Annotated in this window: 46 protein-coding genes and 1 pseudogene (1 of these 47 running past the window's edge); 34 read left to right on the top strand and 13 right to left on the bottom strand. The window is 72.5% G+C overall.

Annotated elements, in window-relative coordinates; genetic code table 11:
- Positions 1-81 precede the first annotated feature (81 nt).
- The 5 genes from V1634_RS16020 to V1634_RS16040 all read left to right on the top strand — a co-directional run bounded on the left by V1634_RS16020 (position 82) and on the right by V1634_RS16040 (position 10,007).
- Positions 82-2,562 (top strand): glycoside hydrolase family 127 protein, encoded by a 2,481-nt coding sequence (locus tag V1634_RS16020; protein WP_331208623.1) that lies wholly within the window; start codon positions 82-84, stop codon positions 2,560-2,562.
- Between the two features lie 53 nt (positions 2,563-2,615).
- Positions 2,616-4,067: a glycoside hydrolase family 43 protein gene (locus tag V1634_RS16025; protein WP_331208624.1), complete on the top strand. Its 1,452-nt coding sequence runs from the start codon at positions 2,616-2,618 to the stop codon at positions 4,065-4,067.
- A 102-nt stretch (positions 4,068-4,169) separates the two neighbouring features.
- A complete protein-coding gene (locus V1634_RS16030; RefSeq protein ID WP_331208625.1) occupies positions 4,170-7,511 on the top strand; it encodes a discoidin domain-containing protein in 3,342 nt (1,113 codons plus the stop codon).
- Between the two features lie 137 nt (positions 7,512-7,648).
- Complete coding sequence (locus tag V1634_RS16035; protein ID WP_331208626.1) at positions 7,649-9,439, top strand: DUF6055 domain-containing protein; 1,791 nt, start codon at positions 7,649-7,651, stop codon at positions 9,437-9,439.
- A 142-nt stretch (positions 9,440-9,581) separates the two neighbouring features.
- Positions 9,582-10,007, top strand: coding sequence for a winged helix-turn-helix transcriptional regulator (locus V1634_RS16040; RefSeq protein WP_331208627.1), 426 nt, complete (start codon positions 9,582-9,584; stop codon positions 10,005-10,007).
- Positions 10,008-10,029: 22 nt separating this feature from the next.
- Here the strand turns inward: V1634_RS16040 and V1634_RS16045 are convergent, their stop codons facing one another.
- Positions 10,030-11,607, bottom strand: a complete 1,578-nt coding sequence (locus tag V1634_RS16045) for a restriction endonuclease (protein ID WP_331208628.1) — start codon at positions 11,605-11,607, stop codon at positions 10,030-10,032.
- A gap of 278 nt (positions 11,608-11,885) precedes the next feature.
- Here V1634_RS16045 and V1634_RS16050 point away from each other — a divergent pair, with 278 nt between their 5' ends.
- Entirely contained in the window at positions 11,886-12,395 is a 510-nt protein-coding gene (locus V1634_RS16050) for a hypothetical protein (protein ID WP_331208629.1), read from the top strand.
- A 59-nt stretch (positions 12,396-12,454) separates the two neighbouring features.
- Here the strand turns inward: V1634_RS16050 and V1634_RS16055 are convergent, their stop codons facing one another.
- Positions 12,455-13,339, bottom strand: coding sequence for a YcnI family copper-binding membrane protein (locus V1634_RS16055; protein ID WP_331208630.1), 885 nt, complete (start codon positions 13,337-13,339; stop codon positions 12,455-12,457).
- A gap of 193 nt (positions 13,340-13,532) precedes the next feature.
- On the opposite strand from V1634_RS16055, the gene V1634_RS16060 reads away from it, so the two are divergent.
- Positions 13,533-14,729: a monooxygenase gene (locus V1634_RS16060; protein WP_331208631.1), complete on the top strand. Its 1,197-nt coding sequence runs from the start codon at positions 13,533-13,535 to the stop codon at positions 14,727-14,729.
- Positions 14,730-14,794: 65 nt separating this feature from the next.
- Here the strand turns inward: V1634_RS16060 and V1634_RS16065 are convergent, their stop codons facing one another.
- Positions 14,795-18,253, bottom strand: a complete 3,459-nt coding sequence (locus V1634_RS16065) for a hypothetical protein (RefSeq protein ID WP_331208632.1) — start codon at positions 18,251-18,253, stop codon at positions 14,795-14,797.
- Positions 18,254-18,508: 255 nt separating this feature from the next.
- On the opposite strand from V1634_RS16065, the gene V1634_RS16070 reads away from it, so the two are divergent.
- Positions 18,509-19,411: a DUF2726 domain-containing protein gene (locus V1634_RS16070; protein ID WP_331208633.1), complete on the top strand. Its 903-nt coding sequence runs from the start codon at positions 18,509-18,511 to the stop codon at positions 19,409-19,411.
- A gap of 68 nt (positions 19,412-19,479) precedes the next feature.
- Here V1634_RS16070 and V1634_RS16075 read toward each other — a convergent pair whose 3' ends face one another.
- Positions 19,480-20,625, bottom strand: coding sequence for a lytic polysaccharide monooxygenase auxiliary activity family 9 protein (locus V1634_RS16075; RefSeq protein WP_331208634.1), 1,146 nt, complete (start codon positions 20,623-20,625; stop codon positions 19,480-19,482).
- A 226-nt stretch (positions 20,626-20,851) separates the two neighbouring features.
- Here V1634_RS16075 and V1634_RS16080 point away from each other — a divergent pair, with 226 nt between their 5' ends.
- Positions 20,852-21,508: a hypothetical protein gene (locus tag V1634_RS16080; RefSeq protein WP_331208635.1), complete on the top strand. Its 657-nt coding sequence runs from the start codon at positions 20,852-20,854 to the stop codon at positions 21,506-21,508.
- A 7-nt stretch (positions 21,509-21,515) separates the two neighbouring features.
- On the opposite strand, the gene V1634_RS16085 is transcribed toward V1634_RS16080, so the two are convergent.
- Complete coding sequence (locus tag V1634_RS16085; RefSeq protein WP_331208636.1) at positions 21,516-22,286, bottom strand: hypothetical protein; 771 nt, start codon at positions 22,284-22,286, stop codon at positions 21,516-21,518.
- Between the two features lie 126 nt (positions 22,287-22,412).
- On the opposite strand from V1634_RS16085, the gene V1634_RS16090 reads away from it, so the two are divergent.
- From V1634_RS16090 to V1634_RS16155, 14 genes are all read left to right on the top strand, one after another.
- Positions 22,413-22,856, top strand: a complete 444-nt coding sequence (locus tag V1634_RS16090) for an Hsp20/alpha crystallin family protein (RefSeq protein ID WP_107263564.1) — start codon at positions 22,413-22,415, stop codon at positions 22,854-22,856.
- Positions 22,857-23,456: 600 nt separating this feature from the next.
- Positions 23,457-23,960 (top strand): metallophosphoesterase family protein, encoded by a 504-nt coding sequence (locus tag V1634_RS16095; RefSeq protein ID WP_331208637.1) that lies wholly within the window; start codon positions 23,457-23,459, stop codon positions 23,958-23,960.
- A gap of 18 nt (positions 23,961-23,978) precedes the next feature.
- The gene (locus V1634_RS16100) at positions 23,979-24,833 is read left to right on the top strand and encodes an aminoglycoside phosphotransferase family protein (RefSeq protein WP_331208638.1); all 855 of its coding nucleotides are present in this window, start codon (positions 23,979-23,981) and stop codon (positions 24,831-24,833) included.
- A gap of 72 nt (positions 24,834-24,905) precedes the next feature.
- A complete protein-coding gene (gene sthA, locus V1634_RS16105) occupies positions 24,906-26,309 on the top strand; it encodes a Si-specific NAD(P)(+) transhydrogenase (protein ID WP_331208639.1) in 1,404 nt (467 codons plus the stop codon).
- Between the two features lie 156 nt (positions 26,310-26,465).
- Positions 26,466-27,611 (top strand): PucR family transcriptional regulator, encoded by a 1,146-nt coding sequence (locus V1634_RS16110; protein ID WP_331208640.1) that lies wholly within the window; start codon positions 26,466-26,468, stop codon positions 27,609-27,611.
- 70 nt (positions 27,612-27,681) lie between these two features.
- Positions 27,682-28,461, top strand: coding sequence for a hypothetical protein (locus V1634_RS16115; protein ID WP_331208641.1), 780 nt, complete (start codon positions 27,682-27,684; stop codon positions 28,459-28,461).
- Between the two features lie 8 nt (positions 28,462-28,469).
- Positions 28,470-29,255, top strand: coding sequence for a hypothetical protein (locus tag V1634_RS16120; protein ID WP_331208642.1), 786 nt, complete (start codon positions 28,470-28,472; stop codon positions 29,253-29,255).
- Positions 29,256-29,421: 166 nt separating this feature from the next.
- Positions 29,422-29,988 carry a CHRD domain-containing protein gene (locus tag V1634_RS16125; protein WP_331208643.1) on the top strand — a complete coding sequence of 189 codons (567 nt, stop codon included), beginning with the start codon at positions 29,422-29,424 and terminating at the stop codon, positions 29,986-29,988.
- A gap of 254 nt (positions 29,989-30,242) precedes the next feature.
- A complete protein-coding gene (locus V1634_RS16130; protein WP_331208644.1) occupies positions 30,243-31,034 on the top strand; it encodes an ABC transporter ATP-binding protein in 792 nt (263 codons plus the stop codon).
- On the top strand, positions 31,031-31,888 hold the full coding sequence (locus V1634_RS16135; RefSeq protein WP_331208645.1) for an ABC transporter ATP-binding protein: 858 nt from the start codon (positions 31,031-31,033) through the stop codon (positions 31,886-31,888). The genes V1634_RS16130 and V1634_RS16135 overlap by 4 nt, the downstream gene beginning before the upstream one ends.
- The gene (locus V1634_RS16140; protein WP_331208646.1) at positions 31,885-33,804 is read left to right on the top strand and encodes an AMP-dependent synthetase/ligase; all 1,920 of its coding nucleotides are present in this window, start codon (positions 31,885-31,887) and stop codon (positions 33,802-33,804) included. The genes V1634_RS16135 and V1634_RS16140 overlap by 4 nt, the downstream gene beginning before the upstream one ends.
- Complete coding sequence (locus V1634_RS16145) at positions 33,801-34,691, top strand: branched-chain amino acid ABC transporter permease (protein WP_331208647.1); 891 nt, start codon at positions 33,801-33,803, stop codon at positions 34,689-34,691. Before V1634_RS16140 ends, V1634_RS16145 begins: the two co-directional genes overlap by 4 nt.
- Positions 34,688-35,815: a branched-chain amino acid ABC transporter permease gene (locus V1634_RS16150; RefSeq protein WP_331208648.1), complete on the top strand. Its 1,128-nt coding sequence runs from the start codon at positions 34,688-34,690 to the stop codon at positions 35,813-35,815. Before V1634_RS16145 ends, V1634_RS16150 begins: the two co-directional genes overlap by 4 nt.
- 50 nt (positions 35,816-35,865) lie before the next feature.
- Positions 35,866-37,182: an ABC transporter substrate-binding protein gene (locus V1634_RS16155; protein ID WP_331208649.1), complete on the top strand. Its 1,317-nt coding sequence runs from the start codon at positions 35,866-35,868 to the stop codon at positions 37,180-37,182.
- A gap of 73 nt (positions 37,183-37,255) precedes the next feature.
- Here V1634_RS16155 and V1634_RS16160 read toward each other — a convergent pair whose 3' ends face one another.
- Positions 37,256-38,515, bottom strand: a complete 1,260-nt coding sequence (locus V1634_RS16160; RefSeq protein WP_331208650.1) for a glycosyltransferase — start codon at positions 38,513-38,515, stop codon at positions 37,256-37,258.
- Between the two features lie 209 nt (positions 38,516-38,724).
- Between V1634_RS16160 and V1634_RS16165 the strand changes: the two genes are divergently transcribed.
- The 9 genes from V1634_RS16165 to hpnH all read left to right on the top strand — a co-directional run bounded on the left by V1634_RS16165 (position 38,725) and on the right by hpnH (position 50,213).
- Positions 38,725-40,176: a glycosyltransferase gene (locus V1634_RS16165; protein ID WP_331208651.1), complete on the top strand. Its 1,452-nt coding sequence runs from the start codon at positions 38,725-38,727 to the stop codon at positions 40,174-40,176.
- A 90-nt stretch (positions 40,177-40,266) separates the two neighbouring features.
- Positions 40,267-41,109, top strand: a complete 843-nt coding sequence (locus V1634_RS16170) for a DMT family transporter (protein ID WP_331208652.1) — start codon at positions 40,267-40,269, stop codon at positions 41,107-41,109.
- A gap of 229 nt (positions 41,110-41,338) precedes the next feature.
- Complete coding sequence (gene hpnC, locus V1634_RS16175) at positions 41,339-42,268, top strand: squalene synthase HpnC (RefSeq protein WP_331208653.1); 930 nt, start codon at positions 41,339-41,341, stop codon at positions 42,266-42,268.
- Positions 42,265-43,143: a presqualene diphosphate synthase HpnD gene (gene hpnD, locus V1634_RS16180; RefSeq protein ID WP_331208654.1), complete on the top strand. Its 879-nt coding sequence runs from the start codon at positions 42,265-42,267 to the stop codon at positions 43,141-43,143. The genes hpnC and hpnD overlap by 4 nt, the downstream gene beginning before the upstream one ends.
- Positions 43,140-44,516, top strand: coding sequence for a hydroxysqualene dehydroxylase HpnE (gene hpnE / locus V1634_RS16185; RefSeq protein ID WP_331208655.1), 1,377 nt, complete (start codon positions 43,140-43,142; stop codon positions 44,514-44,516). The genes hpnD and hpnE overlap by 4 nt, the downstream gene beginning before the upstream one ends.
- A gap of 73 nt (positions 44,517-44,589) precedes the next feature.
- A complete protein-coding gene (locus tag V1634_RS16190; RefSeq protein ID WP_331208656.1) occupies positions 44,590-45,621 on the top strand; it encodes a polyprenyl synthetase family protein in 1,032 nt (343 codons plus the stop codon).
- Positions 45,621-47,621 (top strand): squalene--hopene cyclase, encoded by a 2,001-nt coding sequence (gene shc / locus V1634_RS16195; RefSeq protein WP_331208657.1) that lies wholly within the window; start codon positions 45,621-45,623, stop codon positions 47,619-47,621. Before V1634_RS16190 ends, shc begins: the two co-directional genes overlap by 1 nt.
- Positions 47,618-49,132 (top strand): 4-hydroxy-3-methylbut-2-enyl diphosphate reductase, encoded by a 1,515-nt coding sequence (gene ispH, locus V1634_RS16200; RefSeq protein ID WP_331208658.1) that lies wholly within the window; start codon positions 47,618-47,620, stop codon positions 49,130-49,132. The genes shc and ispH overlap by 4 nt, the downstream gene beginning before the upstream one ends.
- A 76-nt stretch (positions 49,133-49,208) precedes the next feature.
- Positions 49,209-50,213 (top strand): adenosyl-hopene transferase HpnH, encoded by a 1,005-nt coding sequence (gene hpnH, locus V1634_RS16205; RefSeq protein WP_331208659.1) that lies wholly within the window; start codon positions 49,209-49,211, stop codon positions 50,211-50,213.
- 60 nt (positions 50,214-50,273) lie between these two features.
- On the opposite strand, the gene V1634_RS16210 is transcribed toward hpnH, so the two are convergent.
- The 3 genes from V1634_RS16210 to V1634_RS16220 all read right to left on the bottom strand — a co-directional run bounded on the left by V1634_RS16210 (position 50,274) and on the right by V1634_RS16220 (position 52,528).
- Complete coding sequence (locus tag V1634_RS16210; RefSeq protein WP_331208660.1) at positions 50,274-51,035, bottom strand: SDR family NAD(P)-dependent oxidoreductase; 762 nt, start codon at positions 51,033-51,035, stop codon at positions 50,274-50,276.
- A gap of 80 nt (positions 51,036-51,115) precedes the next feature.
- Complete coding sequence (locus V1634_RS16215) at positions 51,116-51,973, bottom strand: helix-turn-helix domain-containing protein (RefSeq protein WP_331208756.1); 858 nt, start codon at positions 51,971-51,973, stop codon at positions 51,116-51,118.
- A 315-nt stretch (positions 51,974-52,288) separates the two neighbouring features.
- Entirely contained in the window at positions 52,289-52,528 is a 240-nt protein-coding gene (locus tag V1634_RS16220; RefSeq protein WP_107255963.1) for a DUF397 domain-containing protein, read from the bottom strand.
- A 473-nt stretch (positions 52,529-53,001) separates the two neighbouring features.
- Here V1634_RS16220 and V1634_RS16225 point away from each other — a divergent pair.
- A pseudogene (locus V1634_RS16225) lies at positions 53,002-53,589 on the top strand (GGDEF domain-containing protein); the annotation flags it as partial.
- Positions 53,590-53,779: 190 nt separating this feature from the next.
- Positions 53,780-54,049 (top strand): hypothetical protein, encoded by a 270-nt coding sequence (locus V1634_RS16230; RefSeq protein WP_107255961.1) that lies wholly within the window; start codon positions 53,780-53,782, stop codon positions 54,047-54,049.
- Between the two features lie 154 nt (positions 54,050-54,203).
- Here the strand turns inward: V1634_RS16230 and V1634_RS16235 are convergent, their stop codons facing one another.
- From V1634_RS16235 to V1634_RS16250, 4 genes are all read right to left on the bottom strand, one after another.
- Positions 54,204-54,608, bottom strand: a complete 405-nt coding sequence (locus V1634_RS16235; protein ID WP_331208661.1) for a hypothetical protein — start codon at positions 54,606-54,608, stop codon at positions 54,204-54,206.
- A 63-nt stretch (positions 54,609-54,671) separates the two neighbouring features.
- Positions 54,672-55,574, bottom strand: coding sequence for a carbohydrate ABC transporter permease (locus V1634_RS16240; RefSeq protein ID WP_331208662.1), 903 nt, complete (start codon positions 55,572-55,574; stop codon positions 54,672-54,674).
- Complete coding sequence (locus V1634_RS16245; RefSeq protein WP_331208663.1) at positions 55,571-56,548, bottom strand: carbohydrate ABC transporter permease; 978 nt, start codon at positions 56,546-56,548, stop codon at positions 55,571-55,573. The genes V1634_RS16240 and V1634_RS16245 overlap by 4 nt, the downstream gene beginning before the upstream one ends.
- A 40-nt stretch (positions 56,549-56,588) precedes the next feature.
- A protein-coding gene (locus V1634_RS16250) for an ABC transporter substrate-binding protein (RefSeq protein WP_331208664.1) crosses the window boundary here: on the bottom strand, positions 56,589-57,671 show its 3' portion. The gene runs 180 nt beyond the window's last position; 1,083 of the gene's 1,263 nt are visible here — the last part of the coding sequence; the start codon falls outside the window, past its right edge; the stop codon is at positions 56,589-56,591.

Here is a 57,671-nt window from a genome sequence, read left to right on the forward strand (position 1 = left end):
GGCGGCCGGGCGGCCGGCCCCGGGGGGGGGCCCCCCCCCCGGCCCCCCCCCCCCCCCCCCCGCCCCCGGAGGTGACCAACCATGCCCGCACCCGCCCTGTCCCGCCGATCCCTGTTGCAGACCGGTGCCGCCGTCGCGGTCGGCACCGCGGTCGCCGGCACGCTGCCGGTCGCACCGGCCGCCGCGGCCCGGACCGACATCGGCGTCTCCGCGTACCCGTTCCCGCTCTCCGCGGTCACCCTGCTCGCCGGCCCGTTCCAGGCCAACGCCGGCCGTACCCAGGCGTACCTGAACTTCCTCGACCCCGACCGGCTGCTGCACACCTTCCGGCTCAACTACGGACTCTCCTCCTCGGCGACCGCCTGCGGCGGCTGGGAGTCGCCGAGCACCGAACTGCGCGGCCACTCCACCGGGCACGTGCTGACGGCACTGGCCCAGGCGTACGCGAACACCGGGCAGGCGGCGTTCAAGACCAAGGGCGACTATCTGGTGGCGCAGTTGGCGATCTGCCAGAACCGGGCCACCGCCGCCGGCTACCACACCGGCTACCTGTCGGCGTACCCGGAGAGCTTCATCGACCGGGTCGAGGCCCGGCAGCAGGTCTGGGCGCCGTACTACACGCTGCACAAGATCATGGCCGGGCTGCTCGACATGCACCTGCTGGCCGGCAACGCGCAGGCGCTCGACGTGTTGACCCGGATGGCGGCCTGGGTGAAGTTCCGCAACGACCGGCTGTCCCAGACCCAGCGGCAGAACATGCTGGACACCGAGTTCGGCGGGATGAACGAGGTGCTGACCAACCTCTACCAGCTCACCGAGAATCCGGACCACCTGACCACGGCCCGCTACTTCGACCACGCGGAGATCTTCGACCCGCTGGCCGCGAACACCGACGCGCTGAACAACTACCACGCGAACACCCAGATCCCGAAGATCCTCGGGGCGATCCGCGAATACCACGCCACCGGCACCACCCGGTACCGCGACATCGCAGTCAACTTCTGGGACATCGTGGTCGGCCGGCACAGCTACGTGATCGGCGGCAACTCCAACGGGGAGTACTTCAAGGCACCGAACCGGATCGCCAGCGAGCTGTCGGACAACACCTGCGAGTGCTGCAACACGTACAACATGTTGAAGCTGACCCGGCAGCTCTTCTTCACCAACCCGAGTCGGCTGGACTACCTCGACTACTACGAGCGGGCACTCTGGAACCACCTGATCGGCGCGCAGAACCCCAACTCGTCGCATGGCTTCCACTGCTACTACGTGCCGCTGCGGGCCGGCGGGACCAAGACGTACAGCAACGACTACAGCAACTTCACCTGCTGCCACGGCACCGGGATGGAGACGCACACCAAGCTCGCCGACAGCATCTACTTCCACAGCGGCGACATCCTCTACGTCAACCTCTTCGCCGCCTCCCGGCTGGTCTGGCCCGGCCGGGGGATCACGGTGCAGCAGGACACCACCTTCCCGGAGACGCCGTCGAGCCGGCTCACGATCACCGGCTCGGGCGCGATCGACCTGCGGATCCGGATCCCCGGCTGGGCCACCGGCGCGCAGGTCCGGGTCAACGGCACCGTGCAGTCCGGGGTCGCCGCCGGCAGCTTCGCCCGGATCAACCGGAGCTGGGCCTCCGGCGACGTGGTCGAGATCAGCCTGCCGATGGCGCTGACCCGGGAGGCCACCCCGGACAACTCCACCGTGCAGGCGGTCAAGCACGGGCCGATCGTGCTCGCCGGGGCGTACGGCAGCACCAACCTCTCCGCGCTGCCGACGCTGAACCCGGGCACCATCACGCCGACCTCGACCCCGTTGCAGTACACCGCGACGGCCAGCACCGGGACGGTGACCCTGCTGCCGTTCTACAAGATGCACGGCCAGCGCTACACCGTCTACTGGACGGTGACGGCCGCACCGCCGGTCCCGTTCGTGGCGCACTACCGGTTCGACGAGACCGCCGGCACCTCCGCCGCCGACGCCACCGGCAACGGCAAGACCGGCACCCTGACCGGCGGCGCCGGTTGGACCACCGGCCGGACCGGCAACGCGGTGAACCTGAACGGCAGCGGCGCGCACGTCAGCCTGCCGGCCGGGCTGCTGGCCGGCGCCACCGCCTTCACCGTCGCGACCTGGGTACGCCGGACCGCCGCCGCGGCCTGGGCCCGGGTCTTCGACTTCGGCACCGGGACCGGGGCGTACCTCTTCCTCACCGGCCAGAGCGGCGCCGGCACCGTCCGGTTCGCCATCAGCAGCGGGGGAGCGGGAACGGAACAGCAGATCAACGGCCCGGCCGCGATTCCGGTGAACACCTGGACGCACGTCGCGGTCACCCAGACCGGCAACACCGGCGTGCTCTACCTCGACGGTGTCGAGGTGGCCCGGAACACCGCGCTGACCACCCGGCCCTCCGCGCTCGGCTCGACCACCAACAACTGGATCGGCCGGTCGCAGTACTCCGGCGACCCCTACCTGACCGGCGCGGTGGACGGCTTCCGGGTCTACGCCCGGGCGCTGAGCGCGGCCGAGATAGCCGACCTGAACTCGACCGGCCTGTGACGCCGCTTCGTCCCGCCCGACCGGCACCCCCAGATCGAACAGGAGAATCGACAGTGCGCAGCAGACGATGGTTCCGGGCCGTGGCCGGCGGCGTCGCCGGACTGCTGGCCGGGGTCGGGCTGGCGATACCGGCCGGCCCGGCCTCGGCGGCGAACCCGATCATCACCAGCATCTACACCGCCGACCCGGCGCCGCTGGTGGTCGGCAACACCATGTACATCTACGCCGGCCGGGACGAGGCGCCGACCGGGGACAACAACTTCCGGATGCGGGAGTGGCACGTCCTCTCCTCGACCGACGCCAACACCTGGACCCACCACGGCGCCCGGGCCTCGATCGCCACCTTCGGATGGGCCGGCGCCGACGCCTGGGCCAGCGAGGTCGAGCCGCGCAACGGCAGGTACTACTGGTACACCTCGGTCAACGGCCGGGGCGCCGGCTGGATGGACATCGGGGTCGCGGTCGCGGACAGCCCGCTCGGCCCGTTCACGGACGCCAAGGGCGGACCGCTGATCAGCGACAGCACGCCGAACTCCTCCGGGCTGAACATCGACCCGACCGTCTTCGTCGACGACGACGGGCAGGCGTACATCTACTGGGGCGGCTATTGGGGTGCCCGGGCGGCCCGGCTGAAGTCGAACATGATCGAGCTGGACGGGCCGGTGGTCACCCCGAGCGGGCTGACCAACTTCTGGGAGGCCCCGTGGATGTTCAAGCGCAACGGCCTCTACTACCTGATGTACGCCGCCAACGACACGAACGGCTGCGTCACCTCGTCCAGCTACGCCTGCCAGCGGTACGCCACCGCGACCGACCCGATGGGGCCGTGGACGCACCGGGGCGTCGTGCTCGGCCAGGTCTCCTCGACCACCAACCACGCCGGGGTGGTGGAGTTCAACGGCCAGTGGTACATGGTCTACCACACCGCGAACGCCCCCGGCGGGGGTAACTTCCGCCGCTCGGTGGCGGTGGACCGGCTCTACTTCAACCCCGACGGCACCATGCAGCGGGTGGTGCAGACCAGCACCGGCCCCGGCCCTGGTCCCGGACCCGGTCCGGGCGGACCGCCGGCCGGCACCAACCTGGCGACCTCGGCGACGGCCTCCACCTCGTACGTCTCGTCCTGGGAGAGCCTGGCGGCGCTGAACAACGGCGGCGTACCGGCGAACTCGGCCGACAGGAGCAACCTGGCGTACGGCAACTGGCCCGAGCAGGGCACCCAGTGGGTGGAGTACACCTGGCCGGCGGCCCGCGACGTGAACCGGATCGCGACGTACTGGTTCGACGACGACCAGGGCGTCGACCTGCCCGCCTCCTGCCGGGTGCAGTACTGGACCGGCAGCGCGTACGCGGACGTGCCCGGTCAGTCGAACTGCGGGGTGGCCGGCAACACCTACAACGTCACCACCTTCAACTCCGTCAGCACCACGCGGCTGCGGCTGAACATCACCTCCCGGTCGGGCTTCTCCACCGGCCTGCTGGAGTGGCTCGCCTACCAGCCCTAACCCCGGCCCGGCGGGGGGGGGCCCCCCCCCCCCCCCCCCCCGGGGGGGCCCCCCCCCCCCCCCGCTCCACCCCCACCACTGAATCCCTTTGGAGGTGACCCGATGCGTTTCGCACCGGGTAGGAAGTTCGCACCAGGTAGGAAGCGGAGATCCTGGGCCGCCGGGCTGGCGGTACTGCTGGCCACCGGTGCCCTGGTGGCCCCGGGCGCCCCGGCCACGGCCGCGCAGACGATCGGCTTTCCCACGTTCTCCGGGCCGGCCGTCCCGGCCCCGCCGGTCGGCTACAACACCGGCAACACGATGCAGGCGATCTACAACGCCGAGAGCGGCGGCACCGACTTCTGGCTGGACCGGCTGCTCGCCCGCCCCGGCAACGACCCGGCCGGAACCTGGCTGATGACCCGGGGCCGGGGCATGTTCATGTACACCCACAACCCGGCCCAGATCGGCTTCGCCGGCAACGCCGCCTACTGGGACAACATCAGCAGCCAGGCCGCGTACACCGTGGCGGTCACCCCGGGCACCTTCACCGAGCAGGTCTCCGGCCGGTGGCAGTCGCCGAGCCACTGGCGGGGCGTCTACACCAGCGGCTCGGTCCGGGTCGAGGTGTCGAAGTTCATCACCGCGCAGAACGTCGCGGTGACCAACCTGAACGTGCTGAACAACGGCTCCGGCTCGGTGACCCTGCAACTGCGGGCCACCTCGCCGTACGCCACCACGGGCAGCGGCAGCGAGCTGACCGGGACCCGGGCGGTGAAGAACAACCTGACCACGCTCTATCCCCGGCTCTCCGGGGACGGGTTCACGGTCAGCTCGGGCGGGCTGAACCGGTCGGTGACGCTCGCCGCCGGGCAGTCGGTCAGCACGAAGGTGCAGCTCGGGTTCGTGGCGAACGAGATCCCGGAGTCGCTGACCGAGTACAACGCCTACCGGGGCTACACCCCGGCCACGGCGTTCGCGACGCACGTGCGGGCGTACAACCGGTGGTGGGCGGAGAACATCCCGTACATCGACGTGCCGGACCCGGCGATCAAGAAGAACATCTACTACCGCTGGTGGCTGATGCGCTTCAACTACCTCGACGTGGACATCCCCGGCCAGGACTTCCAGTTCCCCACCTCGGTCGAGGGGGCGCTCGGCTACAACAACGCGATCGTGCTGACCCAGCCGATGCACATCGACGACCTGAAGTACCTGCGGAACCCGATCTACTCGTACGGGCCGTGGACCTCGGTCGGACAGGTCTCCCGCAACGGCCGCTTCTCCGACAACCCTGGTGACCCGGAGAACTGGTCGAACTCCTACACCCAGTACGTCGCCGAGGCGGCCTGGCGCAGCTACCAGATCCACGGCGGACAGCCGGCGATCGTGGCGAACCTGGCCCGTTACGCCGAGCAGGACGTCAAGGGGCAGCTCGCCAGCTACGACACCAACAACAACGGGATCATCGAGTACGACTGGGGCGCGATGACCGGCAACGACGCCGACGCGGTGTCGTTCCACTGGCGTTCCGGCAACCTGGACCGGGCCGAGGGCGCGTACGTCTGGAGCAACGCGATGGCGGCGGTGCAGGCGTACACGCTGCTGGGGAACACGGCCAAGGCGAACGAGATGCAGACGATCGCCGACCGGATCCGCAACGGCATCGTCAACGTGCTGTGGAACCCGTCCCGGCAACTGCTGGAGCACAAGCACGTCGCCACGAACACGCACGTGCCGTGGAAGGAGATCAACAACTACTACCCGTACTCGGTCGGGCTGATGCCGAACACCGACCAGTACCGGCAGGCGCTGCGGCTGTTCGACGACCCGGCGGAGTATCCGATCTTCCCGTTCTTCACCGCCAACCAGCGGGACAAGGCCGCGGCGGCCGCCGCCGGGCAGCCGGGCAGCAACAACTTCTCCACCATCAACTCGACCGTGCAGTTCCGGCTCTACTCCTCGGTGCTGCGCAACTACCCCAACCAGTGGATGACGGCCGAGAACTACAAGCAGCTGCTCTACTGGAACGCCTGGGCGCAGTACATCGGCGGCAACACCCAGTGGCCGGACGCGAACGAGTTCTGGGCGGACTGGAACCCGTCGTCCCGGACCATCGCCTACCGGTCCTGGATCCACCACAACATCCTGGGCAGCAGCAACTGGACGGTGGTCGAGGACGTCGCCGGGCTGCGACCGCGCACCGACAACACCATCGAACTCTCCCCGATCAACATCAACTGGTCGCACTTCGCGGTGAACAACCTGCGGTACCGCAACATGGACCTCAGCGTGGTCTGGGACGACCCGGCCGACGGCGTGACCCGGTACTCCGGGGTCCCGCAGGGCTACTCGGTCTACCTCAACGGCACCCGGGCGTTCACGGTGGACCGGCTCACCCGGGTGCTCTACAACCCGGCGACCGGCGCGGTCACCCTGCCCGCCGGCGGCACAACCGGCTTCAGCACCGCCGTGTCCGGGCTGCAACTGCCGCAGCAGGTGGTGCAGAACAGCGCCCGGATGGTGGACATCTTCGCCAAGGCCGGCGCCGACCTCACCTCGACCACGCCGAACCTGGCACAGGGGGCGACGGCGACCGCCTCGTACACCGCCTCCGGCACCTCCACCGGAGCGGCGATCGACGGCTTCCCGATCAACGAGCCGATCTGGGGCAGCTACGGCTCGCCGAACGCCACCGACTCCTACGAGCTGAACTTCGGCCAGGCTCGGGCCGTGGACGAGGTACGACTCTGGTTCCGCAACGACCGGGCGACGAACCGATACCGGCCACCGGCCTCGTACAACGTGCAGTACTTCGACGGCAGTGCCTGGGTGAACGCCGCGTCCCAGGTCAAGACCCCCGGTACGCCGCAGTCCAACTACAACCGGGTCACCTTCACCCCGGTCAGCACCGCTCGGCTGCGGGTGCAGTTCACCCACGCCTCGGGCTCGGCGAAGACCGGGCTGACCGAGATCAAGGTCTACAACCGGGGCGGCGGCAACCCCCAACCCGACCCGGATCCCGATCCCGAGCCGGGCGGCAACGTGGCGGGGGCGGCGTCGGCGTCGGCGTCGTACACCTCGGCCTGGGAGAGCGTGGCGGCGCTCAACGACGGGATCGATCCGCCGGGCTCCAACGACACCGTCAACCCGCGCTGGGGCACCTGGCCGAACACCGGGGAGCAGTGGGCCGAGCTGACCTGGCCGACCAGCCGCACCCTGAACGCCGCCGAGGTCTACCTCTTCGACGACAACGGCGGGGTGCGGGTCCCGGCCTCCTGGAAACTCCAGTACTGGACCGGCAGTGCCTACGCCGACCTGCCCGGCGCCAGCGGCTATCCGGTCGCGGTCAACCAGTACAACCGGGTGACCTTCCCGAGTATCGGCACCACCCGGCTGCGGGTGGCGCTGACCAGCGGCCAGGGCTCGGTGGGGCTGTTGGAGGTGAAGGCGTACAGCCCCTGAGCCCGGCCGCCTCCGAACCAACCCCGCACAGGGCCGCCCGGACGCCCCACCAGGGCGTCCGGGCGGTCTGGGGACGCCCCGGCCACGCACCCCACCAGCACCGCACACCGTCCCGACGATTCCTGGGGAGAACTACGATGACCACTTCGACACGGTGGCGTCGCGGCGCGGTCGGCGTCGCGGCGTCGCTGGCGCTGGCGGCCCCGGCCGCCGCACCGGCGGCCGCCGCACCGGTACCGTCCGGCGCCGCACCGGCGGCCGCCGTGGCTCCGGCCGCCGCCGCCAAGAGCGTCTACATCCCGGCCCGCTGGGCGAACGGCGAGGTGCCGTGGACCTCCAGCCGCACCCGGGAGTCGACGAACTTCATCCTGCTCTGGGGGGACCGCTCCGGCACCGACCCCCGGAACGCGCCGAGCGCCTACCGGTTCGACCCGGACAACATCCTCAGCCAGTTGGAGAACCTGTACGCGTTCTACGTGCACACCATGCGGTTCACCCCGGAGACCGGGCTGCTGGCCCAGCACAAGATCATCGTCATCGTCACCCGTACCTGGTCCACGGTGCCGCTGGACGCCTGGGCCACCGGCGGCTCGGTGGACAACCGGGTGGGCGTGATCAACATCGCCCCGGCCGCCGCCGCGCCCGGCTCCTGGGGACTGGCGCACGAACTCGCGCACGTCTTCCAGTGCTACACCTTCCTCGGCCGGTCCGGTGCCGGGCTGACCCACGCCAGCGCCGGCACCTTCTGGGAGGCCAGCGCCGAGTTCATGGCGATGCAGGTCTACCCGACCGGCAGCGCCGGTGACCTGACCCGGTTCATCCGGACCGAGAACCTGGCCTACAGCAGCAGCCGGCACCACTACGGCGCCTGGATGCTGTTGCAGTACATCAAGGACCGGGACGGGCTGGCGATGTTCAACCGGATCTGGAACGAGGCCCGCAACACCGAACACCCGTTGGAGGTGTACCGGCGGATCACCGGGATCAGCCAGGCCGAACTGAACCGCCGGATGGGGGAGTACGCCCAGCGGAACGTCACCTGGGACTACTCGAACCGCTCCGACTTCATGCCCTTCGTCAACCGGCTCTACCCGTTCGTCACCGCGTACAACGGGGTGGCGGTGGAGGCGGTCAACGCCGCCGCCGGGCACTTCCGGATCTCCGACGCGATCGCACCGTCCGACTACGGGTACAACAAGATAAGGCTGGTGCCGGCCTCGGACGGCGCGCTGATCCGGCTCCGGCTGCGCGGGCACGTCAACTCGGCCGCCCAGTCCGGCTGGACCTTCGGGTTCGTCGCGGTCCGCAACGGCACCCCGCGCTACGGTCCGCTGCTCACCAGCAGCGACGGCCAGCTCAGCTTCCAGACCCAGCCGGGGGAGCGCGAGGTGTACCTCGTGGTCACCGGCACCCCCGGCACCGTGCACAGGTACGCCTTCCTGGACGGGTACCCGCGCAACTACCGGTACCCGTACCAGTTCCGGCTGACCGGCGCGACGCCGTCCGGCTTCGAGCCCGGCTACGTCCGGCCGGCGGCGCCGGGCGGCGGACGCTGGCACAGCAACGGCGGCGGCTGGGTCGACAGCCGGGCCACCGTCGCGGCCAGCGCCTACGTCGGCCCCCGGGCCGCCGTCTACGGCCGCGCCACGGTCAACGGCAACGCCCGGATCGAGGACCTGGCCTGGGTCAACGACGGCGCCACGGTCGGCGGTAACGCGATCGTCCGGCAGAACGCCCTGGTCCAGGGCGGGGCGAACCTGAGCGGCAACGTGGTGGTCGGTGGCGACGCCGAACCGTCGGTGGCGTGCGGCGCCGGCACCTACCTGATGTTCGCCCCCGAGCGCGGCTGTGACGGCCGGGGCGGTGAGGCGGACGTCAACCCGGCACACCCGGTCTTCAGCGACGCCGACCTGGCGATCACCGGCTGACCACCGCAGACCCCGATCCCGGTCCCGATCCTGGTGCCGGCCGTCGAACCGCACGGCCGGCACCAGGGCGGGTAAGCAGGGGTACGAGTTGTCGGCCGCTCCACCCCATGTGACCATTGCCGCCGAACCAAGGAGGCGCACCATGACCGAGCCGAACACGGGTACGGACCCGGAGTCGGAGCTCGGCGACGGCCAGCCGGCCTGTCCCGGCGACCACGTCCAGGCCTGTACGGTTCGCGAGGTTCTGGACCGGGTGGGCGGAAAGTGGAGCATCGGCATCATCATCGAGGCGAGCCGGGGACCGATCCGCTTCACCGAACTGGAACGCTCGGTCGAGGGGATCAGCCGGCGGATGCTCACCCTCACCCTGCGCAACCTCGAACGCGACGGGTTGCTGGTCCGGACCACCTATCCGACCGTCCCGCCCCGGGTCGAGTACGTCGCGACCGAGATGGCCCGGGAACTCTACGACTCCCTGCTCGTGCTGACCGGCTGGGCGGAACGCCACCGGCAGGCGATCGCCGCCGCCCGGGAGGCGTACGACCGCCGCAACGCCGGCACGGACTGACCTGACCCGTCGCCGGGCGGGGTCAGCCCTCGTTCGGGTCGATCCGGGCGCGCACCTCGGCATGCTCGGCGAGCAGGTGCAGCAGGTTGGAGCCGTCGATCAGCTCCAGCGGCTTGCCGGAGGCGAACTCGAACGACTCCGGACCGTAGCCGCTCGTGGTCACCAGGATCCCCTTGGTCGCCCCCTCGCCCAGCACCGTGCCGAAGAGGTCCCGTACCGCCGAGACGTCCATCGTGCCCCGGTCGCGACGGGCCTGGATCACCACCTTGCCGCCGAAGATCGGCCGGGGGTCGAACGCCACGAAGTCGATCCCGCCGTCCGGCGCGGTCCGGGCCGTCCGGGTCTCCAGCCCGAGCTTGCCGAAGAGAGTCCGGATCAGCTCCTCGAACTCGGTGCGGCTCAGCTTGTGCAGGTTGGGCCGCTGGTCCAGGTCGGCCAGCACGTCCACCTCGTCGATGAAGCGCTTGTCGACCACGTCGAACTCCAGCACCGGGCGCACCGGGACCAGATCCTCGGGCCGGGGCGACAGGGTGGCCCGCAGGTGCCGCAGGCAGGCGGCGGGATCGACCTTCGCCAGGTTGATCGCGGTGAAGGCGTCCCGGCTGGTCCGCAGGGTCACCAGGCAGGGCCGGACCGCCTGCCCGGTGCCCGGGTGGGTGGTCTCGACGATGCCGTTGAAGACGATCGTCTCCACCAGCCGGGTCCGGTCGGCCTCGAAGAGCTCGTGCACGGTACGCAGCGCCACCTGGGTGATCACGTCGGTGTACCGCTGCCGGATCTCGTCCGCAGGGCGGGCCACGGTCTGCACCTCGTCGTCGGCCTTGACGTAGCGGTATTCCCGGACCTTCGGCACCACCGCGACGGTCGGCAGCAGGTATTCCACCACGATCAGCCGGGAGTCCGGTACGTAGGCGAGCCGGTAGCGCTGCGGGAAGTCCTCCGGGTAGACCGAGTTGCCGAGCACCAGCCCGAAGTACTTCACCACGGCGTTCGGCTCGGCGGCGGCCAGCGCGGCGCCGAACTTCTCGATCTCGGCGTTGTGGCTGGCGACCTGGGCGTCGAGCTGCTGGCAGTGCTGGTCGTACTTGCGCCGGGCCTGGGCGAGTCGCTGCTGCCGGGCCGTCTCGCCGGCCGTGTGCTTGGCCTTGGCCTTCTCGAACGCCTGCTCCGCCTCGGTCAGCAACTGCTGGTAGCGGGCCTCGCCGCCGAACATCTTGCCGAGTGCGTTCGGCTCCGGCGGCGCGAAGCGTCGCCAGTCCGGCGCCCGCAGCGGCACGCCCAGCTCACCCGGCCTGAACTCCGGATAGCTGGCCTGTTTCTTCAGCCGTTCGAGGTCGATGTGGTCGTCGATGGCCAGGGTGGTCTGGAGCAGGCTGTCCAACTCGTCCAACTGGGACTGGAGGTTGGCGTTGGCGGCCTTGACCCGGGCCGCCCGGGCCTCCAGGTAGAGCCGTCGGCGGTCCCGCTCGTCGGCCTCCGCCGCCCGCTCGGCGGCCTGCCGGGCGCGTTCGGCCTCCCAGAGCATCTGCTGGTGCTGCTGGTACGGGGTGGTCGATGCCCGTTGCTGTGCGTGCACCTGCTGTGCGTGTGCCCGCTGCATCTGCCCCATGATGCCCATGTACGTCCCCGATCAGCGTCCAGCACCGGCCACCCCTGGTGACCGGTGGCGTTGCGTGCCCCGAACTGACGCCCCTCTCCCGGCGTACCGTCGACCGCCATCGCTTCGATGCACATTTTCGTCCCAAGGCGACGGGCGCGTCCAGCGGGGACCCCAGGGTAGCCTGCGGGACGAACCACCGCACCGGGCCCAGAACGCCCCTGGTGGCGGCGGGGGTGGCCGGGCCACCGGCCGGGTCGGGCGGTGCTAGGGTGCCCCGGGTGACCGACGCAGATGTGCACCTCGCCGCCCAGCCGCGCCTCGACACCGTCGTGACGGAGTTCGCCACCGACGCGCGGCGGCTGCGCAGCGACTACGCCGGGATGGTCTGGATCGGCGACCGACCGGATGCCGAGAGCGGCCAGTTGGGTCCCGACTACCGGCAGCGGACCGTGGACTCGCAGCTCTTCCTCCCCGACACCCACTGGTACGACGTGGACGGGCTCGACGACGTCGAGGTGCAGGTCACGGCGGGTCTGCTCCAGGTGGCCAGCACCGCGCTGCGGACCCAGGGACTGGTCGGGGCGATCGCCGAGCCGGTGGTCGAGTTCTTCGAGCACCCCGAGGGGCTCCCGGGGGTCGGGCTCTGCCTCGGCCTGCGCGGTCAGATCTTCTCCAACCTCGGCGTCTCCTACCGGGTGACCGTGCTCTGTGCCCCCGAAGCCGTGCTCCGGCGCGGCGAGTCCGCCCAGCCCGACGAACAGGCTGACGAGACCGCTACCACCGACTGATCCACCCGCCCGTCCCGCCCTGCCCTGCCCTGCCCTGCCCGGCGGGGCGGGCGGGGCGTTCACTCGCGCAGTCGCCAGGCCCGCCCACCGCTGGCCGTCCGCGCACCCGAGGATGTATCCGAGGCCGCCGGGTCGGCCGACGCGTCGGCCGAATCCGGTTCCGTCGCCGCGGCGGGACCGTCCGGCTCGGCCGGGGCGGCGTCCGCCCGCTCGGCGGCGGTCGTCCCGGGGCGGGGGCGGCGCAGGTAGAGCCAGGCGGCGACGGTCAGCCCGAGGATCAGTCCGACGACCAGGCCCGTGGTCAGCGAGCCGGAAGCCGGGTCGTCCGTGTCCTGCGCCGCCACGCCGCCGTCCGGGGGCGCGGCCCCGGACGCCGCCCCGGCGGTCGGGCCGGTCGCGGCGGCCGGCGGCGCCAGGGTCAGCACCGGCGCCGGGAAGTCCGGCTGCGGGACCTCGGCCGAGGGCGGCTGGTTCCAGTTCGTCACGTGGCCGTCCGAGTACGTCTGGGTCACCGCGAAGGTCATCTGGTCGGTCTGCGGCATCGGGCCGAGTGAGACCACCAACTCGGCCGGACCACCGCCCGCGGCCGGGGCACCGGCCCGGGTCCAGACGATGCTGGCGACCACCTCGGTGACCCGGCCGTGGTGGATCCCGCCGAGCGTCTGGTCGACCTTGCGCATCGTCATCCGGGGCGCCCACTGCGGGTCCGACATCGGGTACGTCTCCGCGACCGGCGCCGACTCCGGCATCGACAGCTCGACTTTGGTCGTGTACGCCGGTGCCCGGTCCTCGGTGACCCGGAAGGTCAGCTTCGCCGCCTCACCCTGTACGGCCTGCCCCGGCGTCACGGTCACGTCGGCGGTCGCGGCCCCGGCGCCGAGGGTCGTACCCGCGACGGTGGCGGCGACCAGGGCGACGACCCAGCACCTTGCCCTGTGGCGCACAGCAGAAGTCCCTTCGTCCGGCCGATACTCCTGTAGTTCGGCTCCCGAGCGAAAAAGGTTCAACCAACGGGCCGGTATGTTACGCCGGCCGCTCGGGATGCCTTCGCAACCGCTCAAGGGTTATCCTCCGGAAGGTCCGACTTTCATCTGATAGTTGGCGGTCGGCCCGGATCCTGGGTGGAGCTGCGACGTTATGAAGAACATGCATCGACGCGTACGCCCTCCTGTCGTCGCGGCCGCCTCGCTGGCCGCCCTCCTCCTCGGCACCTCCTGCGGGGCCGATCCGGACGCCGGCTCGCCGCCAGCGGCCCGGACCACCGCCACCGGCACGCACGGCGGGTCACACGGCACAGTCGACATTCCACCGGCCGCGCCGCTGCGCTCCGGCGAGCGGTTCGTCACCCTGAACATGGCGCAGCCGTACCGTCCGGCCGCGCCGAGCGGCGGCACCGACGAATACCGGTGCTTCCTGGTCGACCCGGGCCTGACCGAGGCCGCGTTCCTGACCGGGAGCCAGTTCCTGCCGCAGAACGGCGCCATGGTGCACCACGCCATCCTCTTCCGGCTCGACGCGGACCAGGTGGCGTCGGCCCGCACCCTCGACGCGGAAACCCCGGGTGACGGCTGGACCTGCTTCGGCGACGCCGGGATCGGCGAGGCGGCCTGGGTGGCGCACTGGGCGCCGGGCGCCAACGAGACACTGCTCGCGCCGGGCCTCGGCTATCCGATGCCGCCGGGCAGCCAGCTCGTGATGCAGGTGCACTACAACCTGATCGACGTCCGGGCCGCCGGCGACGACACCGACCGCTCCGGCGTCCGGCTACGCCTCGTCGGCGGGCCCGAGGAGGTCGAGCCGCTGGTCACCGAGTTGCTGACCGCTCCGGTCGAGCTGCCCTGCACCGCCGACGAACGAGGCGAGCTGTGCCAGCGCGAGGCCGCGCTGCGGGACGTACGGCAGCGGTTCGGGGCGGAGGCGGGCGAGCAGGCCGAGCGCCTCAACAGGTACTGCAACCGGGGTCGAGCCCCGGCCGCCGGCAGCACCCAGCACTGTGACCACCAGGTCGACGCCGCCGGCCTGGCGCACGCGGTCGCCGGCCACATGCACCTGCTCGGCAGGGCGATCAAGGTGGAGCTGAATCCCGGCACCCCGGGGGCGCGGACCCTGCTCGACATCCCGAACTACGACTTCGACCAGCAGGCCATCCGGCCGCTGCCGCAACCGGTCGCGGTCGAGCCCGGTGACGTCCTCCGGGTCACCTGCCGGCACGACGCGACGCTCCGGCAGCGGCTGCCGCAACTGCGCAACCTGCCGCCCCGGTACGTCGTCTGGGCCGAGGGCACCAGCGACGAGATGTGTCTCGGCATCGTCATCATGTCCCGGCCCGACTGACCCACCTCCGTCCCGCCGGCCCGACCGGCCGGGCCGGCGGGACGGGCCGGTGGGACGGGGCGTACTCAGGCCATCGCGACGTCGAGGGCGGCCGATCGGACGTCCGGCACCGGGTGGCGACGCAGCCGGTGCAGCAGCTCCCGCCACGGCCGGCTCCAGCCGTACCGGCCGCCGGCCCGGGCCAGGGCCAGCGCGAAGAGCGCACCGGCCAGGTCGGTCCGGTCGGCGAGCTGGATCCCGGCGTCGAGCAGGACGGCGCCGGACGGGACGCCGGTACCGGTGGCCACCCGGTCGCCGAGCCGGGTGGCGAGCCGGTCCGCCAGCACCGGCCGGTCGGCGAGCAGTCCGGCCAGCGCGGCGAGGTCCGCGACCAGTTCGTCGGGTACGGCGGTCTCCAGCCGGACGAGCTGTGCGAAGAGCCGCCCGGCCGCCGGGAGGAACTCCGGCTCCGCCGCGAGTAGCCGGGCGGCGGCCACGACCGGCTGCCGATCCCGCTCGGGTCCGGCGGTGGCGGCCCAGTCGACAGCGGTCGCGACCAGTTCCTCGATCCGGCGCCGTGCCGGCCGGTCGACGGCCGGGCCGCCCGGATCGGTGTCGGCGCCGTCCAGCCTGACCAGCGCCGCCAACGCGGCGACCAGCGGACCCGGGTGCGCCGTACCGTCCGCCGTCGGCGGGTCGACCGGCCCGGCACCCGGGTGCGCCGTCCCCTCCGCCGTCGGCGGGTCGAGCGGCCGGACATCCGGGTCTGCCGGACCGGCGGCGGTCGGCACGTCGAGCAGCCGGCCGACGGTGGCGACCACGGTCGGCCAGATCTGCTCGCTGTGCAGGTCGGAGACGGCCGCGACGACCACCGGGACGAGGTCGCCGGCCCAGGGCGCCCAGTCCGGCAGTACCGCCCAGGCCGCCCTCGCCACCGTCCGGTCCGGGTGCCCGCAGGCGCGTACCACCAGTTCGGCGTACCTGCGGCGGTGGATCACGGCGGTCGCCTCGGCCTGCTGCGCCAGTACGGCGCGCAGGTCCTCCCGGCTCCCGTCGGCGGCCTGCTCGACGATCTGCCAACACACCGGCTGGTCCAGCCGCAGCCGGGCGGCGGAGACGACCGCGGCCCGGACGTCGCGGTGCTGGCCCTGCTGCCGCCACGCCTCCCACAGCGGCCGCATCGACTCCGGCCCGCCGAACCGGACCAGCAACCGGAGCGCCTCCTTGCGACTGGTCACCTTGCCGCGCCCGGTCGCGATCTCCCCGAGTACGCCCGGCAGCAGCGACGGTGCGACGAACCGTGCGGCCCGGCCGGCGGCGTAGGTGGCGACTCGGGCCCGGTCGCCGTCGGCGTGGCCGAGCAGGATCGGCAGCGCCTCGGCGGGCCGGTCGGTCCAGGGCAGCACCCCGAGCGCCGTCTCGGCGAGGTTGACGTTCGGCGAGTCGACCCAGCGGGTGACGAACGGCAGGCCGTGTTCGGGCACCTGGGCGGCGGCGGCGATCGCCTGCGCACGGGTCTGCACCGGAGTGCCGGCGTCGGCGGCGACCTGTTCCAGCAGCTTCACCAGGGCGCGCTGCTGACGCGGCAGCCAGCGCCCGGCGTACCGGGCCGACGGGGGTGTCCAGCGGGTGCCGGCGCTGAGGAACTTTCCGGCCGGTACGGGACCGGGCAGCACCAGGTCGAGCAGGTCGGTGCGGCTGGCGGCGAGAATCTGCCACACCTCGTTGATCCGTACCGTCGACGGGTCGACCCGGAGCACCTCGGCGACCCGCTCCGACCGGGTCGCCGGGTCGTCGAGCCAGAGCCGGACCGCCTCCCGGAACTCGTTCGAGACCACCGCCGGGTCGATCGCCCGGCGCAGCAACCGTTGCAGGTCCGGCACGTGCCGGGCGCGCCGGCCCAGCATCCGGGCCACGGCGGCGACCGGCTGGTGGCTGCCGCGCTCGATCGCACGATCCAGCCAGGGTCGTACGATCGCGAAGAAGTCGTGTTCCTGCCCCCGACGCAGGCCGGTGTCGAGCTGGCCGAGCCACGGCAGCCGCCGGTCGTCGAAGAGCCGCTCGAAGGTCCGCATCGACCACCGCACCAGCGCCGACCGGTCCGGATGGTGCCGCAGCACCGCCACCGCCAACTGGCTCAGCGCTCCGCGACTGGCTCCCGACGCGTCCCGGGCCTCGGTGGTGTCCCGCGCGATCCGGTCCAGCGTCGCGGGCGAGGCGGCGGTGAGCAGGCGGGGCATCGCGGCGAGCGCCAGCAGGGCCCGGCTCCGGACCGGATCCTGCTCGTTGCGGAGCCGGAGCAGCCGGTCGACGGCGTCGGCGACGGCCGTCGGGTCGGCGCTGCGCGCGGCGGCGGCCAGCAGCAGCTCGTAGCCGGCGGCCCGGTCGTCGGCGCCGGCCCGCCGCAGCGCCGCCGACAGCGCCGGCTCCGCCTCCGGCCAGGGCAGGTACGCCGTGTACCGCAGCGTCTGGGCCTCGTCCTCGGCGATCCTCGGCAGCGCCAGGATGCGCCGCGCCTCCCGGTGCCGCCACGCGTGCGGCAGTACGGTCAGCACCTGGTCGGGGAGGAGCAGGTTGGCGCGGTCGAGCTGTGCCGTCGCGGCGTCGTAGAGGGTCCCCCGGTGCCGGGGCGGCAGGGCGGCGAGCAGTTGGGCGAACCCGGCGTCGTCGTCCCGGAGCCGCTCGGCGAGGAGCACCAGCTCGGCCGGATCGCGCCGACCGAGCCGGTCGAGCAGGGCGGTCGGCAGCCGGGTGTGCCGGAGCCATCCTGCCCGGGCGGGATCGGTGAGCAGCCGGAGCACCCGGGTCGGGTCGGCGGCGGCCAGCACGCCGTAGCCGGAGAGGTCGCCGGGGAGCCAGCGGGTCGGGGCGTACCGGTCGAGCAGGTCCAGGATCCGCCCCGGCGCGCGGTCGGCGCAGCGGAGCACGTGGTGGCCGCGACGCATCCACCACCGTTCCCGGGCCGGCGCGTCGAGCCCGGCCAGCACCTGCTCCGCGTAGTCGAGCACGATCTCCCGGTGCCGGCGGAGCAGCCCGGACCAGTTGTCGATCGCGTGGTCGAGTTCGGGCAGCAGCCGCCGTACCGTCTCCGCCCCGCAGCCCGGCAGCAGCCGGGCCGCCTCGGCGTCGCCGTAGCGGCTGCGGACCACGTCGAGCAATGCCTCGGCCCGGTCGCTGCGGGCCGACCGGGCGAGCGTCCGGCAGACCAGCCGGCGGTCCTGGGCCGACGAGTCGGCCACGAGCGCGACCAGGTCGCCGGCGTCGAGCCAGTCGGCCCGCAACGCGGCCCGGAGCGCGATGGCCCGGATCGTCGGGTCGGCGTCGGCGAGCGCGGCGGCGGCGCCGGCCTCGTCACGGCCGATCAGTGCCATCGTCAACGCCAGGTGGCGCTGGTACCGGTCGCCGCCGCGCAACTGCGCCAGTACGTCGACGAGGGTGCCGTCGCCGGCCATCGTCCGCACGGCCGGGGCCAGCCGACGGAGCCGTCGCGGGTACGGCAGGGAATCCAGTTCGCCGAGCAACTGCTCGGTGGGGGTGGTGGACACGGTGCTCCATTCTGCCGAGCCGCCCGGTCCGGCCGCGCCCGCATTTCCGCCCCGCCCGCCGCTCCTGCCCGCATTTCCGCCCCGCCGGCATTTCCGTCCCGCCGGCATTTCCGTCCCGGCCCGGTCCGCTTCGCCGGCCATGCCGAGCCGGACCGGCGAGGCGCGGCCGGCGGCGGGTTCCTAGCATGGTGGGGACCTGCCGCCGGACGGGCGGTGTCGCCAGGCGGCGAGCGGATGTTACGGACCAAGGGACAGATGGCAGAGACTGGTAACGGCGGACGTCCGTCGTCGCGATCCACCCGGCTTCCCGCCGAACCGGCGGCGACCGGCGGAACCATCGAGCGGGCAGGTCGGATCGTCCGCCCCAACCAGCGGCTCGGCCAGCTCGTGCCACGCCGCCCCGAGGGCATCACCGGCAACCAGTGGAACGCGGCCAGCCGGGGTCTCTTCGACTTCGTGGTCTCCGACCCGGACGGTCGGGTCGCGTCGTTCGCGGTCGAGCTGGTGGACACCAGCGTGCAGACCCCGCAGACGCAACGGGACGACCGGATGAAGCACGCCGTCTGCGACGCGGTCGGCCTGGAACTGCTCCGGATCGAGTCGGGGACGTTGCAGCCGAGCACGCACGGCCGGCGGATCGTCGAGTACGTCGTCGACGCCCGCGCCTTCCTGGCCGCGACCGGCGACCCGGCCGAGTACGCCGTACTAGCGCCGGACGCGCCGCGCAGTTACCGGGACATCGTCGGTCGACTGCCGGACGGCAGCAGCGGGCACGTCAACGACCTCGGGGCGGTCGCCCGGGCGGCGGCGGTGGAGGCGTACGTCAACCGGGAGTTGGTCGACCCGATCCTGCGCAGCCTCCACCTGGACTGGAAGGACGGTCCGGCCGAGGGCTGGGCGTGGCTCCAGGTGCGACCGGGGGCGTACCTCTTCGAACGGGTCCGGATCTGGCAGCACCGGTTCGGCTGCGGGATCGAGCCGGGCCGGCTCGCCGAGGACCTCGCCACGATGGCGGTGGGGGAGCGGCTCCGGCTGCGCGAGAGCGTCGAGCTGCCGTTGACCGGCCGGGAGCGGCTGGCCGGCGAACTCGACGGGTTGCGCCGCCGCCGGGACGAGTTGCTCAACCCGTACGCCTTCGAGCACGTCTCGTTCGACTAGCGGGTCGCCGCCGGGCCGGGTCCGCGCCGACACGGACCCGGCCCGACGGCCGGGCGTTGCCGCAGGGATCAGGTGGCGGTGCAGCTCAGGGTCGGTACGGGGTTGCTGCCGGTCTGCGACCCGAGGAAGCCGAAGCTGGTGCTGGCACCGGCGGCGAGACTGCCGTTGTAGTCGGTGCTCCGGGCGGTGACGGCCGATCCGCTGGTGGTCACCGTCGCGCCCCAGGAGTTGCTGACCTGTTGCCCGTTGGCGAAGGTCCAGGTCACCGTCCAGCCCCGGATCGCGGTGCTGCCGGCGGTGACCCGTACGTCGGCCTGGAAACCACCGGACCAGGTGCCGGTGACCGTGTACGCCGCCGAGCAGCTACCCGAGCCGCCGGGCGGTGCGGTGTGGCTCGGCGTGGTCGTCGGCGGCGGGGTGGTGCGGGTCGGCGTCGGGGTGGGGGTACGGGTCGGGGTGGCGGTCGGCTGCGGGTTGCTGCCGCCGAAGTTGACGTCGCTGCACCAGTAGTAGTTCTGGTCGGCGTGGCTGGCCTTCCAGATCACGAAGACGATGTGCCGGCCGGACCGGCCGGGCGCGCTGACCGGCATCGTGATGGAGACGCCGTTCAGCACCGGGTCGCCGTTCTCCCTGGTGCCCTCGCCGGGGGCGTACCGGCCGGTCTCCCGGACCAGTTCGAGGTCGCCCCAGCCCAACCGTTGGGTGAGCGGGTTGAATCCCTGCCGGGTGACGTAGATCCGGAAGTAGTCGGCGCCGTGCAGCGCCTGGTCGTGCACGGTGACGTTGAAGCTGCTGCCGACGTTGGTGGCCTGCCAGTTGCCCGGGTTGTCCAGTGCGGCGTACCGGACGCCGCCGGTCTCGCCGGCGCTGCACAGTTGACCGCTCGGCACGGCGGCCTGGTGGTTGCCGTTGACGCCCTCCCGGTAGAGCCCGTTCCAGTTCCACATGGCGTTCGGGTCGGCCTGCCAGGCCTGCCAGCACATCGGGTCCTGGGTGGCCATCGCCGGGTTCTGGAAGTCGTTGCCCCAGCGCTTCCAGCAGCCGTAGTTGCGGGAGGCCGGGTTGATCGTCGAGCCGTGTGCGTTCGCGGTGTCCTGGGAGACCGCGAGGGCGGCGGCGAGGAGTACGACCGCGCCCGCCGCGACCGCGAGGATCCGCAGGACCATCGGGGTACGGCGTCGGGCCGGATTGGGAGGTTGGGCGAGTGTGGACATGGGATCCCCAGACGTCGGTTGCACGGGCGAGTACGCGGGAGGCTGCCCGGCGCTCCCGCACTGTCCACCCGGCTCCGGTGGCGGTCCCTGGACAGAGATTCACATCGCTGGATGGTGCTTGTCAATAGTTTGGAGTCTCAACAAAGAGAGGTGTGCCGAGCCTGGCGGGCGGGGCAGGCGATGGCCGTACCATCGCGCGGAGGCGCAGCGGTCGGGCGGAGGCGGCATGGGGACGGGGTCGAGCGGTGCGGTCCGGCCGGCGAGTGGCCGGGGCGGCGCCCTGGCGCGGATCGCGGCAAAGGTCGACCTGCTGCGGCGGGTCGAGGCCGCACACGGCTTCGGTGTCGTCATCGAGGAGCCGGCCAACGCGCTGGAGCCCATCCCGGAGGCCCCGGACGGTCTGGTGGAGGTGTTCAGCCTCTTCCACCGGCTGGAGGGGAGCTACTTCCGGTTCGTCCAGCCGCCCGAGATCGACAGCGCCGCCGCCTGGGCGGGCCGAGAGTTGTGCGCCACCGACGACCTGATGGGCTATCCGCTGACCATCGGCTACGAGATCCGCGACATCCCCGTCGACCTGGTCGCCGAGCGGAATCTCGGCCCGCCGATCCGGCTGGACGTCGAGACCGGCAGCGTCTATTTCATCGACACCGACGAGTACATCTACTACGTCAAGGGCATGCCGGGGGAGATCGAGGTCGAGGAATTCGCGCCGGACGTCGTCACCTTCTTCGACGAGTGCGTGCTCGGTGCGGGGTACCCGGAGTTCGTCCGGGAGATGTGCGGTCCGGCCGCCCTCGACCACCGGGTGCGCCGGGGGCGGTTCAAGGGGCAGTACACCGACACCTGGCGGCGGCTGCTGACGGCGGCCGGGCTGGCCTCCTGAACCGTGTTCAGGTGTGGGGCTGGCCGCGTCGCCGCGCGGTGCGCTGGCGTACCTGGTCGAGGTGTTCGTTCATCGCGTCGACCTGGGCCGCGAGCCCCGGATGGTCGGGCCGGAGGTGTCGCCGGGTGTCGGCGAGCGGCCGGACCAGCGCGTTCGGGTCGGTGCCGCCGAGGGCGTCGTGCAGCCGGTCCAGGCTGGGCCGGGCCGCCGAGCCGAGATCGGTCAGCGCGGTGATCTGTCCGGCGAGCTGGCGCAGGTCGGCACCGTTGTCCCGGGCCCAGCGCGCCGCCGCGCGGTCGCCGGCCCGGCGGTCGCGCTCGGCGCGTACCCGGTCGTCCCGGGTCTGTGGCGCGGCGTCGTCCTCGGCCGGGCGCAGCCGCAGGTAGCGGCGCTCGGCGGCCTGCCGGCTCGCCACTCCGAGGGCCGGTGCCAGCTCGGCCCAACTCGCGCCGCGCTGCCGGGCGGCGGCGATGAGTCGCGGCTCCCAGGACTCGAGGTCCGCGCGGAGTCGCCGGAGCAGGACGAGGGCCGTGAGGACCTGGTCGAGCGCCACCTCGGCCCCGTCCTGCCCGCCCGCCGTCGCTGCCGCCCCCGTGGGAGCCGCCGGACGCTGGGCGCCGCTGCGGGGGATGGGGGCGGTGGGGTCGCCGACCCGGGTGGTGACCGCCAGCACGCGATCGAACGCCGCGCCGGTCGACGTCGCCGCAGCGTTGGCTCCGGTCGGCCCTTCCCACCCGGCCGGCTCCCGTTCCCACCCGGCCGGCCCCTGCTGATCCATCCGTCTCCCGCTCTCGGCGTCGTCATCACTGAGATGACGGTTCTTCTTGTCATCGTTCCGACGACATGATACAACCGAGGTGTCGCGCATTGACAGCACTGTTGCCAGCACGAGGAGGTGGATCCGATGTTGATGCGCACCGACACCTTCCGCGAGCTCGACCGGTTCGCGCAGCAGGCCCTCGGCACCCTGAGTTCCGGCACCTGGTCCCGGCCGACGGCCATTCCGATGGACTCCTACCGCAACGACGACGAGTTCGTCGTCGCGTTCGACCTACCCGGGGTCGCCCCGGACGCGATCGAGATCAACGTCGAGCGCAACCTGCTGACCGTCCGCGCCGAACGCCGGCCGCCGGCCCTCGGCGAAGGCGCCCGCGTCCAGGTCTCCGAACGACCGCTCGGGGTCTTCTCCCGGCAACTCTTCCTCGGCGACGGCCTGGACACCGACCGGATCGAGGCGAGCCACGAGAACGGCGTGCTGGCCGTGCGGATTCCGGTCAAGGAGCAGGCGAAGCCCCGCCGGGTGGCGATCACCTCCGGCGGATCACGACAGAAGGTCATCAGCGCCTGACAGGCAGCGCCGGACCGGTCCGGCGGTTCGCCGGACTTCCGGTGCCGTCAGCGGTGGTGGGGGTGACGGAGATGCGCAGCGGCGTACGGCACGAGCACTCGACGACCCGGTCGGTCAACGAGGCATTCGTCGAGCTGGTTCAGCGGGACGACGAACTCATGCGGGCAGAGTTCGAGGCGCTCATCGACGCTTGCTGGAACCAGCCGCCACCCCCGCCGCCGGCCCGACCACAACCGGGGCCACGACCTCCACTGTGGCCCGTCGGACCACCCGACGGCGTGCGGTTCGTCGCCGTCGAGGCCGGTCCCAGCGCCAACCCATGGCGCAGGCAGCGCGGCCCTCCGGGCAACCGGACGGCCCAGCGACAGACTGAGGCAGGTGATGACTCGACCGCATCTCTCGTCGATTTTCTCTCCCACGGGTCCGGCGGGCGGCAACTCCGATGGCGCGGAGAGGGTCCCAGGCACCCCGCCAGGCGCGTAGGCGTACGGCCGCGCCGGCACCCGAGCACCAGCGTCGGCCCGGTCCACCCCAGGGTGGGCCGGGCCGACGCTGTCGTCCGGCCCTCCCCGGCGAGCCGTCCCGGGATAGGGTGGAGCCGTGCGCCTGGTGCTGATGGCGGACACCCATGTGCCGAAGCGCGCCCGGGACCTTCCGCCGCAACTCTGGGCGGCGGTCGACGAGGCGGACGTGGTCATCCACGCCGGAGACTGGGTGCACGAACCGCTGCTCGACGTCCTGGAGTCCCGTGCCGCCCGACTGGTCGGGGTGTACGGCAACAACGACGGCCCGGAACTGCGGGCCAGGTTGCCGGAGATCGCCCGCGTCGAGCTGGCCGGCCTACGGGTCGCGGTGGTGCACGAGACCGGCCCGGCCGCCGGGCGGGAGCGTCGCTGCGCCGACCGGTTCGCCGACTGCGACCTGCTGGTCTTCGGCCACTCGCACATCCCGTGGGACACCGAGGCGCCGGGCGGGCTGCGGCTGCTCAATCCCGGCTCGCCGACCGACCGGCGCCGCCAGCCGTACGCCACCTATCTGAGCGCCGAGATATCGGACGGCCGGCTCGACGAGGTCGTACTGCACCGCCTGCCGCGCCGGACCTGACCCGGAGGAGACGTGACCATGCGTACCGAGCTGGCCCGGTACGCGCGGCAGATGCTCGGCTCGGCGCAGGTGGTCGCGGACCGGTCCTGGGGGCACGGGGTGGCCGGCGTGCTGGAGGTGCGCGACGGTGCCGGGGTCACCTGGTTCGTGAAGGGGCACGCCGACCCGGAGCGCTACCGGCGGGAACTGGCGGCGTACCGGCGCTGGGTGCCGGGACTCGGCGGGCAGGCACCGGAGCTGCGGGCGTACGACGACGACCGGCGGGTGCTGCTGCTCTCGGCGGTACCGGGCGAGGCGGGCCTGTCGCACGTGGCGGATCCGGAGGTGCACCGCGCGGCGGGGAAACTGCTGCGCCGGCTGCACGGTACCGAGGCGCTGCCGCCCTGGACCGACCTGGCCGCCCGCAAGCTCGACGAGTTGGACCGGCTCTCGGTGCGGGGCGGCGGGCTGTTCGAACCCCGGGAACTCGACTTCGTCCGGGCCGGGCTGCGCGACCTCTCCGGCGTTCCGGCGCCGCCCCGGGTGCCGTGCCATCTCGACTACGGCCCGCGCAACTGGCTGGTCGCCCGGGCCGGCCGACACCGGGCCGACGGGCGGCTGCACGTGATCGACTTCGAGTGGGCCGGGCCGGAGGTCTGGGTCAACGACCTGAACCGGCTCTACTTCGGCCCGTGGCGGGGCCGGCCGGATCTCGCCGACGCCTTCCTGGCCGGCTACGGGCGTACCCTCGACGACGCCGACCGGGCGGTGCTGCACGCCTGCGGGGCGCTGACCGCGCTCTTCGTCGCGGTCTGGGCCCAGGGGCGCGGCGATCCGGGTTTCGCCGAGGCGTGGCGGCAGAACCTGCGCCGGTTGATGGACGGTTGGCGGTGAACGGGCAGCCGCGCAGTGTCACCGGCCGATCGGGCCCGAGCGAACCGATCACCGGCCTGCCAGACTGTGGGAATGCATGACTTCGACGTGCTGGTGGTGGGCTCGGGGCCGGGCGGCCAGAAGGCCGCGATCGCGGCGGCCAAGCTCGGCCGCCGGGTGGCGGTGGTGGAACGGCAGCACATGGTCGGCGGGGTGTGCATCAACACCGGGACCGTCCCGTCGAAGACGCTGCGCGAGGCGGTGCTCTATCTGACCGGACTGAGCCAGCGGGAGGTCTACGGCCAGAGCTACCGGCTCAAGGACGACATCACCGTCGCCGACCTGACGGCGCGGACCCAGCACGTCATCGGCCGGGAGGTCGACGTGGTGCGCAGCCAGTTGGCGCGCAACCGGGTACGGCTGATCACCGGGACGGCCCGGTTCGCCGACCCGCACACGGTCACCGTGACCGATCCGGTCGGGCGCGAGTCGAAGGTGACCGCCGAGAAGATCATCATCGCCGTGGGTACCCGGCCGGCCCGACCGGCCAGCGTGGACTTCGACGAGCGCACGATCATCGACTCGGACGGCATCATCAACCTGGAGCGGGTGCCGAACTCGATGGTCGTGGTCGGCGCCGGGGTGATCGGCATCGAGTACGCCTCGATGTTCGCCGCGCTGGGCAGCAAGGTCACGGTGGTCGAGCGGCGCGACCACATGCTCGAGTTCTGCGACCTGGAGATCGTGGAGGCGTTGAAATACCACCTCCGGGACCGGGCGGTGACGCTGCGGTTCAGCGAGGCGGTGGCGGCGGTGGAGCGGCACGCCCGGGGCGCCATCACGGTACTGGAGAGCGGGAAGCGGATCGCCGCCGACACCGTGATGTACTCCGCCGGCCGGCAGGGGCTGGGCAGCGAACTCGACCTGGAGAACGCCGGACTCGCCGCCGACGCGCGGGGCCGGATCGAGGTCGACCCGGAGTTCCGGACGGCGGTGCCACACATCTACGCGGTCGGGGACGTGATCGGCTTTCCCGCGCTCGCCTCCACCTCGATGGAGCAGGGCCGCCTTGCCGCGCACCACGCCTGCGACGAGCCGGTCCGGGCGCTGCCGGAGGTGCAGCCGATCGGCATCTACACCATTCCCGAGATCAGCTTCATCGGCCGGACCGAGGACGAACTCACCCGGGACAAGGTGCCGTTCGAGGTGGGCATCTCCCGTTACCGGGAACTCGCCCGGGGTGCGATCAGCGGCGACTCGTACGGGATGTTGAAGCTGCTCGTCGCTCCGGAGACCGGTCGGCTGCTCGGGGTGCACATCTTCGGCACCGGGGCCACCGAACTCGTGCACATCGGACAGGCCGTGATGGGCTGCCAGGGCACCGTCGACTACCTGGTCGACGCGGTCTTCAACTATCCGACGCTGGCGGAGGCGTACAAGGTCGCCGCGTTGGACGCGATGAACAAGATGCGGCACCTCGCCCGGCTGCGCGACTGACCCGCCGGCCCGTCCGGGGTGACCCGCCGACCCGGCCAGGCGCTCCACCCGTGGACGATCAGCGAGGCGTGAGGTGTCTGTTACGGTCGATGACGCAACGGCCCATCCGCAACCGTCACTGCTCCGAAGCATCCGCGACGGAGAGGAACCGCATCGATGAGTGCACTGTTCAACGCCCTGCGGGAGCGGGTCGAGGTCAACGCGCGGCACGCGGTCGAGACCTACACCAACGAGGTCAGCGAGTACCAGGCGATGGCCTCCGGCGCCGACGACCGGATCGGGATGTATGACTTCGCCGTGTTCATCCGGCGCCGGTCGCTCGAACTCGCCGGGGCCGAGGCGCCGCTGAACGAGCAGGACCTGGCCGGCATCGCGGCGGTCGGCCGCCAGCGGGCCGAGGTGGGGCTGTCGGTGCCCTCGCAGCAGCATGTGCTCGGCCTGCACACCGCGATGATGGTGCGCGAGGTGCACGACCTGGCCCGGCCCGAGGACGTCACCGACCTGCTCCGGCTGGTCGGCTGGCTCGGCGCCCAGGGTGTCCGGGCTCGCAGCGCCTACCTGCGCGGCTACACCCGTGGCGTGGGCGCCGCCCAGGTGTTGTCGACCCGGCTGGAGATCCTGGCCCGTGCGCTGCTCGCCGACGAGCCGGTGGAGCCGTTCGTCGCCGACCTGCGCCTCGCTGGGCGGTACCATATCTCGATCTTGAGAATGGCGCGGCCCGCGACTCCGGAGACGCGGTCCGAGGTGGTCGCCGCGCTCGCCCCGGAGCGGATTCCGGTGACCTGGCTCGCCGCCGACGAGGTCGCCGTGCTCACCCCCGGTACCGCCTGCAAGGCGAAGATCCTTCAGCGGTTACGCCACGTGACGGCCCTGATCGGGCAGCCCTGCGGGGTCGGCTCGGCGGAGGGGGCGGTGGGCGGGTTGGCCGATGCGCTGGCCTGGGCCCGCGAGGCGAGCCGGGTGGCGCCGCCGGAGGACCGCCCGGAGCGGCTGCCGGAGATCGCGGACCTGTTCGTGGAGATGGCGGTGGCGCGCACCCCGGCGGTCGACGGCTGGCTGCGCAGCTACGCGAAGGCGCTGGCCACCGGCCCGGACCTGGTGGCGACGCTGCGTGCCTACTACGCCCACGACATGAACCGGGCGAGCGCGGCCGCCGCGCTGCACATCCACCCGCGCACGCTGGACTACCGGCTGCGCCGGGTACGCGAGGTCAGCGGCATCGATCCCGGCTCGACCGTCGGGGTCCGGCTGCTGAGCGCGACGGTAGCCCGGACGCTCGCCGTGCGGAACTACGCGGACTGACAAACGTCACCGCGGACTTACGCTCTGCTCACGAAGACGCGCGGCGTCCGCTGCCGAGAAACTCTCCGCCATGTGGAGGAGACCTACACGTGGCATCGCGGCGTCGGCCGTCGCGCTCGCGATGCTGCTGACCGGGACCGCACAACCGGCCCGGGCCAACGCAGACGGCGGCCTCAGCAGCCCGATCGTGGACGCGGCACTGATCGCCTTCAACATCTACCGGTCGGGCAGCGCGACGCCGGACCAGATCGTCGAGTTCGTCCGGGTCGTCACCGGCGCACTCACCGGCCTGGAGAACGAGGTGAAAGATCACGCCGACGGCCACGAGGCGGCCGAGGTGCTCGGGCACGCCAGCCAGGTCCGGGCCGACATGCTCGACTACCACAACATGCGGGACAACGAGGTCACGGCGGAAGTGTTCGCCATGCGGGTCGGTGGCTTCGCGGCGAACGCGAACCACAAGTACCGGGTGGTCGGGCGGAAGGCCAAGGATCAGATCGGGCTCGGCGCGCAGACGCTCTACCCGATCGCCATAGCCGTGCGCGTCGACATCAACTGGACCGGCGGGCTTGGCGAGATCGAGGCCGCGTACCGCGCACTCAACCAGAGGATCGTGGCCGACCTGGAACCGACGTGCACCCGGGTCAGCGATCCCGAACCCATCCCGGGCCGGATCTACGTGCGGCACGAGTGCGTGGCGGCCAACGGCGAGACGGCCGTCGCCGTCGACCACAAGGTCGGCGACACCTGGCACAGCGGACCGGTCGACCTGGAGATCCTCAAGCTCGAAGCCGCCAGGAACTCGAGCTGGGCGGCGGCCAAACGCATCCTCGCCGGACAGGGACAGTAGGAGGCAACGTGAGGAAACGACTGCGCGACTGCCTGATCGCCGCCGGCCTGGCCGTCGCGATCACGGTGGTCCCGAGTACCGCACCGGCCCAGGCCGCGCCGCGCACCGAGGGGGTGCAGGCGATGGCGTTCGACTGGGTCAGCCTCGTGGTCGCGGTCGCCGGGCACCTGCTCGGCGGCGGCAGCTCCGAGGACGCCTCGCTGAAGGCGGCCGTCCAGCAGATCGTCGCCGCCGTCGAGGCCGCGAAGAACGACATCATCGCGCACACCGACCTGATCGCCGCGGCTGACGTGCAGGCGTGCGCCCGCCAGCACACCATCGAGTTCGCCGACATCGAGAACATGTCGAACACGGTGCGGCAGCTCTGGGCGCAGAACGCGACAGGCTGCGCGACGCTGGCGACCGCGTACGTCACCACCGTCCAGACCCCGCAGGCGGTCGACAACATCGGCCACGTCCTGCCCGCGCTGTTCGCCATCGTGGTCGCCGCCCGTGGCCGCGCCGGCCTCCCGAACGGCATCAACCTGGTGATCCAGGACCAGATCCGCAGCTACGAGGCGGTCGTCGCCAAGCTCACCCCGACGGACTGCGTGAAGAAGGGCAACAAGGAACCGGGCTACCCGCGCGAGAAGTGGTGGGAATGCACCGCCTACAACGGCGACTGGGGCCAGTCCAGTTGGGTCACCGCCCCGGCTGAACCCGTGCGCGCCCAGGCCGAGAACGCCGCCACCCGCAACACGAGCCGACCCGCCGCCCTGTCCGGGCTACCCCCACTCCGCTCGCTGGGAGTCTGACCGGTTCTTCCGGGCCGCATGGTATCGATCGACGCCATGCGGTCCGGGACGGTCGCCTTCGCTCCGCTGTCCACGATCCGTCAGCTGACTGTCGTGCCCCGGCTGGCGCCCGCCCGGTTGAACCGGGTGACGGGCAGTGGCCGGAGCGGACCCGGGAGGCGCGACGATGATGATCCGACGATGGTACGGCGCGGTGGCCTCCGTGGTTGCCCTCCTGGCCGCCGGGGCGGGGACGGTCCGGATCGCGTACGGGAACGCCGACCGCAACGACGACGACCGGGAACGCTGGGGCGTCGTACGGGAACGGCTGACCGGCTACCAGGAGGACCCGTTGGCGATCTCGACCAGCGGCGGCGGCGGGTTCAGCTTCGCCGTCGACGAGGAGGACCAGGAGCTGACCTACCGACTCGGGTACGAGGCGCTGGAGGGGACGGTCACCCAGGCGCACATCCACGTCGGCGGCCGGGCCCAGAGCGGCGGGATCAGCGCCTTCCTCTGCACCAACCTCGGCAACGGGCCGGCGGGCACCCAGCCCTGTCCACCGGCACCGGCCACGGTCAGCGGGACGATCCGACCGGTCGACGTGATCGGCCCGACCGCACAGGGGATCGGGGCGGGACAGTTCGCCGAGCTGGTCGCGGCGGTACGGGCCGGTGCCGCGTACGTGAACGTGCACAGCTCGCGCTATCCCGGCGGCGAGATCCGGGCACAGCTCTGGCGTCACCGGCACTGACCTCACCCCGGATCACCCTTGCCCGCTCTGTGACGTGGCGCCCGGCACCACCGGGTCGACGGCTCGAGAGCGGCAGCAGGTACGGGCGACAACCGGCCCGTTGGTCCACAAGGGACGTTTACCGGCACACCTCGCCTCGATCGACCCGGTGGAATGGGCGCTCGTAGCGCCGATGCTCTTGACGGAACGTTGCCCCCTGGTTAATGTCCGGTAACTTGTGACCCGCGCCACAACCGAGAGCCGGGGGTTCCCGGATGCTGCAGGTGCGCAATCTCGAGGTCGTCTACGACGACGTGATGCTGGTGCTGCGCGGGGTGAGCCTCGCCGTACCGCCCGGCGGGATCGTCGCGCTGCTCGGCGCGAACGGCGCCGGCAAGACCACCCTGCTGCGGGCGATCAGCGGACTGCTCGACGTGCACGACGGCGCGGTCACCAAGGGCACCGTCACGCTCGACGGTGAACCGATCCACCGGCTCCGCCCCGCCGCCGTGGTCCGCCGGGGCGTCTGCCAGGTGATGGAGGGACGCCGGATCTTCGCCGAGCTGACCGTCGAGGAGAACCTGCGGCTCGGCGGGCACACCGCACACCGACAGATCCCGGCCCGGCTGGACCACGTCTTCGGGCTCTTCCCGGCGCTGGCCGCCCGCCGCCGGCACACCGCCGGATACCTCTCCGGCGGCGAGCAGCAGATGCTCGCGATGGGTCGGGCACTGATGGCGCAGCCGCGCTACCTGCTGCTCGACGAGCCCAGCCTCGGCCTCGCGCCCCGGCTGGTCGACCAGGTACGGGAGCTGATCGTGGCGATCAACTCGACCGGGGCCGGCGTCCTGCTGGTCGAGCAGAACGCCACCATGGCGCTGGCGCTGGCCACCCACGGCTACGTACTGGAGACCGGCCAGGTGGTGCTGGACAAGCCCGCCGAACAGTTGCTGGCCGACGACGACATCCGGGAGTTCTATCTCGGCCTAGGCGCCGCGGCCGGCGCGGGCCGACGCTCGTTCCGGGAGGTCAAGCACTACCGGCGACGCAAGCGGTGGTTGTCGTGACGGCGGTGGTGCGGCCCCGCGCCGAGGATCCGGCCGAGGCCGACCCGATCCTGCGGTTCGAGGACGTCCGGCTGCACTTCGCGGGCGTACGGGCCATCGACGGGGTGAGCTTCACGGTCGGCCGGCACGAACTCTTCGCCATCATCGGGCCGAACGGCTCCGGCAAGACCTCCATCTTCAACGTCCTCTCCGGGGTGTACCGACCACAGACCGGTCGGGTCCTCTTCGACGGCGTGGACCTGGTCGGCCGCCGGCCGCACAGCATCGCGGCGCTCGGCATGGCCCGGACCTTCCAGAACGTCGAACTCTTCGGCAACCTCACCGTGCTGGAGAACCTGCTGCTCGGCCGGCACCACCACATCGGCTACGGACCGCTCGCCGCGATCGCCTGGCTGGGCTCGGCCCGCCGGGCCGAGATCGCCAACCGGGCCGCGGTGGAGGAGATCGTGGACTTCCTCGAACTGGAACGGTGGCGGCGGATGCCGGTGGGTCTGCTCCCGTACGGGGTGCAGAAGCGGGTCGAGCTGGGTCGGGCCCTGGCGATGGAGCCGAAACTGCTGCTGCTCGACGAGCCGGTCGCCGGGATGAACCTGGAGGAGACCGAGGACATGGCCCGGTACGTCCTCGACATCCGCGACGAGCTGGACATCCCGATCGTGCTGGTCGAGCACGACATGGGCCTGGTGATGGACCTGGCCGACCGGGTGCTGGTGGTCGACTTCGGCCAGGTGGTGGCGACCGGCAGTCCGGCCGAGATCCCGCACCACCCGGACGTCGTGCGGGCCTACCTCGGCGGCGACGCCTCGAATCCGGCGCGGCGTACCGACGGTCGGGGACAGGAGGAGCCGCGATGACCGATCCCCGCGCCGCAACCGCACCGGCCAGCGACCCGCCCGACGACGCCGTCCCGGCCAGCACCATCGCGGTACGGGTCCGCGACCGTGCCCTCGCCACCCCGGACGCGGTGGCGATGCGGGAGAAGGACCGGGGCATCTGGCAGGAGGTGACCTGGGCCGACTACTGGGACACGGTGCAGACCGTGGCGCACGGGCTGCTGGCGCTCGGCGTGCGGCCCGGCGACCGGGTGGCGATCCACGCGGAGAACCGTCGGGAGTGGCTCTTCACCGACGTGGCGACCGTGGCGCTGCGGGCGATGACGGTCGGGCTCTACCCGACCAATCCGGCACCGGAGGTCGGCTACCTGCTGTCCCACTCCGGTGCCCGGGTGCTGATCGCCGAGGACCAGGAGCAGGTCGACAAGGTGCTGGAGGTCGCCGACGACTGTCCCGAGCTGGAGCGGATCGTCTACCTCGAACCGCGCGGCATCCGGCACCGCTACCAGCATCCCGCCCTGCTCGGCTGGGACGAACTGCTGGCGATCGGCGCCGAGCACCGGGCGGCGGAGCCCGGGGCGGTGGCCGCGCGGATGGCGGCGGCGACCCCGGAGGACGTCGCCACGCTGATCTACACCTCCGGCACCACCGGCCCGGCCAAGGGCGCGATGCTGACGGTGGCCAACGTGGACTTCGCGATCCGGGTACTCGTCGACGACGGCGGGTTCACCGATCCGCCGCCGGGACCGCACGACCTGCTGCTGTCGTACCTGCCGCTCTGTCACGTCGCGGAGCGGATCTTCACCACCTGGTTCAACGCCGGTGCCGGGGTGCAGGTGGCGTTCGCCGAGTCGATCGACACCGTGCGGGCGAACCTGCGGGAGGTGCAGCCGACGATCCTGTTCGGGGTGCCCCGGATCTGGGAGAAGATCCTCGCCGGGGTGACCGTCCGGCTGGCCAACGCCTCCCCGGTCAAGCGGTGGAACGCCCGGCTGTGGCTCGGGGTCGCCGACCGGATCGCGGGTACGCTGGTCCGGACCGGTGGCCGGCACACCGCCGGCACCCGGCTGGCGTACGCGGTCGGCTGGCTCTTCTGCTACCGCGCGCTGCGGGTGCGGATCGGGATGCGCCGGGTCCGGTACGCCGCCTCCGGTGCCGCCCCGATCGCCCCGGACGTGCTGCGGTTCTTCATGGGCCTCGGCATCCCGATGCACGAGGTGTACGGGATGACCGAGAACACCGCGGTCGCCACCGGAAACCGGCCGGGCCGGGTCCGGCTCGGCACCGTCGGCGAGCCGCACCCCGGCGTCGAGCTGCGGATCGACGAGGAGACCGGAGAGATCCTGACCCGGCACGGTGGCGTCTTCGCCGGCTACTACCGGGACCCGGTGGCGACGGCGGCCGTACTCGACGCCGACGGGTGGCTGCGGACCGGCGACGTCGGCGAGTGGGTCGACGGCACCCACGTGCGGATCACCGACCGGGCCAAGGACATCATGATCACTGCGGGTGGCAAGAACATCGGCCCCTCCGAGATCGAGAACGCGCTGAAGGCGTCGCCGTACGTCAAGGAGGCGATCCTGGTCGGCGACCGCCGGCCGTACCTGACCGCGCTGGTCGGGATCGAGCTGGAGACCGTGGGGGAGTGGGCGCAGCGCAGCGGGCTGGCCTACACCACCTATCGGGACCTGGTTGGCAAGCCCGAGGTCCGGGCCCTGGTCGAGGGGCTGGTCGCGACGGTCAACGCCGGGCGGGCCCCGGTGGAGCAGGTCCGGCGGTTCGCGCTGCTGCCCAAGGAACTCGACCACGACGACGGCGAGCTGACCGCCACCCAGAAGGTACGCCGGGCCGCCGTCGCCGAACGATTCGCCGACCTGATCGACGAGCTGTACCGGCGCGCCCCGGCGAAGACCGGCCCGGAGGAGGCGGCGGGATGACCGAACTGGCCGAGAGCCTGCTGCGCGGCCTTGGCACCGGCAGCGTCTACGCCCTGCTCGCCCTCGGCTTCGTCATCATCTACAAGGCGACCCGGGTGATCAGCTTCGCCCAGCCCGCCTTCATGCTGGCCGGCGCGGTGCTGGTCACCTACCTGGCCGGGTCGGTCGGCTTCTGGGTGGCGGTACCGGTCGCCGCCGTACTCACCGCCGGGCTGGCGCTCGGGGTGGAACGGGTGGCGGTGCGGCCGATGGTCGGCCGACCCGCGTTCGTGGTCGCCATCATCACCCTCGGGGTGGACGTCGCCGTCCGGGTGGTGGTCAACGGGTTCATCGGACTCGACGTCCGGCACGTCGGCGACCCGTGGGGACTGCGTACCGTGGCGGTCCCCGGCACCGGGATCGACCTGCAACAGCGGCACCTCGCCGCGCTGCTCGCCACCGCCGTGCTGATCGTCGGGCTCTTCGCCTTCTTCCGCTACACCCGGATGGGGCTGGCGATGCGGGCCGCCGCCTACGACCAGGAGGCGGCGCTGGCCCAGGGCGTCTCGGTCGGCGCCGTCTTCGCCCTCTCCTGGGGGCTGGCCGGTGGCCTGGCGGCGGTGGCCGGCACCTTCGCCGCCGCCGGAGCCAGCGTCGACGCGGCGCTCTGGCTGATCGCGCTGACCGCCCTGCCGGTGATCATCCTCGGTGGACTCGACTCGCTGCCCGGTGCGGTGGTCGGCGGGCTGGCTGTGGGGACGATCCAGGAACTCACCGCCAGCTACCAGCAGCACGTGCCCTGGCTCGGCGGCAACGTCTCGGTGATCAGCCCGTACGTGCTGATGCTGCTGGTCCTGCTCGTCCGCCCGTACGGGCTCTTCGGCACCAGGGAGGTCGAGCGGGTATGACGATCGCGGGGCGGCGTACCCGGCCGCGCGGCCGGCCGGAACTTTCCACCTCGTACGCCAGCGAACTGGCCCTTCTCGACACCGGGGCCAAGCGGGCGGCGGTGGCCGGGTTGCTGGTCGTCGCCCTCGGCCTGCCGTTCCTGCTCACCGACGAGTGGCTGCAACTGCTGGCGCTCTGCTGCGTCGCCGCGATCGGGGCGATCGGGCTCGGACTCGTCACCGGGTACGCCGGCCAGGTCTCGCTGGGGCACGCGTTCTTCCTCGCCGTCGGCGCCTACACGGCGGCGGCGATCAGCGGCGACCCGGACGGCCGGGTGATCGGCTTCGGGGTCACCAACATCGCGGTCTGGCTCCCCGCCGCCGGCCTGGTCGCCGGGCTGGCCGGGGTGCTCGTCGCCCCGCTCGCCACCCGGCTGCGCGGCCTCTACCTGGCGATCGTCACCCTCGGCCTGGTCTTCATCGGAGCGCACGTCTTCAGCGAGTGGTCGGCACTGACCGGCGGCGCCGGGGTGGGCCGGCCGGCGGCCACCCTGGAGTTCTTCGGACAGCCGATCGCCGCCACCGGCCCGCTCGGCACCCGGGACCAGAAGCTCTACTGGCTGATGCTGCTGCTCCTGCTCGGCTTCGCGCTGGCCGCCGCCAACCTGGCCCGGTCGAAGGTGGGGCGGGCGTTCACCGCGATCCGGGACCGGGACATCGCCGCCGGGGTGATCGGGGTGAACCTGGCCCGCTACAAGACGATCGCCTTCGCCGTCTCGTCGGCGTACGCCGGCTGCGCGGGGGCGCTGCTCTACACCATCACCGGGTTCTTCGACCCGGGCTCGTTCAGCCTGCTGCTGTCGGTGCAGTACATCGCGATGGTGCTGATCGGCGGCGCGGGCACCATCTCCGGCGCGATCGCCGGGGCGTTCTTCATCACCCTGCTGCCCCGGTTCACCCGGGAGTTGCAGGCGTGGGTGCCGTTCCTCAGCGCCCAGCCGAACGAGGTGCCGAACGTCTTCCAGGTGGAGACGATCCTCTACGGCGTACTCCTGGTCGTCTTCCTCATCTTCGAGCCCCGGGGCCTGTTCGGGATCTGGGTACGGGTCCGCAACTACTGGAAAACCTGGCCGTTCTCCTACTGACAGATTTCCGTTCTCCTATCGAGCTGCTCCTACTGACCTGTGAGGTAGCCATGGGAAGGAACAGACCGTCCGGTTCCGCACCGCGCCGGCTCGCCGCCGCGACCGTCGCCCTGCTGCTCTGCGCCGCACTCGCCGCATGTCGCGGCGGGGACACCGAGACCGACGCCTCCGGGGTGAAGACCGACGTCGGGGTCACCGCCGAGCCGTGCCCGGAGGCGGTGGACCGGAACAAGGGGTGCATCTACCTCGGCATCATCTCTGACCTGACCGAGGGGCCGTTCCGGGCGCTGGCGGTGCCGATCACCGACGCGCAGAAGGCGTTCTGGAAGCGGGTGAACACGGCCGGCGGGATCGGCGACTACGAGGTCGACGTGACCCGCTGGATCCGGGACAACAAATACAACCCGCAGACGCACAACCAGGCGTACCAGGAGATGAAGCCGAACGTGCTGGCCCTGGCCCAGACCCTCGGCTCGCCGACCACCGCCGCCATCCTGGCCGACATGAAGGCCAGCAGCGTGGTCGCGGCGCCGGCCGCGTGGACCTCGGCGTACGCCTTCGAGGACGTGATCGTCGAGTCCGGCGCCAACTACTGCCTGGAGTCGATGAACGCGCTCGACTACGCCCGCGAGGCGCACGGGGTGAAGTCGGTGCTGGCCGTACACCTGGCCGGCGACTACGGCGACGACGCGGCGGCCGGGGCGAAGCTCGGCGCGCAGAGCCTCGGGCTGACCTTCAACGCGGTGAAGACCGACTCCGGCGCGGACAAGCAGGCCGGTGCCATCCAGGCGATCCTCTCCGGCCGGCCCGACCTGGTGATCCTGACCATGGGGCCGGCCGATGCGGCGGCGATCGTCGGCCAGGCGGCGGCCCGGGGCTTCACCGGCCGGTTCATCGGCACCAGCCCGACCTGGAATCCGGCGCTGTTGCAGAGCGCCGCCGCCCCCGCCCTGCTGGCCCGCTACGAGCAGACCGCGCCGTGGGACTCGTGGGGCACCGACACCCCCGGGCACCAGGCGTTGCGGCAGGCGCTGGGCCAGATCACCCCGAACGACGGGTACACCTCCGGCTGGGTCTGGTCCTACCCGATGAAGGCGGCGCTGGCCAGGGCGGTGGCCGACGGCGACCTGACCCGGGCCGGGCTGCTGGCGGCGGTCAAGTCGCTGAAGTCGGTCGACTACGAGGGTATGCTGCCGGCCGGCGCCGGCAACTACGCCGCCGGGCCGAACGACGGCGCGGTCCGGGTCACCGCGGTGTACCGGCCGGACCGGGCCGCACCGACCGGGGTCAGCCAGGTCCGGCCGTTGACCGCCGGTCCGACCGCGCAGGCGTACACCCTGGACGGGCCCTGTTACGAGAAGCTCTGAGCACGGCGGCGGACGGCCGGCCGCCCGGGCCCGGGCCCGGGCGGCCGGAGTCGAGCTGGCCGTGGTCGACCGGTCAACGGGCCAGCCGGTCGACCACGGCCACCACCGCGCCGGCACCGTCCTCGGCCACCATCAGGTCGGCGAGGGCCTCCGCCCGGCGCCGCAGCCCCGGCTCGGTCACCGCGGCCCGGATCGCGGTGGCCAGCCCGGCCTCGTCGAGCCGGCGGAACGGCAGCACCGTCGGAGCGACCCCGAGGGCGACCATCCGGGCGGCCCAGAACGGCTGGTCGGCGAAGACCGGTACCGGCACCGCCGGCACCCCGGCACGCAGACCCGCACCCGTGGTGCCGCAACCGGCGTGGTGGACCAGCGCGGCCATCCGGGGAAAGAGCCAGTCGTGCGGTACGTCCCCGACGGCGATCAGGTCCCCGTCCTGGTGCTCGACCCGGTCCGACCCGGCGTCGCGCATCCCCTGCAACACGCCGCGTACGCCGGCCCGGCGCAGCGCACCGGCGACCAGACGGTGCAGTCCGTTCCCGGTGTCGGCCAGGCTGCCGAAGCCGACGTAGACCGGGGGAGGGCCGGCGGCGAGGAAGTCGACCAGTTCGGCCGGCGGCTGCCAGCCGGGGCGGGTCACCGGCCACCAGTAGCCGACCACGTCCAGCCCGGCCGGCCAGTCCGGTGGCCGGGGCAGCACGGTCGGGCTGTACCCGTGCAGCACCGCCCAGCCGTCCCCGTCGGCGAGCCGGGCCAGGCGGCCGAGTCCGACCGGTGGCAGGCCGAGTTCGGCGCGCAGCCGCCGGGAGGCGTCGGCGTACACCCGGTCGACGAGGAGCCGCCCGAGCCGGCCGGCGAGTCGGTTGCCCCAGCCGCCGAGCGAGCGCACCCCGAGTACGACCGGCGGGAACGCCCGGGTGGGAGCGGTCGGCTGGAGGAAGACACCGAGGCACGGGATGTGGTGGTACTGCGCCACCGAGTAGCCCAGTGGTGCGGTCGTGCTGGACAGCAGCATTACCTCGGTGTCCGCCCCGGCCGCGGCCGCGATGCCGGTGCCGAGTTCGGCGACGAACCGGCCGCCGAGCCGGATGAACTCGACCAGCTCGGGGGCGCCCGGCACGGTCCAGGATCGGTGCCCTCCGGCGTGCTCGGCCCGCAGCGCCGACAGGTCCCCGGCGATCGGCCGGAAGTCCAGGCCGGCTCCGGTGACGAGGTCGGCGTACGGTTCCGGGGCGGCGACCGCCACCCGGTGGCCGGCGGCCCGTAACCGGGCACCGAGTCCGGTGTAGGGCGCGACGTCGCCGAGGGAGCCGGCGGTGACGATCAGGACCCGCATGGCGACCTCCCGGTGGGCCGGGGCTGCGGCCGGCGGCGCCGGTTCGCGCGTGGGCCGGGCGTCGCGGGGTATCCGGAGTCTACGTCCGGCCGGGCGTCCGGGTCGGGGTGTTCGGGCAGATGCGGTGCCGGAACGGGTCCGTTGCCGCCTGACGGAAGTCGGTGTGGCGGTCCGAGGATTCTTCGCACCTCCTGCGGGTAGATGGCCGGATGACGTTCAGATCCGGGCGGTCCGACGCGAACCGCAAGGAGGCGTCCGAGCCGCCCGCCAGCGGCGTCGGTGGGCGGCGTCCGCGCGTAATGATCATCTACGCCAGCGCGGGCGCCGGGCACGACGGCGCGAGCCGGGAACTCGCCGGCCGGCTGCGCGAACGGGGCCTGCTGGCCGACTGCGTGGACCTGGCCGACATCTTCCCGTGGGGACTGGGCCGGCTGCTGCGCGGCACCTACCACGGCATGCTGAGCCGGCTGCCGTGGATCTACGGGCTGCTCTTCGCGATCGGCGGCAACTTCAGCCGGGCCGCGCCGATCACCCGGGCGCTGCTCCGACCGGTGTGGCCCCGGGTACTCCGGATGCTGCCCCCGGACACCCGGGCGGTGGTGTCGACGTACCCGGTGGTCAGCCAGATCGTCGGACCGCTGCGCCGGGACGGGCGGCTCGCCGTACCGGTGGTCACCTATCTGACCGACTTCGCGGTGAACCCGATCTGGGTGTCGCCCGGTATCGACGTGCACTGCGCCGCGCACCGCACCACCCGGGCCGAGGCCCGGGCACTCGGTGCCGGCGAGGTCCGGGTGGCCGGCCGGCTGGTCTCGGCCGGTTTCCGCCCGGGCTCGCCGGCCGAGAAGCGCCGCGCCCGGGAGCGGCTCGGCCTGCCCGTCGACGCCCGGCTCGCGCTGCTGGTCGCCGGCTCCTGGGGCGTCGGCGCGGTGGCCCGGACGGCGGCCGAGATCGCGCGTACCGGGGTGGCCGTCCCGGTCGTGGTCTGCGGCCGCAACGAGACGCTGCTGCGCCGGCTGGAGCGGCGGGGTACCGGATACGTCTTCGGCTGGGTCGACGACATGCCGGAGCTGCTGCGCGCCGCCGACGTCCTGGTGGAGAACGCCGGTGGACTCACCGCGCTGGAGGCGATGGCCTGCGGCCTGCCGGTCGCCACCTACCGGCCGATCCCCGGGCACGGCCGGGCGAACGCGGCCACCATGGCCAGGGCCGGGGTGGCGACCTGGGTACGCCGGGGCGCCGAACTCGGCCCGACCCTGGTCCGGCTCGCCGACGGTAAGGCCGGCGAGCGGCAGCGCGCCGCCGGCCTGGCTCTCTTCGAGACCGACCCCGCGACGGTGGTCGCCGACATCGCCCGGGGCGGAGCGCTGCCCGAGCCGGTGACAGAGGGCTCAGGTTCGGCCTCGCCATTCCACACCCCGGCCACCGCGCCCGCACTGGCCGACGAGCCGCTCGGCACTCCCGCCCTGGTCGACGGCGCGGCGCCGGCTGGTCCGGAGGTGCCGGCCGAGCTACCGGCCGCGGTGGCGGCGGTGCCGTCCCGGCGGACCCTGACCCGATGGGTGGGGCTGCGGGCCGGTGTGGCGAGGTTGCGGATCGGCGCGGACCAACCCCGGGCCGACGGTACGCGCCCGGCGAACCACCCGGACCGGCAAGGCTGACGTGCGGGCCACACATCGTGCCGCCCCGGGGCCGGTGGCACGACCCGACGCCGAGGTGTCCGGGAGGGCCCGGTCCGGAGGTACGACCCGGTGAACGGCATCGCCATCCTGCTCGGACTCGCCTCGGCCGCCTGCTTCGCGGTGAGTTCGGTACTGGAACAGCACGCCGCCAAACAGGAGCGACCGACCCGGACCATCGACCCGCGGCTGCTGATCCGGCTGCTGCACCGCCGGCTCTGGCTGCTGGGCTGGGTGCCGGACGCGTTCGGTACCGTCCTCCAGGCGCTGGCGCTGCGCTTCGGCGCACTCGCCCTGGTCGAACCGCTCCTGGTCAGCGGACTCTTCATGGCGATTCCGCTGGAGGCGGCGCTCGAGCGGCGCCGGCCGCACCGCCGGGACATGCTGGTGGTGGTGATCGGGGTCATCGGGCTGACCGGGTTCCTGCTCGCCGCGAACCCGCGCGGCGGGGTCACGGAGCCGAAGGCGTGGTCCTGGATCCTGGTCGGGGCCGCGATCGGCGCACTGGTCGCGGTCTGCCTGCTGGTGGCCTGGCGGACCCAGGACGCGACCCGGGGTCTGATGCTCGGCATCGCCACCGGACTGCTGTACGGGCTGGCCGCCGCCCTGGTGAAGAGCGTGACCGAGAAGCTGCCGGACCACCCCGTCGAGGTCTTCACGGACTGGCATCTCTACGCTCTGGTACTGGTCGGTGGCACCGCGCTGGTCCTGAACCAGAACGCCTTCCAGGGTGGCCCGATCGCCGCCCCGCTGACCGCGATCGCGCTGCTCGACCCGTTCACCGGCGTGCTGATCGGGGTCTTCGCCTTCGAGGAGAAACTGTCGCTGGAGGGGCCCCGGCTGCTGGCCGGGCTGGTCGCGGTGGCGGCGATGACCGTCGGCATCTGGATGGCCCGGCGTACCCGGTCAAGCTGACACGCCGACCACCGCCGCCCATCCACCGGGCCGGTCCGGTCGATCGGGGGTGCGCCGCGACGGATCGTCGAACACGCCGAGAGGAATTCGGCAGGCCGCACCGCCCAGGGTGGGAATTTGGGTACTCTCGGTGAAGATTACTTAGCGCGAGTGGTGGATTACGACCAATCCGGCGCGGCGGTCTGGCGCGGCCCCGCTGAGCCGGCTGGACCTCGCGAGAGGCGGCAGTGTGCTTCATCTGACCGACGATGCTCCCGACCATCCGTCCGCGGATCGGCCGGGTGGGCGCCGGCAGCCGGACACCGTACTGGCCGGGGAGAACTTCCCCGTCGCGCTGCGCGTCCTGCCGGCCCGGATCCGCCGGCACCTGCTCGCCCTCTACTGGTACGCCCGCTACGTGGACGACCTCGGCGACGAGCCGGACCAGAGCGGTCGGGACGAGACGCCGGCCACCCGGCTCGCCGGGCTGGACCGGTTCGACCGTGAGGTACGCGCCCTCTACCACGGCCGGCTGCCCCGGCACCCGGTACTCGTCCGGCTGGCGCCCACCGTGGTCGACTGCCGGTTGCCGATCGACCCGCTGCTGCGGCTGATCGAGGCGAACCGGCGCGACCAGACGGTGCGCCGCTATCCGACCTTCGGCGCCCTGGTCGACTACTGCCACCTCTCCGCCGACCCGGTCGGCGAGCTGGTGCTGCACGTCTTCGGCGCCGCCTCGCCGGACCGGATCCGGCTCTCCGACCGGATCTGCACCGCCTTGCAGGTGGTCGAGCATCTCCAGGACGTCGCCGAGGACCGGCGCCGGGGCCGGATCTACCTGCCGACCGAGGAGTTGGCGGCGGCCGGGGTGTCCGAGGAGGACCTCGACGCGCCCCGGGCCGGCGACCGGCTCCGTACGGTGGTCCGGCGCCAGGCGCAGCGCGCCGCCGACCTCCTCGACGCCGGTGCACCGCTCGTCGCCGACCTGCACGGCTGGGCCCGGCTGGCGGTCGGCGGATACGTCGCCGGTGGGCGGGCCGCGCTCGCCGCACTGGCCCGGGCCGGCCACGACCCGCTGCCCGGGCCGCCCAAGCCCACCCGGGCCGGCATCGCCGCTGCCTGGCTCAGGTCGTACTGGCCGCCCCGGGTCGCACTGCGCCCGAGCGGGGTGCGCGGATGACCGCCGACGCGGGGCTGGAGCGTGCCTACCGGGAGTGCGCCCGGGTGACCCGCAGCCAGGCGCGCAACTTCTCGTACGGGATCCGGCTGCTCCGCCCCGACCGGCGCGCCGCGCTCTGCGCGGTGTACGCCGTCGCCCGGCGCATCGACGACATCGGCGACGGCGAGCTGCCCGCTGCGACCAAGCTGGCCCGGCTCGACCAGATCCGGGCGGCGCTGCACCGGCTGCCGGAGGCCGGCGGGGATCCGGTGCTGGTCGCCCTGGCCGACGCGGCGGCCCGGCTGCCGATTCCGCTGGCCGCCTTCGACGAGCTGGTCGACGGCTGCGTGGCGGACGTCCGGGGTGCCCGCTACGAGACCTTCGAGGAACTGGTCGGCTACTGCCGCTGCGTCGCCGGGTCGATCGGCCGGCTCTCGCTCGGCGTCTTCGCACTCCGGCCCTCGATGGACCGGTCGGCGGCCGCCGAACTCGCCGACACCCTGGGCATCGCGCTGCAACTGACCAACATCCTGCGGGACATCGTGGAGGATCGGGCCGCCGGCCGGGTCTACCTGCCCCACCGCGACCTGGAGCGGTTCGGCTGCACCCTGGAACTCGGCCCGGACGGCGCGCTGACCGACCCGCCGGACCGGCTCGCCGCGCTGCTCCGCTGGCAGGCGCACCGGGCCGAACGGTACTACCAGACCGGGCTGCGGCTGCTGCCGCTGCTGGACCGGCGCAGCGCGGCCTGTGTGGCGGCGATGGCCGGGATCTACCACCGGCTGCTGGCCCGGATGGTGGCCGACCCGCTGGCGGTGACCCGGCAGCGGGTCTCGCTGCCCGGCTGGGAGAAGGCGTACGTCGCGGCGCGGGCGATGACCCGGAGCGCACCGTGACCGACGGAGGGGTCTGCGTGGTCGGCGGTGGGCTGGCCGGCATCGCCTCGGCGGTGCGGCTGCTCGACGCCGGGCACCGGGTGACCCTGGTGGAGGCCCGTCCGGCGCTCGGCGGCGCCACCTACTCGTTCCGGCGCGGCGAACTGACGGTGGACACCGGGCAGCACGTCTTCCTCCGCTGCTACCAGCAGTACCGCGACCTGCTCGTCCAGCTTGGCAGCGCCGACCGGGCGGCCGTGCAGGACGGGTTCGCGGTGCCGATCCTGCGGGCCGGCGGGCCGCCGCACGTCCTGGCCCGCAACCGTCGGCTGCCGGCCCCGGCCCACCTGCTGCCGGCCCTGCTCGGCTACCGCCCGCTGCGGGTGGGGCAGCGGTTGGCGGCGGTCCGGGCCGCCGCCGCGCTGCGCCGGGTCGAACCGGACGACCCGGCCGCCGACCGGGTCAGCTTCGGCGCATGGCTGGCCGCGCACGGGCAGGACGCGCCGACCGTGGCCCGGCTCTGGGAGCTGATCTGCACCGCTGCCCTGAACGCTCCGCCGGAACGGGCCTCGCTGGCGCTGGCCGCCCGGGTCTTCCGGACCGGGCTGCTGGACCGGGCCGACGCCGCCGACATCGGCCGGCCGACCGCACCACTGTCCGAACTGCACGGTGTACCGGCCTCCGTACTGCTCCGGCGGCGCGGCGCGACGGTCCGCACCGGGGTACGGGTGCAGCGGATCGGTACCGACCGGGGCCGGTTCCAGGTCTCCGGCGACGGCATCGAGCTGACCGCCGACGCGGTGGTGTTGGCGGTGCCGCATCCGCAGGCCGCCCGGCTGGTGCCGGCCGAGGCCGCCCCGGACCGGGCGCGCTGGGCCCGGCTGGGTGCCGCGCCGATCGTCAACGTGCACGTGCACTACCAGCAGCGGGTCACCGAACTGGAGTTCGCCGCCGGGCTGGACACGCCGGTGCAGTGGGTCTTCGACCGGACCGCGCCCGGCGGGTCCGGGCAGTACCTGGTGGTCTCGATCTCCGCCGCCGAGCAGGTGCTCGGCGTCCGGGCCAGCGAACTGGTCCGGACCTACCTGGACGCGCTGGCGGAACTCTTCCCGGCGGCCCGGCAGGCCCGGGTCCGGGACGCCTTCGTGACCCGGGAACCCCGGGCGACCTTCCGGCAGGAGCCGGGTTCCCGCAGTGCCCGGCCACCCGCCCAGACCCGGGCACCCGGGCTGGCCCTGGCCGGCGCATGGACCGACACCGGGTGGCCGGACACGATGGAGGGCGCGGTACGCAGCGGCCACCGCGCCGCCGACGTGGTCCTCGCCCACCTCGGGTCTGCACCGACCCAGACGCCAGGCGCCGGCACGACCGGGCGCGACGAGGAGACGACATGACCGAGCGGAGCGTGGTCATCGAGGGGCTCAGTCGTCCAGGTCATGGCGACGACGAGCGTAGCGAGGAGACGACATGACCGTGATGCTGCCCAGCGTCCTCGCCCAGGTGGACGAACTCGTCCAGCCCGAGATCCGGGCGACGCTGGAACGGATCGACGAGCGTACCCGGCTGGTCGCCGGCTACCAGCTCGGCTACTGGGACGCCGCAGGGGAGCCCGCCGGCCGGGGCGGCAAGGGGTTGCGTCCGGCGCTGGCGCTGCTCTCCGCCCAGACCGCCGGCCAGCCGGTACGCCGGGGCCTGCCGGCGGCGGTCGCGGTGGAGCTGGTGCACAACTTCTCCCTGCTGCACGACGACGTGATCGACGGTGACCTGGAGCGCCGGCACCGGCCGACCGCGTGGGCGGCGTTCGGGGTCGGTCCGGCGATCCTGGCCGGGGACGCCATGCTCAGCCTCGCCGACGAGGTACTCGCGGACGACCCAACCCTGGACGTACGCGCGGGACTGACCACCATGCACACCGCGATCCGGCGACTGATCGCCGGGCAGGCGGCCGACGTGGCCTTCGAGTCCCGTCCCGACGTCACCCTCGACGAGTGCCTGGCGATGGCCCGGGACAAGACGGCGGCGCTGCTCTCCTGCTCGGCGACGCTCGGCGCGGTGCTCTGCGGCGCCCCGGCGACCCTGGTGGACGGCCTGGCCCGGTACGGGGAACGCCTCGGCCTGGCCTTCCAGCTCGTGGACGACCTGCTCGGCATCTGGGGTGAGCCGGCCGTCACCGGTAAGCCGGTCCTTTCCGACCTGCGGGCCCGGAAGAAGTCGGTTCCGGTGGTCCGGGCCCTCACCTCCGGCGGCCCGGCCGGTGACCAGCTCGCCGAGTTGTACGCCCGGACCGGCGAACTCTCCGCCGCCGACCTGGGCCTGGCCGCCGAGTTGATCGAGGAGACCGGCGCCCGGGACTGGACCGAGAAGCAGGCCGACCGGCTGCTCACCGAGGCGCTGGCCGAGCTGGACCAGTTGGGCGAGCCCGGCGCGGCCGGAGAACGCTCCGACGCACACGCCGACCTGGTGGCGATCGCGCACTTCATGACGGGACGGGACCACTGATGGGCGCGACGGTCTCCACCAGCGACGGCAACCCGACCACACCGTCCAAGGTGCAAGGAAGGGCCCCTTCTACAACAGAAAACGATAGTAGGGGGCCCTTCCTTTCCGCCGAGGCGGCGCTGGACCGGGCGCGGGACCTGCTGCTCGCGCGGCAGCAGCCGGGCGGCTGGTGGCAGGGCGAGCTGGAGACCAACGTGACGATGGAGGCCGAGGACCTGCTGCTGCGGGAGTTCCTCGGCATCCGTACCGAGGTGGAGACCGAGCCGACGGCCCGGTGGATCCGCTCGAAGCAGGACCCGGACGGCGCCTGGGCGACCTTCCACGGCGGGCCGGGGGACCTCTCCACCACCATCGAGGCGTACGCGGCGCTGCGGCTGGCCGGTGACCCGCCGGACGCCGAGCACATGTGCCGGGCCCGGGAGTTCGTACTCGCGCACGGCGGCATCGAGCGCAGCCGGGTCTTCACCCGACTCTGGCTGGCGCTCTTCGGCGAGTGGCCGTGGCACCGGCTGCCGGCGATCCCGCCCGAGGTGGTGCTGCTGCCGTCGTGGTTTCCGCTCAACGTCTACGACTTCGCCTGCTGGGCCCGGCAGACCATCGTGCCGCTGTCGATCGTCCGCGCGCTGCGCCCGGTACGCCCGCTCGGCTTCTCGCTCGGCGAACTGCGTACCGGACTGCCGCTTGAGCAGGCGGCGACGCCGAGCCGCAAGGGGCGCTGGATGCACCGGCTCGACGCGGCGCTGCGCGGCTACGAGCGCCACCCGGTCGGCCCGGTACGCCGCAACGCGCTGCGCCGGGCCGCCGAGTGGATCGTCGCCCGCCAGGAGGCGGACGGCTCGTGGGGCGGCATCCAGCCGCCGTGGGTCTATTCGCTGATCGCACTGCACCTGCTCGGCTATCCGCTCTCGCACCCGGTGCTGCGCAGCGGGCTGGCCGGATTGGAGCGGTTCACTGTCCGGGAGGAGACTCCGGACGGCCCGGTTCGCCGGCTGGAGGCGTGCCAGTCCCCGGTCTGGGACACCGCGCTGGCGATGGTCGCGCTCGCCGACGCCGGGGTGCCGGCCGACCATCCGGCGCTGACCACCGCCGCCGACTGGCTGCTCGCCGAGGAGATCCGGGTCCCCGGCGACTGGTCGGTACGCCGGCCCCGGGTGGAGCCCGGTGGCTGGGCGTTCGAGTTCGACAACGACGGCTACCCGGACACCGACGACACCGCAGAGGTGCTGCTCGCGCTGCGGCGCTGCGGGGCGCATCCGGCGCTGCGGCCGGCGATGGAGCGCGGGGTCCGCTGGCTCTGCGGGATGCAGTCCGCCGACGGCGGCTGGGCCGCGTTCGACGCGGACAACACCCGGGCGATCGCTCGCGACCTGCCGTTCTGCGACTTCGGTGAGGTGATCGACCCGCCGAGCGCGGACGTTACCGCGCACGTGGTGGAGGCACTCTGCGCGGAGGGGCTGGCCGGTTCGATCCCGGTCCGCCGGGGCGTGGCGTGGCTGCTGCGCCACCAGGAGGCGGACGGTTCCTGGTTCGGCCGGTGGGGCGCCAACCACGTCTACGGGACCGGTGCGGTGGTGCCGGCGCTGATCGCCGCCGGGGTACGCCGGGACGACCCGAGGATCATCCGGGCGGTCTGCTGGCTGCACCGACGGCAGAACGCCGACGGCGGCTGGGGCGAGGACATGCGCTCGTACCGCGATCCGGCCTGGCGGGGTCAGGGCGACTCGACCGCGTCGCAGACCGGGTGGGCGCTGCTGGCTTTGCACGCCGCCCGTTCGGACGACTCGGCGTCGGTCCGGCGCGGGGTGGACTGGCTGGTGCGTACCCAGCGCCCGGACGGGGGCTGGGACGAGCCGCAGTACACCGGCACCGGGTTTCCCGGCGACTTCTACATCAACTACCACCTCTACCGTCTGGTCTTCCCGGTCAGCGCCCTCGGCCGGCTGCTGCGCGACCCCGAGTACGCCGGCCGGCTGTCCCGCGATCCGGGAGAGTCCAGTTGAGTGGCGGGGACTGGGTGCTGTTCGCACCGATGCGGGCGGAGGCCCTCGGGTTGCGGCGCGGCCTGCCGCCGGGCGCACCGCTGCGGCGTACCGGTCGGGGTCCGGCCCGGGCCGCCAGGGTCGCCGCCGGGCACCGCGACACCGGCGCGCTGGCGGTGGCCGGCATCGCCGGTGGGCTGGTGCCGTGGCTGCGCACCGGCGACCTGGTGGTGGCCACCGAGGTACGTCGGGCCGGTGTCGTCGGGGGCGCTCCGGTACCCTGTCCGGCCGCCCCGATGATCGCGGCGGCGCTGCGCCGACGGGGCCTGACCGTCCACCTCGGACCGGTCGTGACCAGCCGGCGGATCGTCGACGGCGCCGACCGCACCCGGCTCGCCGCCACCGGCGCGATCGCGGTGGACACCGAGTCGGCGGCGCTGCTGGCCGGTGCCGCCGGTCGCCCGATCGCCTGCGTACGGGTGGTCGCCGACGTGCCACCGCATCCGCTGTACCGGCCGGCGACGCTCGGCCGGGTGATCGCGGCGCTGCGGGTGCTGCCGCGACTCGGCCCGGCCCTGTCGGAGTGGGCGGCGGCGACCACCGCCCGGCAGGTGGTGCTGGCCGCGCCCCGGTCGTTCTGCGCCGGGGTGGAGCGGGCGATCAGCGTGGTGGAGCAGGCGCTGGACCGGCACGGCCCGCCGGTCTACGTCCGCAAGCAGATCGTGCACAACCTGCACGTCATCGCCGACCTGCAACGCCGCGGGGCGGTCTTCGTCGACGAGCTGACCGAGATCCCGGACGGCGCGACCACGGTCTTCTCCGCGCACGGGGTGGCGCCCGCGGTCCGGGCCGCCGCCGCCGACCGGGGACTGCCGGTGATCGACGCGACCTGCCCGCTGGTGACCAAGGTGCACAGCGAGGCCCGCCGGTTCGCCGGGCGGGGCAACACGGTGCTCTTCATCGGGCACGCCGGGCACGAGGAGACCGAGGGCACCCTCGGCGAGGTACCCGGCCGGATCGCCCTGGTGGAGTCGGTCGGTGACGCGGAACGGATCGAGGTCGCCGACCCGGACCGGGTGTCGTACCTGGTGCAGACCACCCTGGCCGTGGACGAGGTGGCCGGGGTCCTCGACGTACTCCGGCGGCGGTTCCCCGCGCTGACCGGGCCCTCCTCGGACGACATCTGCTACGCCACCACCAACCGGCAGGCGGCGTTGCGCGAGGTGGCCGCCGTTGCCGACGTGGTACTGGTGCTCGGCTCGGCCAACTCGTCGAACTCCCGGCGCCTGGTCGAGGTGACCGAGCGCGGGGGCACCCCGGCGTACCTGGTCGACGACGTGGAGCAGGTCGACCTCCGCTGGCTCGCCGGTGCCCGGACGATCGGCGTGACCGCCGGTGCCTCGGCGCCGCCCTGGCTGGTCGACCAGACCGTGGCGGCGCTGGCCGGGCTCGGCGCCGACGCGGTACGGGAGCACAGCACGCGTACCGAGGATGTGCACTTCACCCTTCCCAAGGAGATTCGAACACCATGACGGGGACCAGTTCGCGCAATGCCGTGCGGGATCGCCGCGCGCCGATCGACCGGCCGACCGGAACGGGGTGGTGACGATGGGCATGCCCCTGCGCCAGAGTCTGCGGGTCGGCCGCTACCTGATGGAGCAGAAGCTGCGTCGGAGGACGCACTTTCCGCTGCTGGTCGAACTGGAGCCGCTCTTCGCCTGCAACCTGGCCTGCGCCGGTTGCGGCAAGATCCAGCACCCGGCTGACGTGCTGAAGCGCCGGATGCCGGTGGAGCAGGCGCTCGCCGCGATCGAGGAGTGCGGGGCGCCGATGGTCTCCATCGCCGGCGGCGAGCCGCTGATGCACCCGGAGATCGACCGGCTGGTCGACGAGCTCGTCAAGCGCCGCAAGTACGTCTTCCTCTGCACCAACGCGGCGCTGCTGCGCAAGAAGCTGCACAAGTTCACCCCGTCCCGCTATTTCTCCTTCGCGGTGCACATCGACGGGCTGCGGGAGCGGCACGACGCCTCGGTCTGCAAGGAGGGCGTCTTCGACGAGGCGGTCGAGGCGGTACGGGAGGCGAAGCGGCGCGGCTTCCGGGTCACCAGCAACACGACGTTCTTCTCCACCGACACCCCGCAGACGGTGATCGAGGTGCTCGACTACCTCAACGACGACCTGGGCGTCGACCAGATGATGCTCTCTCCGGCGTACGCCTACGACAAGGCTCCGGACCAGGAGCACTTCCTCGGCGTCGCGGAGACCCGGGCGATGTTCAAGAAGGCGTTCGGCGAGGGGCGCCGCAAGAAGTGGCGGCTGAACCACTCGCCGCTCTTCCTGGACTTCCTCGAGGGGAAGGTCGACTTCTCCTGTACGGCCTGGGCCATCCCGTCGTACTCGCTCTTCGGCTGGCAGCGTCCCTGCTATCTGCTCGGCGACGGGTACGCGCAGACGTACCGGGAGCTGATCGAGACCACCGACTGGTCGGCGTACGGCCGGGGGCGGGACGCCCGCTGCGCCAACTGCATGGCGCACTGCGGGTACGAGCCGACGGCGGTACTCGCCACCATGTCCTCGCTGCGCCAGTCGATCCGGGCGATCCGCGCCAACTGAGCTGCAAGGAAGGGCCCCTTGTACAACAGAAAACGATAATAGGGGGCCCTTCCTTGCACCTCAGCCGAAGCGGTCGGCGAGCCGGCGGTAGGTGGCCGGCAGGGTGGCCCGGACCGCGATCGGCAGCACCATCCAGCGGGGCAGGCAGACCTCGTGCCGGCCGGTGAGCATGCCGGTGAGCAGGGCGTCGGCGGCCCGTTCCGCCGGTACCGGCCGGGGGCGGCGGCGCGGGTACGGCCGGCCGCGTGTGGCGAAGAACGGGGTGTCCACCACGGCGGGGACGAGTTCGGTGACCACGATGCCCCGACCGGTCGTCTCCTTGCGCAGGCTGTCGGCGAAGACGCTCAACCCGGCTTTGGTGCCCGCGTAGACCGCCTCCTCGCGTACGCCGAGCCGGCCGGCGATGGAGCCGACGAAGCCGAGTCGCCCGCTGCCCCGGGTGAGCATCCCGGGCAGTACTGCCCGGGCGAGCAGCATCGGGGCGGTCAGGTTCGCCGCCACCAGCGCCTGGATCTGGGCGTCGGTCATCCCGGTCAGCGGCCCGGCGAAGCCCTGGCCGGCGTTGTTGACCAGGATGTCGACCCGGCCGGCGCAGTCGAGTACCTGTCCGGCGAGCGCCTTCGTCCGTTCCGGGTCGGTGAGGTCGCACGGGATCGCCGTACCCCCTGACTCGGCGGCGACCGCCGCGAGCCGTTCGGGGTCGCGGCCGCTGAGGAAGACCCGCGCACCGGCACCGGCCAGCCGTCGGGCGGCGGCGGCGCCGATCCCGGAGGAGGCGCCGGTGACCAGGGCGACGGCGCCAGCGAGGCGGCGGGAAGTCATATCGGTAGTGTGGCCCATCCGGCGCCGGTGAACCGGGCGGAGCGCCGAACCGGTCTCGCCGCGGGGGCGGCGGCCGGGGCTCAGGAGTCGAGGTCGGCCAGGGCCGCGCGGAGGAACGCCGGGGTCTCGGTCGGCGGGACGGCCTCGACGCAGAGTCGTTCCATCGCGGCGGCGTAGTAGTCCACGTCGTCGCGCTTGTCGAGGTAGAGCGCGCTGGTGAGCTGTTCCATGTAGACGACGTCCGGCAGTTCCTGGTCGGGGAAGCGGAGCAGGCTGAACGCACCACCGGCGGCGGCGTGCCCGCCGGCCCGGAACGGGATCACCTGGACGGTCACGTTCGGCAGCTTGCCGACTTCGATCAGATGCTCGAGCTGGCCGCGCATCACGCCGACCCCGCCGATCGGGCGGCGCAGCGCCGCCTCGTCCACCACGGCCCACAGCTGCGGCGCACCCGGTCGGGACAGTACCTTCTGCCGGTCCATCCGGAGCTCGACCCGACGCTCGATCTCGTCCGGCGGCGCACCGTCGTGGGCGAGCAGCACGACGGCCCGGGCGTAGTCGCGGGTCTGCAACAGCCCGGGGATGTACTGCACCTCGTAGGCCCGGATCAGCGCGGCGGCGGCCTCCAGGCCGAGGTAGGACTGGAACCAGTTGGGCAGCACGTCGCCGTACCGGTGCCACCAGCCGGGGTTGTTGGCCTGCCGGGCCAGGGCGAGCAGGGCGGAGCGTTCGCTCTCGTCGGTCACCTGGTAGAGGGTCAGCAGATCTGCGACGTCGCGTTCCTTGAATCCCACCCGGCCCAGCTCCATCCGGCTGATCTTGGACCCGGACGACCTGATCTCCCAGCCCGCGTCGTCGCGGCTGACGCCCCTGGCCTCCCGTAGTTTGCGCAACTGGCTGCCGAGCAGGATTCGCAGCACGGTGGGGCCGCCCGCCATCCCGGGGTCGGCGGCTCCACCCGCGAAGACCGGCCCACCATCGACGATCGGTTCGCCGTCGGCGATCTCGCCGCCGTCGGGAACCGAGTCATGGCCGGATGGAGCCATCGTCACGTGTCGCCTCCACACATGCTCGACGCAGCCCACCAAGGGCTGGGCCAAATCCGTCGGTAAGCATGCCATGGCGGGACGGTGCGGAGGGTAGACCCAACGCGCTAATTTTCTCGACCCTCGGACAGTCGGGGCTCGCGCCGAGCGTGTCGGGGCGGTGGCGAACGGTGGTGTCGACGTACCGGACGCCGTAGGTAGCCCTGGCTAACCGATGAGGTTGTCGAAGTCCCCGTCGCGGGCGCCGAGGATGAAGGCGGTGATCTCGTCGATGGTGTAGATCAGCGCCGGTCCGTCGGGGTCCCGGGAGTTGCGCACGGCGATACCGGCGCCGCCGGGCAACTCGGCCATCTCGACGCAGTTACCGCTGGGGTTGCTGCGGCGGCTCTTCTGCCAGGCGAGGGTGGGCAGCTGGCCGGTGGACATGCCGTTGTACGTCTGAATCATCGCCAGTCTTTCTGGGGGTTCCGGAGGGCTGGGGGCGGTGGGCGTCGCGTAGGCCCGGCTGCGTACTGATTCCTCCCCGTGGACGCGTCCTCAGCCGTGACGGTGCGTGGAGCACCCGTCTGGTCATCTCTGCATGACCATCTGCACGTGCATTCGCTCTTGCGCCTGCACCTGACAGCGAGCATGATAGCGCGGTAAGGGTGTGTCCGTTTGTTCACTTTTCGTGATGGAGGCGGGGGGCCGTTGCCAGCGCAACCGAAGCGTCGGGGACCAGGCAAGATCGCCGACACGCGCGCCTGCCTGGGCAGATGGTCGCCAACGGATCGCAACGGCGCAGTTTCGGCCCGTGCTGGCGTACGCGAACTTGGATCACGGACAGTCACTGGTTACTCCCGGCTACCGGCCTTCGGACACGGTCCGCGTCCGACCGACGACCGTGCCTCCGGCCGGGTCTCCTGAAGGGACACGAGACCGTGGATCCCTTCACCTTCGCGGCCGGCGCCGCCGCGGTAGCGGGCCTCGGCGCGGCCTGGCGGATGCGTGGCCAGGTGCGGTTGGCCCAGGCGGAGGTGGTCCGGCTCCGCGAGGAGTTGCAGTCGGAACGGCACGCGGCCACCCACGACCCGCTGACCGGGCTGCTCAACCGGCGGGCCTTCTACCAGATCGGCGCCGCGCTGGTCGCCGATCCCGGCCGGCCGCCGCTGGTTGCGGTGGTCCTCGACCTCGACGACTTCAAGCAGATCAACGACCGGTTCGGGCACTCCGCCGGAGACCAGGTGCTGGTCGCGGTGGCCTGGCGGTTCGCGGCGTACGCGGGCAACAACCTGGTGGCCCGGCTCGGCGGAGACGAGTTCGCCGGCCTGCTCGCCGGAACCCGTGCCGACGGACGCTGGCTGCACCAGTCCGCGCGACGGCTCGCGGAGCTGCTCTCCGCGCCGATCCAGGTGGCCGAGCGCGACCTGCGGGTCACCGCGTCGATCGGACTGGCCCCGGTGCACGGCTGCGCGCAGTTGACCGAGGTGCTCGACCTCGCCGACGCCGCGATGTACCGGGTGAAGACCCGGCGGGCCCGACTCGCCCCGGCCGAGGTCGACGCGGCCGGTTGCGTCGGCCCGCTCGGGGGGTACGTCCAGAGCCAGGCACAGCTCGGCCGGTCGAGCAGTGCGACCGGCGAGACCACCGGCACGCCGGCCGTGCCCCGTGAACTGATCGAGACGACACCCGGTGCCGAGTCAGGAGGGCAGTGACAAGATGCCAGTACCCAACGTGGATCCGCACCGACGGAACCCGGCGGAGATCGACTCCACCGCCAGTTACCGGCCGACCGACCCGGTCTGGGTCTACCGGTCCGGCACCTGGCGGGCCGGAGTGGTCGAGGCGGCCTCGGCGCTGGCCGCGACGGTCACGTACCGGCCGAACAGCGCCCGGGGCACCGGGGTGGACACCCTCACCGCGCAGTACATGATCCGGCGGCAGGAGCCGGACCCGTTGCTCGACGGCGAACCCGCCGGCCGGCGCTAGGGATCCCGGCAGGACCAGGGGCCCGGTCAGCCGGGCCCACCGCCGAAGCGGGCGGCGCGTGCCGCCCGCCCCGGGGCGGATCCGCGCCGAACGCCCCGCCCCACCCGCGCCGAACACCCCGCCCGCGCCTGGCGATCCGGCCCGGCGGTGGAGTTCAGCGGCCGCGTCGGCCGAGGTGGGCGCCGAGCGCGGCGACCAGTCCGGTGCCGAGTGCCGAGCCGAGCGCCACGAGTACCGCACCGATCACCCAGAGCCCGTCGGCGTCCGGATCGGTGGCGGCGTCGACCGAGAACGCCACGGTGAGTACGGCCGGCACCACGACGCCGGCCAGCCACGGTCGGCCCCGGCGCCCCGCCTCGAAGACCAGTACGGCGAGTACCACCCCGAGGCCGAGCACCTGCCAGGCCGAGTACGGCCCGGTCTGCGTCCCGGTCACCGGATCCGTCTCCTTCTGCTGGTCCCAGCCGAGGAACGCCCAGTACGCCAGCGCGGTGGAGCCGGCGAGTCCGACGATCCAGAGCGGGGTGTGCCGGGCCTGGGCCGGCTGCCGTTCGGTCATGCCTCGACTCTCCACCATCGAGGCGACCCGGACCCGAGTACCCCTACTCAGCGGTGCGGGCGCTCAGCCCTTCAGCCCGGAGGTGGCGACGCCCTGCACCAGGAACCGCTGGAAGAACAGGAAGAAGAGGATGACCGGCACCAGGGCCAGCATCGACATCGCCATCAGCGCCCCGTAGTCGGAGATGGTGGTCTGGTCGATGTAGAGCTGCAACGCCAGCGGCAGCGGGTACTTCTCCGGGGTGCTGAGGTAGATCAGCGGGCCGAAGAAGTCGTTCCAGGTCCAGATGAAGGTGAAGATGGCCGTGGTGACCAGGGCGGGGCGGGACAGTGGCAGCACGATGTGCCAGAACGTGGCCCAGTGGCCGGCGCCGTCGATCCGGGCCGACTCGTCCAGTTCGGCCGGGATGGTCCGCATGAACTGCACCATCAGGAAGACGAAGAACGCCTCGCCGGCCAGGAACTTGCCGACCAGCAGCGGCAGGTAGGTGTCGACCAGGCCGAGCCGCTGGAAGACCGCGTACTGCGGGATGATCAGGACGTGGAACGGCAGCAGTAGCGTCGAGATCATCAGTGTGAACATCGTCGCCCGGCCCCGGAAGCGCAACCGCGCGAAGGCGTAGCCGGCGAGCGCCGACGAGGCGACCGTACCGACCACCGAGAATCCGGCCAGCAGTGCGGAGTTCCCGAAGAACCGCAGCACGCCGATCCCGGCGAGCCCTTCGGCGGCCTGCCGGTAGTTCGCCGCCGTCGGTTCGGTCGGCAGCAGTTCCAGGCTGCCGAGGATGGACTGGGACGGCTTGAACGAGGCGGCCACCAGCCAGCCGACCGGATAGAGGAGCACGGCCAGGATCGCGAGCGCCCCGAGGTGCCAGGCCAGGCTGCTCCACCGGCGGCGGGGTGCGGCGGGACGTACGGCCACCGCCGGGGTCGGCGTTCCGGTCCGGGGTACCTCGGTGGCGGTCATCGCTGGTCTCCGGCGTAGTGCACCCAGCCCCGGGCGGTCCGGAACAGGAACGCGGTCACCAGGCCCACGCCGAGCAGCAGCATCCAGGCCAGCGCCGAGGCGTAGCCCATCTGGAAGTCGGCGAAGCCACGGTCGTAGAGGTAGACGGTGTAGAAGAGGGTCGAGCCGGCCGGGCTGCCGTTCCGGCCGCCGATGACGTACGCCGAGGTGAAGATCTGGAAGGAGTTGATGGTCTCCAGCAGCAGGTTGAAGAAGAGTACCGGCGAGATCATCGGTAGCGTCACCGACCGGAAGCGGCGCCAGCGGCCGGCCCCGTCGACCTGGGCGGCCTCGTAGAGTTCGGCCGGCACCTGTTTGAGCCCGGCCAGGAAGATCACCATCGGTGCGCCGAACTGCCAGACGGCCAGCAGCACCAGCATCAGCAGTGAGAAGTCGGGGTTGCCGAGCCAGCCGCCGACGTCGATGCCGACGGCGCGGAGCAGCCGGTCGACCACCGCCTCGTCGCTGAACAGCGCCCGCCAGACGATCGCCACGCTGACGCTGGCCCCGATCAGCGACGGCCCGTAGAACGCCGCCCGGTAGAAACCCTCGCCCCGGCGGCGCTGGTGCAGCAGCAGGGCCACCGCGAGCGCGGCGGCCAGCTTGACGGGTACGGCGACCAGCACGTACATGCCGGTGACCCGGACGGACTGGAGCCAGCGCGAGTCGTCGAACATCCGCCGGTAGTTCTCCAGGCCGACCCACTCCGGCGCGGTGAAGAGGTTGTAGTCGGTGAACGAGAGGTAGAGCGAGGCGGCCATCGGCCCGATGGTCAACAGCAGCATGCCGAGGATCCACGGCGACAGGAACAGATAGCCGGCCGGCCCGTCACCCGGCCGCCGTCCCCGCCGTCCCGGTCCGGCACCGGCCCGGCGGGGGCGCGGGGCCGGACCGGCCGGCTCGTCCCGGCGGACGGCCGTCTGGCTTGTCGTCATGTGCTGTTGACGCTCCTTCCGGGGTGGCGCCGCTACCGCTTCAGGAGCCGAGCTTCTGCTCCGCCTCGGCGAAGAACTCGTCCACCGCCCGGGGGACCGTGATCCGGCCGTAGTGGAGTTCCTCGCTGATCCGGATGAAGGCCGCCTCGACGCTGCCGGCACCCTTCGGTGGTGCCGGGGGAGCCTTCGTCAACTGGTCGGCGATGCTCTGCTCGAAGGCGGCGACCTCGGCCAGCGGACCCTGGAGCTGGGCGGCGGCGCGCTGGGCGTTGGTCGCCGGCAGGCCGCGGTTGCCGCCGAAGATCCGGCCGACCTCGGGGTCGTTGATCAGGAACGAGATCAGCTTGGCCGCCGCCTCCGGGTGTTCGGTCCGGCTGGAGGCGCTGAGCAGCATCGCCGGTTTCAGGTACTGGCCGAGCTGTCCCGGGTTGTCGGTCGGCACCGGGGCCAGCTTCAGCGGGGTCTTGACCTCGGCGGCGTACCGGACGAGGAAGTTGTCCCAGCCGAGTTCGGAGGCGATCAGGTCGTCGACGAATCCGGAGCGGGGTTTGATCTGTACCGCCTTGTCGACCGGCAGCACCACCTTGGCCTTGATCAGCTCTTGGCCCTCGGTCCAGAACGCGCTGAGCTGCTCCTTGGTGAAGCCGAGCTTGCCGTCCGCGGTGAAGAGCTGCCCGCCCTGCTGGCGGAGCCGCGCTTCGAGGTTGTAGATGATGCCGGTGTAGTTGCCGCCGCCGTAGCTGTCGGTCGCCTCGGTGATCTTCGCCATGCCGCTCCGGTAGTCCTGCCAGGTCCAGCCGGCGGCCGGTTCCGGTACGCCGGCCTTGGCGAAGATCGCCGGGTTGTAGTACAGGCTCCAGGTGTTGCCGCCCACCGGTACGCCGTACAGGGCGCCGTCGACCTCGCCCGCCCCTTGGAAGCCGGGGAGCAGGTCGGTCAGCACGAGGTTGTCACCGGTCTGCTTCCCCAGGTCGTAGAGCACCCCCCGGTCGGCGTACTCGCGCAGGTAGGAGAAGTCCATCTGGAGTACGTCCGGTGCGTTGCCGCCGGCCGTCTCGGTGGCCATCTTCTGCCAGTACGCCTCGTACTCCTGGAAGCTCGGCGTGACCTTGACGCCCGGGTT

Source organism: Plantactinospora veratri, from assembly GCF_036421995.1.
Classification (GTDB): Bacteria; Actinomycetota; Actinomycetes; order Mycobacteriales; family Micromonosporaceae; genus Plantactinospora; species Plantactinospora veratri.

Coding starts and splice junctions, on each gene's coding strand:
- V1634_RS16020 (WP_331208623.1), top strand. CDS start 82: ATGCCCGCACCCGCCCTGTCCCGCCGATCCCTGTTGCAGACCGGTGCC.
- V1634_RS16030 (WP_331208625.1), top strand. CDS start 4,170: ATGCGTTTCGCACCGGGTAGGAAGTTCGCACCAGGTAGGAAGCGGAGA.
- V1634_RS16035 (WP_331208626.1), top strand. CDS start 7,649: ATGACCACTTCGACACGGTGGCGTCGCGGCGCGGTCGGCGTCGCGGCG.
- V1634_RS16040 (WP_331208627.1), top strand. CDS start 9,582: ATGACCGAGCCGAACACGGGTACGGACCCGGAGTCGGAGCTCGGCGAC.
- V1634_RS16045 (WP_331208628.1), bottom strand. CDS start 11,607: ATGCAGCGGGCACACGCACAGCAGGTGCACGCACAGCAACGGGCATCG.
- V1634_RS16060 (WP_331208631.1), top strand. CDS start 13,533: ATGAAGAACATGCATCGACGCGTACGCCCTCCTGTCGTCGCGGCCGCC.
- V1634_RS16070 (WP_331208633.1), top strand. CDS start 18,509: ATGGCAGAGACTGGTAACGGCGGACGTCCGTCGTCGCGATCCACCCGG.
- V1634_RS16075 (WP_331208634.1), bottom strand. CDS start 20,625: ATGTCCACACTCGCCCAACCTCCCAATCCGGCCCGACGCCGTACCCCG.
- V1634_RS16080 (WP_331208635.1), top strand. CDS start 20,852: ATGGGGACGGGGTCGAGCGGTGCGGTCCGGCCGGCGAGTGGCCGGGGC.
- V1634_RS16085 (WP_331208636.1), bottom strand. CDS start 22,286: ATGGATCAGCAGGGGCCGGCCGGGTGGGAACGGGAGCCGGCCGGGTGG.
- V1634_RS16090 (WP_107263564.1), top strand. CDS start 22,413: ATGTTGATGCGCACCGACACCTTCCGCGAGCTCGACCGGTTCGCGCAG.
- V1634_RS16100 (WP_331208638.1), top strand. CDS start 23,979: ATGCGTACCGAGCTGGCCCGGTACGCGCGGCAGATGCTCGGCTCGGCG.
- sthA (WP_331208639.1), top strand. CDS start 24,906: ATGCATGACTTCGACGTGCTGGTGGTGGGCTCGGGGCCGGGCGGCCAG.
- V1634_RS16110 (WP_331208640.1), top strand. CDS start 26,466: ATGAGTGCACTGTTCAACGCCCTGCGGGAGCGGGTCGAGGTCAACGCG.
- V1634_RS16115 (WP_331208641.1), top strand. CDS start 27,682: ATGTGGAGGAGACCTACACGTGGCATCGCGGCGTCGGCCGTCGCGCTC.
- V1634_RS16125 (WP_331208643.1), top strand. CDS start 29,422: ATGATGATCCGACGATGGTACGGCGCGGTGGCCTCCGTGGTTGCCCTC.
- V1634_RS16130 (WP_331208644.1), top strand. CDS start 30,243: ATGCTGCAGGTGCGCAATCTCGAGGTCGTCTACGACGACGTGATGCTG.
- V1634_RS16140 (WP_331208646.1), top strand. CDS start 31,885: ATGACCGATCCCCGCGCCGCAACCGCACCGGCCAGCGACCCGCCCGAC.
- V1634_RS16145 (WP_331208647.1), top strand. CDS start 33,801: ATGACCGAACTGGCCGAGAGCCTGCTGCGCGGCCTTGGCACCGGCAGC.
- V1634_RS16150 (WP_331208648.1), top strand. CDS start 34,688: ATGACGATCGCGGGGCGGCGTACCCGGCCGCGCGGCCGGCCGGAACTT.
- V1634_RS16155 (WP_331208649.1), top strand. CDS start 35,866: ATGGGAAGGAACAGACCGTCCGGTTCCGCACCGCGCCGGCTCGCCGCC.
- V1634_RS16160 (WP_331208650.1), bottom strand. CDS start 38,515: ATGCGGGTCCTGATCGTCACCGCCGGCTCCCTCGGCGACGTCGCGCCC.
- V1634_RS16165 (WP_331208651.1), top strand. CDS start 38,725: ATGACGTTCAGATCCGGGCGGTCCGACGCGAACCGCAAGGAGGCGTCC.
- hpnD (WP_331208654.1), top strand. CDS start 42,265: ATGACCGCCGACGCGGGGCTGGAGCGTGCCTACCGGGAGTGCGCCCGG.
- V1634_RS16190 (WP_331208656.1), top strand. CDS start 44,590: ATGACCGTGATGCTGCCCAGCGTCCTCGCCCAGGTGGACGAACTCGTC.
- shc (WP_331208657.1), top strand. CDS start 45,621: ATGGGCGCGACGGTCTCCACCAGCGACGGCAACCCGACCACACCGTCC.
- hpnH (WP_331208659.1), top strand. CDS start 49,209: ATGGGCATGCCCCTGCGCCAGAGTCTGCGGGTCGGCCGCTACCTGATG.
- V1634_RS16210 (WP_331208660.1), bottom strand. CDS start 51,035: ATGACTTCCCGCCGCCTCGCTGGCGCCGTCGCCCTGGTCACCGGCGCC.
- V1634_RS16215 (WP_331208756.1), bottom strand. CDS start 51,973: ATGGCGGGCGGCCCCACCGTGCTGCGAATCCTGCTCGGCAGCCAGTTG.
- V1634_RS16220 (WP_107255963.1), bottom strand. CDS start 52,528: ATGATTCAGACGTACAACGGCATGTCCACCGGCCAGCTGCCCACCCTC.
- V1634_RS16230 (WP_107255961.1), top strand. CDS start 53,780: ATGCCAGTACCCAACGTGGATCCGCACCGACGGAACCCGGCGGAGATC.
- V1634_RS16235 (WP_331208661.1), bottom strand. CDS start 54,608: ATGACCGAACGGCAGCCGGCCCAGGCCCGGCACACCCCGCTCTGGATC.
- V1634_RS16240 (WP_331208662.1), bottom strand. CDS start 55,574: ATGACCGCCACCGAGGTACCCCGGACCGGAACGCCGACCCCGGCGGTG.
- V1634_RS16245 (WP_331208663.1), bottom strand. CDS start 56,548: ATGACGACAAGCCAGACGGCCGTCCGCCGGGACGAGCCGGCCGGTCCG.